Here is a 43516-nt window from a genome sequence, read left to right as displayed (position 1 = left end):
TGAGAAATGTTAGTAGGTATAAAAATGGAGACACTTAAGCTGTTGCGTAAAATAGCTTAAGGAGTGATACCAATGCCAAATGAGTAATCTATCGACAAAAGTTAAATGCTTAAATCTTGTAACAAAGTACCGAGGTGACGCTTATGTTGATGTTTGATGTAAGTCGTTATAAGAACGGCGACAAGTAAACCTCATTGAGTGGTCAATGGGGAGATAGGTCTCAAATCATAAGAATCGGAGGCGATTACTATGATGATGAATTTAGGACGTTATAAAAATGGAGACACTTCAAGTTATTGCATAAAATAGCTTAGGGAGTGATACCGATGTAATAGAAAATTTACAATGCTTGAAAGTTGTTTGTAAGTTGATGGAGGTAATCTATGATTGCTAGGTATAAAAATGGTGACACACAATGACTCCTCCTTATGAAAATATTTTTTACGAAATTCCAAAAGGATGTTCTAATGACAATTGAAGAATCTTAAAAGCTCATTCTAGCGTGTAAGAATGAGCTTTTTGATATGTTGAATTTTGCTGAAAGGTACTTAATCCTTATTGTTTAACTGGACCTTTCGTAGGAGAGCCAGTCTTTTTTGTTCTTCGACTAGAGCCATAAAGATTTGGTATTGATTTTTAAGATGCGGCAGGAAGCTCTTAGGAATCTTGCTATCAAAGCTTAGGTTGTTCAGAAATATGGGAGCACTACTATCTCTATAGATTTGTCCTTGGAAGAAGTAGTTGTCGGTCACGATATCAATTGAGATACGTGATGAGCGCCATCGCCGTTTGCGCATGTACTTGGGTTTCCAACGAATCTTAAGTTGCTGGTCCTTGATATACCACCCCATGATGTCTATTTTAGCGGTCTGTTTCGTTTTGTCATCACAGTAGGTTACTGGGACGCTTAAAACCTGCTGGCTTCTTGGTGAGGTTAAGAAGGGATGAAAATCAGGAATGAAGTCGTAGTCCTTGCTAGACACTTCCGATAGACCGTCTTCTTCTCGTACTTTGCCACGACTGGTGTACTTGAAGAAGTCAAAACTCTTACCTTGTCTTTCTAGTCGATCAGCCTCTAATTGATATCTTGTCACCTGATCACCGATATTTTTATTCGTCTTGAGGTAACGCATGATTTCTTCATCCTTGTAGTAAAGAGCGACGAGATTTTTTAGACGCTGACTAGGGTTCAGAGAGTGTAACTTGTCTGGAAAAGACAAGATTTGTATGCTAGGAACAGAGGCTAAAGGGACAGCAGCGATACCTGATAAGAGATTATCTTGTTCAAAGAGGGAGACGGTATCAAAATGACTGGTATGACCAAGCTGATGTCTTATGTCAACAACAAAGAGGTTATTGTCCTGTTTAAAAGTGATAATGTAGGTATCACTTGGACCTAAGTTTTTAAAATCATATTCTAGGGTAGTAATAGGAATATTGTAGTAGTGGTTAAAGGTTGGAAGTCCTAGTTTTTCCCCTAATTTCTTTTTATGATAAAGCATTCTCTTATTTTAGCATGAAGTTTAGTCAGAGAAAAGATAACTGATGAGGTCTAGCTCTTTTCTTGGTCATTTAAACTTTTTACTATTTGGAAGATAAAGTTAATAAGTTTTTCCTTGCAATATCTCCTATTCTTTGGTAAAATCATATCTTGTGAGTGCACCTCACTTACTCGTGGAGAAAGACCATGAGTCATTAGACCAAAAGAGGAGGAAAATATCAATGGCTAAATACGAAATTCTTTATATCATTCGTCCAAACATTGAAGAAGAAGCTAAAAACGCTTTGGTAGCACGTTTCGATTCTATCTTGACTGACAACGGTGCAACTGTTGTTGAATCAAAAGATTGGGAAAAACGTCGTCTTGCATACGAAATCCAAGATTTCCGTGAAGGACTTTACCACGTTGTTAACGTTGAATCTGATAACGATTTTGCTCTTAACGAGTTTGACCGTCTTTCAAAAATCAACGGTGACATTCTTCGTCACATGATCGTTAAACTTGACGCGTAAGAAGGTAGATTATGATTAATAATGTCGTACTCGTTGGTCGCATGACCCGTGATGCGGAACTTCGTTATACACCAAGTAATGTTGCAGTTGCTACATTCAGTCTTGCAGTTAATCGTAACTTCAAGGGTGCTAATGGTGAACGTGAAACTGACTTTATTAACTGTGTTATCTGGCGCCAGCAAGCTGAAAATTTGGCTAACTGGGCTAAGAAAGGCGCATTGATTGGAATTACAGGTCGTATTCAGACTCGTAACTATGAAAATCAACAAGGTCAACGTGTTTACGTAACTGAAGTTGTCGCTGATAATTTCCAAATGTTGGAAAGCCGTGCGGCACGTGAAGGTCACAGTGGTGGTTCTTACAACGCTGGAGGATTTGATAATTCAAATTCATTCGGTGGAGGAGCTTCAACTGGTGGTTCATTTGGTGGATCACAACCTGCACAATCTACACCAAACTTCGGTCGTGATGAGAGTCCATTTGGTAATTCAAATCCAATGGATATTTCAGATGACGATCTCCCATTCTAAGAATGGACAAAACGAATTAAATATATAAAGGAGAAATAAACATGGCTCAACAACGTCGTGGCGGATTCAAACGCCGTAAAAAAGTTGATTACATCGCAGCTAACAAAATCGAATATGTTGATTACAAAGATACTGAGCTTCTTAGCCGTTTCGTTTCAGAACGTGGTAAAATTCTTCCACGTCGTGTAACAGGAACTTCAGCTAAAAACCAACGTAAAGTAACAACAGCGATTAAACGCGCTCGCGTTATGGCACTTATGCCTTACGTAAACGAAGACTAAAAATAATGCCCTCGACTGAGGGTGTTTTTTTCTGCCTTGATTTTGTAGGCTTTTGTTATTTCTAGGGCTGACAGTGGAGAGTTTTATTTTATACTTTAGGGAAAAAGAAAAACCAACTGGTCTTCTCATTTATCTTGAGGAGCTAGTTGGTTGGTTTGTGGTATATAGAGTGTGTTTTCTAAGAAATCATCAAATTTTTGGTCGTTAACGAGGATATCGACATTATCTTTGAAGACCTTGAAGCGGTTTGATAACCAGTGTGTTTTGATATCCGCCCAATTATTGAAGCGGCTCCACCTGTAAGGAAGTGTAGGGTCCTGTTTTTCAAAGACATAGATACTGCCATCTTTTTCATAAGCTATAGCCGTGTGGAAATTGCTGACATCACCAGGGCTACTTTGAAAGACTGAGAGGAGTTTAACCTTTTTTGGGAACTTGAGTCCAGCTTTTTTCCAAGCTTTAAGGAGGTCATCCGTAGACTGATAGCTGATATTATCCCCAAAGAGGAGACTATAGAGAGCTTGATCCTTGGCAGTTAGCTCTTTGTGGCGTGACTTAAGATCTATAAATTCGTTTTGAAGGGGGAGGTCCAATTTGGTGAGGTCCTCTGAACTTGTAATAAGATCATGAAGAAGGAGGAACGATGTTCGTCGGCAGTTTAAGTCATCAGTAAAATGTGATTTGTTATCTTCGAAAGTTTTTTCATTAAGGAAGGTGACAAATTGATTTTGATCCTTGCCGATTTTACTTTGGGTCCATTTTTTGACAACAGGTTGGAGGTTTGTATTTTCCTGATTGTAACGACTAATATAAGGGGCTAGATTGTCCCAGTCTTTTGTCGGAATGCCCTTGCTTTTTAAGGCTTTTGCTAGCTGTTTTTCCTGAGTAGAAGTCGTCACATTGTTAAAACTATAGTAAGCTTGATAGTTTTTCTGAGTATTCTTGTGGCCACAAGCCATAAGTAGTAGGCAGCAAGCAATGATTAGTAGAGGGAATTTGATACGCATCTATTGGAATTCTTTCTTTTGTCTATTAACTTTAACATTTTAGTATAGAATAGCCAACTGTGTCAAGATTTCTGACGTAAAAAAGCACCCATAAAGGTGCTTGAGGTTGAGAATGATTAAGATGCAGGTGCGTAAGTACTTTGAACGTTGTAGTGACGTTTGAAGAAGTATTTGGCAACACCAGCGATGACACCAATGATAAGGATCACAATTGGTGAAAGACCAGGGTTAAGGTAGCTTGGAAGAAGGGCTGTAAGACTAAAGAGAGCAAACCATGCAATAAAAGAGAGTGTGATGACGGTCATGCTGAACCACCATTTTGGACGTTCTTCTTTTGGTTTGTTATTGTGACGGTAGATGTAGTGATAAGGGGTATACATAGCAAGGCCTCCAATGAATGACACTGAAAGAAGGGTTGTGAGACCGTAGCTAGTTTGTGTACCTGAGAAACCAAAGATTGCGTTCATGATAGCAACGATGGCTAGAAGGAAGAGTGAGGTATCAAGCCACATCTTCCAAGGTGTTTTATCTGTTTCTGGCACTTCTTTGTTAGGCTTACCAGTTTCAGGTTTATGGTGTTTTTCAGGAGAGAAACTAGCAGCCCAAACAGTTGGAGCACCAAGGAGTCCACGTCCTGTAATTCCTTTTTTTTGATTTTCGATAAGTTCAGGAATGACATTGCCAAGAATGTCTTTGATTTCTTGGTCTGATTTACCATCTTTGATGAGTTGGTTAGTTGCGATGTGGATAAATTCTTGGTTTTTCTTGGTGAGTTTTTGGATGTCCATGAGATGACCTTTCGATAAATAGTATTATTTTTTTAGTTTTGTAGTTTAGGGAAAAGAAGAGGCTCTATGTTAGAACCATTTTTTCCTGATAAAGTAGATAACAACGCAGGATGACCCGAAGGCTGCCATGAAGAAGATGACCCAAAAGGCGTTATCTAAATCGTTTAGAGGCATAGAATTGTTTTTAAAGTTCATACCGTAGGCGGAGAAGATAACGGTTGGGATGTCCAGAGCCATAGTCATGAGAGCGAGTGTTTTCATGATTGTGTTCTGGTTATTGCCGATAATAGAGGCAGAGGTTTCAGCCATGGCATTCAAGACATTTTCATAGATGCCTGCCATCTCAATGGCCTGTTGGGTTTCGACCAGTGTATCTTCCAAGAGATCCTCGTCCTCGATATATTTTTTCAAGCTAGAGGCGTTACCTGTTAGCTTTTTGACAATTCGCTCATTCATCTTAAGTGAGGCTTTTAGATAGACAATGGATTTTTCCAATTCCATCATGTCAATCAAGTGCTCGTTTTTAGTCGCATTTTCCAACTGAGCTTCCAATTTATCACTCTGACGGTCGATAGAGCGTAGGGCAGTTAGGTAAAGTTGAGCATTGCGATAGAGAATCTGAAAGACAAAACGGGTCTTCATGAAGGTGTAGAAGTTACGTACACGGTGGTTGAGGAAGTTATCCATGAGACTAATGTCCTCAAGACAAGTAGTAACAACCACCTCATCGGTAACGATGATACCCAATGGAATAGTGACGTAGTAGCTTTTGTTATTACGCTCTTCATGGGTTGGAACGTCGACCAGAATTAGGGTGTAGTCATCTTCGACATCGATACGTGAAGTTTCTTCCACGTCCAGAGGGGCACGGAGGTCTTGAATATCAATGTTAAACCGTTCTGCGACCTTCATGGCTTCTTCTTGGGAAGGGTTCACCAAATGAATCCAAGCACCAGGCTCGAATGTTTCAATTTCATTGAATTCTTTTCCGGTGGATAAGAACATCTGTTTCAATGGGAACCCCTCCTTCGTCATTAAGTAAGCGCTAGCGTCTTGATTATAAAAGGATTTGTAGAATCGCTTTTAAGTCCAATTAACACTGCTCTTAACTTTTTTAGTGCTGTCAAAAGAGGCTTGGGATGATGTTCCTTGCCTTTTTTAGACACTCCACCATTATACTACATTTGAAACATTTTTGGGCTGGATAAATTGAAATTTTGTTATAATTATGAGAGAAAGTCGGGATGGATTTTCCATCCGTCTGTAGAAAGGAGCGGCAGTAGCTTTTGGGCTAGGGCCTCTTAAAAATATGCAAGATAAGTTAGTGATTCATGGAGCAAGAGCTCACAATTTAAAAAATATCGATGTGGAGATTCCGCGTGATAAACTGGTGGTGGTGACGGGCTTGTCAGGTTCTGGTAAGTCTTCCTTGGCCTTTGATACCATCTATGCAGAGGGGCAACGTCGTTATGTGGAAAGTCTCTCAGCCTATGCCCGCCAGTTTTTGGGAAATATGGAGAAACCTGATGTGGACTCGATTGATGGTTTGAGTCCTGCCATCTCCATTGACCAGAAAACAACAAGCAAAAACCCTCGTTCGACGGTCGGAACGGCAACAGAGATTAATGACTATCTTCGTCTTCTGTATGCGCGTGTGGGTGTCCCTTATTGTCCTAATGGTCATGGAGCCATTCAGTCGTCCTCTGTGGAACAGATTGTGGACGAGGTTCTAGCTCTTCCTGAGCGTACGCGTATGCAGATTTTAGCGCCGATTGTTCGTCGTAGAAAAGGGCAACACAAGGCCGTTTTTGAGCGTGTACAAAAGGACGGTTATGTTCGTGTTCGTGTAGATGGTGAGATTTACGATGTCACAGAAGTGCCAGAGTTGTCTAAGTCTAAGATGCATAATATCGAAGTGGTTGTGGACCGCTTGGTGAATAAGGATGGTATCCGTAGTCGTCTCTTTGATTCGGTTGAGGCGGCCCTACGTTTAGCAGATGGCTACTTGATTGTGGATACCATGGATGATAATGAGCTGCTTTACTCAGAACATTATTCTTGTCCGGTTTGTGGCTTCACAGTGCCAGAGTTAGAACCTCGTCTCTTTTCATTCAATGCGCCATTCGGCTCTTGTCCGACCTGTGATGGTTTGGGTAATAAACTGGAAGTTGATATGGATTTGGTTATCCCTGATGCTAGTAAGACCTTACGTGAAGGTGCTCTGGCGCCTTGGAATCCTATTTCGTCCAACTACTATCCAGCCATGCTTGAGCAGGCTATGGAGCAGTTCGGCGTGGATATGGATACGCCATTTGAAGATCTTAAAAAAGAAGAACAAGATTTGATTCTCTACGGATCTGGGGATCGTGAATTCCATTTCCATTATGTTAATGATTTTGGTGGGGTGCGTGATATTGACATTCCTTTTGAAGGGGTTGTGACTAATATCAATCGTCGCTATCACGAGACCAATAGTGATTTCACTCGCAATGTCATGCGAGGTTATATGAATGAGCTGTCATGTCCAACTTGTCATGGCTATCGTCTTAACGAAGCAGCACTCTCGGTTCGTGTTGGTGGTGAGAATGGCCTCAATATTGGTCAAATCTCTGATTTGTCTATTTCAGATCATCTTAAGGAAATCGATAACCTTGAATTAGGTGAAAACGAGGGAGTGATCGCTCGTCCAATTGTTAAGGAAATCAAGGATCGCTTGACTTTCTTAAATAATGTAGGCCTTAATTATTTGACTCTCTCTCGTATGGCTGGAACCCTTTCAGGTGGTGAGAGTCAGCGTATCCGTTTGGCGACACAGATTGGCTCTAACCTTTCTGGAGTCCTATATGTGTTGGATGAGCCTTCTATTGGGCTTCATCAGCGTGACAATGATCGCTTGATTTCAAGTCTTAAAAAGATGCGTGACTTGGGCAATACTTTGATTGTGGTGGAGCATGATGAAGATACCATGCGTGAGGCTGACTGGCTTATTGATGTGGGACCTGGTGCTGGTGCCTTTGGTGGGCAAATCATGGCCTCGGGAACCCCAGAGGAAGTGGCTAAAAACAAAAAATCAATTACTGGTCAGTACCTGTCAGGTGCTAAATCAATTCCTGTTCCTCTGGAACGCCGTGTAGGGAATGGTCGTTTTATTGAGGTTAAAGGAGCCAGTGAAAATAACCTTAAGAATGTGTCTGTCAAATTTCCACTTGGGAAATTAATCGCAGTGACAGGTGTTTCTGGTTCTGGGAAGTCAACTTTGGTTAACGGTATTCTCAAGAAAAAGATTGCCCAAGAGCTTAATCGAAACAGCGAGAAACCTGGGAAACATAAATCGGTGACTGGAATCGAGCATATCGAACGTTTGATTGATATTGACCAAAGTCCAATCGGGCGTACTCCACGTTCCAACCCTGCAACCTATACAGGCGTCTTCGACGATATTCGTGATCTTTTTGCTCAAACCAATGAGGCCAAGATTCGCGGTTACAAGAAGGGGCGTTTCTCTTTCAATGTCAAGGGTGGCCGTTGTGAAGCCTGCTCTGGTGATGGGATTATTAAGATTGAGATGCATTTCTTGCCCGATGTTTATGTACCCTGTGAGGTTTGTCATGGCACACGCTATAATTCTGAGACCTTAGAAGTTCGTTATAAGGGGAAGAATATTGCTGAAATTCTGGATATGACAGTTGATGATGCGGTTGATTTCTTTGCGGCTATCCCTAAGATTGCTCGTAAGGTGCAGACCATCAAGGACGTGGGGCTCGGGTATGTGACCCTGGGGCAACCAGCCACAACCCTATCAGGCGGTGAGGCTCAGCGTATGAAACTGGCTAGTGAGCTTCACAAACGCTCTACTGGGAAGTCTTTCTACATTCTCGATGAACCTACGACTGGTCTCCATACAGATGACATTGCTCGTCTCTTGAAGGTACTTCAGCGTTTTGCGGACGATGGTAACACGGTTCTCGTGATTGAGCACAATTTGGATGTTATTAAGACCGCAGACCATATTATTGATTTGGGTCCTGAAGGTGGTGTCGGTGGAGGTACTATCGTAGCTACAGGGACTCCAGAAGAGGTAGTAGCCGTTCCAGAAAGCTACACAGGACAATATTTGAAAGAAAAATTGACATAAAGTAAAAAGACTCTTTGAGTCTTTTTTTGCTTTAGGCTGGTTTAAGTTGAGCTTGCTATTCTATGGTTAAGAAAAAACATACAGGAGTCAGACTATGGTTAAAAAGCGTTTTTTTATAGGCTTTAATGGTATTCTTCTAGCCCTATTTCTAGATGTTTGTCTTTTGATTAGCATCCGTACAGTGGATCATCACGGCCATTTTCAATCAGCAACAGATAAATGGGAGACTTTGCTTTACGTTTTAGGACTTTATTTTAGTTTTCTCCTTTTTGAGGTTATTTTTTATCTTATTCTGAAACACCGTAGAAATAAACAAGTTTTGGAACAGGTCTTATAAAGGCCTGGATTTTTGTGTTGAGTGATAGTGACATTTATGTCACTATTTTTTTGAAAAGAGAGAACCTATAATGACCTTATAGCCAAACCCACTAGGTTATCAAGACAATTAGTTTTTGAATAGTCCAAGTGGTTATTGCTGTATTTATTTTTGACAAGAAAGGAGAAATAAGAATGCGAACTAAGGCATATGGCGAAGAGCTCACTGCTGAAACGTTAGAAAATGTCACAGGGGGTGATTTTGTATCTAGACCTCAAACCTTACCTGAACGATTGGGTTGGAACAAATGGTGGTTGAAAAGAAGACCTCCTTATGGCGATTAGAAGTTACCATGAGTACCAAATATGGGAAAGAGAAATATGGATAAACAGAAGAATAATCTTATTAGAAGTTTAAGCATTGTTATCGTGATTGTCTGGCTATTTATTGTGATCATAAATGCTACGCTAAGTCTCACCGAAGGCGTTGCCTTTATTGACCATTGTCTCGTCTGGTCAACACTTTCGCTAGCTTTTTCTTTGTTTGCGCTTAGGGTAGCGGGTAAGGATAAGGAGAAATGATTTTCTCTGCTAATTGTTATAGTCTTAGGTTGAGTTTCTTTGCTTAGCCTTTTCTTTTTGTCTTTAATTCTATGGAATGGTGACATTTATGTCACTATTTTTTATCTTGTTAAGCTCTTATAATGAAGTCATAGCTTGGACTTAGTAGCTAAGAGCTGGTGAGAAAGCTAACTTTAGAATTTTATTTAGAAAGGAGCTTTGTAATGTTAGAAGAAAAACAATTATTTACGGTGTTGTCCAATGATGATTTAGAACAAATCAGTGGTGGTTTCAATCCAGTTAAATATGGTAAGTACGTTATTAACGAATTTGTAAAAGGTTTTCGTCAAGCGTGGTAGGTAGTCGAAGTCAATGAAATAAAGAATAGGAGAGAACATGAAAAATACATTTCAAAAAATTGATATTAAAGATTTAGCAATTGTAGTTGGTGGAAGTATTTACTCATCTGTAGGATATGGAGTCGGAGTAGTTACTCACACGGTTTATGATTTTGGTCGTGGATTTGTAGATGGATTTAGAGGTTAAGGGAAAATGTATATGGATACAATGATGATGGATAAATTTGATTCTTTAACCTTTGATAAGCTTTCTGAAATTGTTGGGGGAAATGTAGCATATGACATTGGTTATGGAGTTGGACAAGTAAGTTATATTGCAGTTGAGATTTTAAAACTGAGAAAAATAAGATAGCAGATTATTAAATAACTCTTATTTTCATGAGAGTTAAAAAGAATAAGCGTTATAAGTTTTCATCGTCCAAGTGAACTATTCACTTGGATGTTAAAGATTTATATTAGAAATATATTTAAACAAAGAAAGGTAAATACATGACAGTGCTAGCGGTGAAAGGCTTAACCTATAGTTTTGGAAAGCAAACCGTTTTGGATAATATCTCGTTCACGTTAGAGAAGGGGGATATTGCCGGTTTGATTGGTAATAATGGTGCAGGGAAGACAACCCTGATGAAACTAGTTTCAGGTATTTTGGCAGGACCCAAGGATATTATTGACTTAAAAACAAGAACTGTAGGAGCCTTGATTGAAGCTCCAGCCCTATATCCTAACATGACTGTTGAAGCAAACCTTAAATTTTATTGTAAATTGTACAGTAAGGATTATGAGTTGATTGACCGTTATAAGGACGAGTTGGAGGTAGCAGCCTATCTTAAACGCAAGGCTTCCAAATTGTCTTTGGGAATGAAGCAACGTGTGGGTTTGTTTATCGCCTTAGTTGCTTCAGATGAACTCATCCTTCTTGATGAGCCTACAAATGGTCTAGACCCTAATGGAATCAACAGTCTCCTCACATTAATTAAAAAGTTAGCTAAAAATCATGGCCTAACCTTTATTATCTCAAGTCATATCCTGTCTAACCTTGAACAGGTTTGTACGAAAAACTTTTTGTTGAAGAATCATAAGCTGATTTACTTAGATGACAGTAATAATGTCAAATACAAGATTTATACTGAGGATTTAAGTTTGAAGTCATTGATGTCTCTGCTCAAATTAAATGGTCTATCTTTTGAACGACAAAAGCATGACATCTTAGTCAAAGGATTAGCAGCTGTTAAGCAGGTTATGGATCGGGAGGGGATTCCTTTTACTTATGAAAAAGAAGGATTAAGTGAGGTGCTATTCAATGAAAAGTAAATTGAGAACGGTATTTTTAAAGCAGGAATGTGTGACGAGGAGTGTTTTTATTTGTCTTGGATTGGTAGCCTTGATTGGTGCAATTGTAATCTTATGTGATGGCTATAAGGGAGATTACCTTGGGCCATCAGCGATTATTGCCAGTTATTCCTTTATCGTGGATATCGTCTTTGCTTATCTAGCAGTATCTAGTCTTGGACGAGAATTTCAGAATCGAACAATTAATATGATTCGGGTGTCTTCCTTATCTGGACGCGAGGTTATTCTTCGAAAACTCTTAAGTTTCCTTGTGTTATCTATAGTTGCTGCTACTATTTTGGTTTTGGAGTTGGCCTTCTACAAGTATTCTGTGCAGCATGTAGATTTTTCTTTGTGGGATTATATCAGAGACATCTATATTGATTTCCTACTCTATGGAGCCTTTATTTATATGGTTTCCTCTTTGCTTGTCTTGTTTGTAAAAAATACCTTGACAGCCTTTGTAACGGCTTATTTTGGAGTAACAGGAATGACTTTCTTCACCCTCTATTTGGCTAGTTTAGGGGATACCATGACTAAGCTGATGACTTATGTGCCATTTAGTTTTATGCGAGCAGTTTTTACTAGCGGTCAACAGTTCTTCAGTCTTCGCGAAGCCCTTGTTTTGTTTGCTTGGACTCTGGTTTTGCTCTTCTTTGCGCCAACTATCTACGAAAAGCGAGCCTTTGTATAATGCTAATAAAGTCAGAGTTTCATCTGGCTTTTTCTTTATGACATCAAAAAAACACTCTAAAATGCCAATTTAATCCTTTAAAGTCTGAAAATTTGGTATAATTAACCTAAAATACCAAAGGAGTAATTCATAATGCAACTTAGACTTGAACGATTTGATGCCAAACTTGCCCAATCAGGCCTTGATGCCTTGTTGGTGACAGGACAAAAAAATATCTATTATTTAACAGATTTCTGGGGGACAAATGCGACTGTCTTCATTACTAAGAATCGTCGCCTCTTCTTAACGGATTCACGTTATACCCTCATTGCCAAACAATCTGTGCATGGCTTTGATATTATCGAAAGTAAGGATCCGCTTAAGGATATTGTTAAAATTATCGAGGCTGATAAACTGGAAATAATCGGATTTGATAATCAGGTATCATTTGCTTACTATCAAGGTCTTCAAGCGATTTTTGAAGGCTACACTTTATCACCACAAAGCAACTTCATGGAAGAGTTGCGTATGATCAAGGATGAAAAAGAATTGGCAACTATCCGTAAGGCTTGTTCTATCTCAGACCGTGCCTTTACAGATGTGCTTGATTTCATTAAACCCGGTCAAACAACAGAGCTACAAGTGGCAAACTTCCTAGATTTCCGTATGCGTGAGTACGGAGCTTCAGGGGTTTCCTTTGAGTCTATCATTGCTTCAGGTTACCGTTCTGCTATGCCTCATGGGGTTGCTTCAGAAAAGGTTATCCAATCTGGTGAAACCTTAACGATGGACTTTGGTTGCTACTACAACCACTACGTTAGCGATATGACTCGTACTATCCATATTGGTGACACCACTGATGAGGAGCGTGAAATTTATGATATCGTTCTACGTTCTAACCAGGCCTTGATTGACGCAGCTAAGGCTGGTATGACACGTCGTGACTATGATAAGGTTGCGCGTGATGTTATTGTCGAAGCGGGGTACGGTGACTACTTTACACATGGTATTGGACATGGTATCGGTCTTGACATTCACGAGATTCCTTACTTTGGTAACTCTGATGAGACTATCGAAGCTGGTATGGTCTTGACGGACGAGCCAGGTGTTTATTTGGCTGATAAATACGGTGTTCGTATCGAAGATGACATCATTATCACAGAAAATGGTTGTGAATTGATTACCCTTGCGCCTAAGGAATTGATTGTTCTCTAAGATTTGGAGGAATACTTTATGCCAAACCGTTTATCTTGGCAAGATTATTTTATGGCTAATGCAGAGCTGATTTCTAAGCGTTCTACGTGTGACCGTGCCTTTGTTGGAGCTGTTTTAGTTAAGGACAAGCGTATTATCGCTACAGGTTATAATGGCGGAGTTTCTGAGACTGATAACTGTAACGAAGTAGGCCACTATATGGAAGATGGTCATTGTATTCGTACGGTACACGCAGAGATGAATGCCCTTATTCAATGTGCCAAAGAGGGGATTTCTACCAAAAATACAGAGATTTATGTGACTCATTTTCCTTGTATCAACTGCACCAAAGCTCTCTTGCAAGCTGGTATTGTTAAGATTACATACAAGGCCAATTATAGGCCCCATCCCTTTGCGATTGAATTGATGGAACAAAAAGGCGTTTCTTATTTGCAACATGATGTTCCAGAGGTTCACTTAGGAATGGATGACTAGCTTGTTCTTTGAAAAAAGCCTGAGGATTGGGCTTGAATCTATAAAACATTTGAGCCATGCTATCATTTATGGTAAAATAAACTGATAATAATTTTTTACAAAGAGGTATTTAATAATGATTGAAGCAAGTAAACTCCGTGCGGGTATGACTTTCGTAACTAACGATGGCAAATTGATCAAAGTTCTTGAAGCTAGCCACCACAAACCTGGTAAAGGTAACACAATCATGCGTATGAAATTGCGTGATGTTCGCTCAGGTTCAACTTTTGATACTAGCTATCGTCCAGAAGAAAAATTTGAACAAGCAATCATCGAAACAGTACCAGCACAATACTTGTACCAAATGGATGATACTGCATACTTCATGAACACTGAAACATATGACCAATATGAAATCCCAGTAGCCAACGTTCAAGAAGAATTGAAATTTATCCTTGAAAACTCAGACGTAAAAATCCAATTCTACGGAACAGAAGTTATTGGTGTTCAAGTTCCAACAACTGTTGAATTGACTGTTACTGAAACACAACCATCTATCAAAGGTGCAACAGTTACAGGTTCAGGTAAACCTGCAACACTTGAAACTGGTCTTGTGGTTAACGTTCCAGACTTTATCGAAGCTGGTCAAAAATTGGTTATCAACACAGCTGAAGGTACTTACGTATCACGTGCCTAAGCCCAACTAAGTCTTTCAAACCACTGGTTTGAAGGCTTTATTTTCCAAACTAACGGAAAGGAAACATGCGATGACTACAGAAAATATCGGTGAAATTGTAATTGCCCCTCGCGTGCTCGAAGTGATTACAGGTATCGCTGCAACTAAAGTGGAAGGTGTTTACGCCCTTCAAAATAAAAATGTTACGGATAGTCTCAGCAAAACAAGCTTGGGACGTGGTGTTTACCTCCGAACAGAAGAAGATGGTACTGTAAATGCTGATATCTACGTCTCACTTCAGTATGGGGTTAACGTACCAGCGGTTTCAATTGAAATTCAAAAGGCTGTTAAAGCAGCTGTCTATGATATGGCAGAAGTGGCAATTTCAGAAGTCAATGTTCACGTTGAATCTATTGTTACTGAAAAGTCACAAAAACCAGACTTGGCTGAATTGTTTAACGAGGATTTTTTGAATGACTAATATCTTTAAAGATTCACGTCGTGACCTTCGTGAGCGTGCTTTTCAAACGCTTTTTGCCCTTGAATTTGGTGGAGAAGCTCTGGAACAAGCACTTTTCGCTTACACTTATGACAAGCCAATTGACGAAGAAACTGAAGTTGATGTACCAGCCTTTCTCCTTAGCCTGGTAACAGGTGTCCGTGAAGAGTTGGCCCAACTTGATAGTCAAATTGAAGAAAAGTTGAAAGAGAGTTGGAGCCTCTCACGTTTGATTGTGACAGATCGTACTCTCCTTCGTTTGGGACTTTATGAAATCACGTCATTTGAAGAAACACCAGGACGTGTAGCTATTAACGAAATCATTGAAATCGCTAAAAAATATTCTGATGAAACATCTGCTAAGTTCATTAATGGTGTACTTAGTCAGTTTGTGACAGATGAAGCATAAGCAAAAGAAGTTGAGCCTTGTTTCAACTTCTTTTTTTCTACAAATGTAACAAGAAAAAAGTCGCAAGCGGAGATTTCTTGCGACTTTCATTTATATACTGCTACCAGCAATCAGACTCACTGGAAGTACATAATCACGATTAACTGTTTTGCCTTTAATTTTCTTGAGAAGAATTTCGACACAAAGTTTAGCAATTTCATCCAAAGGTTGTTGGATAGTTGCTAACTCTGGGTAGAAGTGACGGATAAAGGCGGTACCGTCATAACCGATGATTTTTAGGTCATCTGGGATAGAAAGTCCCAATTGTCTAGCTATCTTCATAACCAAGATAGCTGTTAAATCGTCCGAAACAAAGATGCCATCTGGGTTTTCACGAGAGATAATAGATTTGATTTCTAATTCTCGTCGCATGAGAGACAAATCGTTTGGAACAGGACAAATAATACCTTCCTTGTCCAATTCATAATTAAAACCTAGTTGACGAAGTCCTGTTGGAGAATCCGAATTATCATAGCCTGTAATCATGACAATGCGTTGACAGCCAGCCTTGACCATAGCTCTTGCGGCTAACTTGCCACCTTCAAAGTTGTCAGACGAAACAATAGGAATCTTTGGGGCGAGATTACGGTCGAAGGCAACGATGGGAGCTTCAACCTTCTCATAATCCTCAATACCAAGATTGTGACTAGATGAGATGATGCCGTCACATTGGTTGGCGGCGAGCATCTCCAAATAGTCCCTCTCCTTGTTAGGATCATGCTCACTATTACAAATAATGGTTTTATAACCTTGCTTAAAGAGTTCATCCTCAAGACGTTCAATAAGTTCGGCATAAAATACATTGGAAATATTTGGGAAAATCAAGCCAACGAGTTTGGCCGACTTTCCTTGAAGACCTCGAGCTAAATTATTAGGTTTATAGTTGAGTTCTTGCATAGCAGCGTGAACTTTGTCAATGGTCTTCTGTGAGAGGTAGCCCTTTTTGTTTATGACGCGAGAAACTGTGGTTGGGCTCACACCAGCCAGTTCGGCAACGTCAGTAAGCTTTGCGACCATAAATCACCTTAGTATTTCAAGTCGAAGTAGTGTCCAGAAACGTTTCCTGACGTTACTTTGATACCAGTTTGTTCTGCACTTGGGAAGACGCGGCTAGTGAAGACTTTTTCACCTTTGTTGAAGAAAATTTCAACGATTGAATTGTCTACAAAGATGTTTGCTGTTGCAGCTTGACCGGCATCAAGAGCGCATTCACGGCTTGTGCCAAAGTCAGTAGCATATTGTTCACCAGCTTTAGAACGGTCAAGGATAACTTTTCCGTTTTCAGTATCAACTGTAAGTGACAAGCCATTTCCTTCTTGGTCTGCGAAGAGGACAAGTTCTGTTTGAGTGTTAGCTTCAAAGTTAAGTTCAAGCTCGTAAGTGTTAGTTGTTGCCGTTTTTTCAGAGAAATCTTCTTGGCTAGCACGTAAGCTTGTAATGGCTTCGACTGGATATTGGTAGAGTTTGCCATCTTTAATAGACAATTCTTTAACCAAGCTCATAGCCCCTTGGTAGTCGTATTTGTCAGTTGGATAGTCCACATCTGGAAGACCGATCCAGCTGACAATAAGGGCACGACCATCTGGAGTATTAAAGCCTTGAGTTGCATATGCTTCAAATCCGTAGTCCAAGTTGATAATTGGTGTGCCATCAACGAGGGCAGGTTTTTCTGTGTCGAAATCTTGGAAAATCTTATAAGTGTTAGGGTAGATGTTACCGTAGTCAAGTTCAGCTTTATCGAGACCTTGTGGGCTATAAAGAAGAACAGGTTTGCCATCTACAAAGACAAGGTTAGGACACTCAATCATGTACTCTGACCCAGTGCCACCAAAGTCAAGATTACCAACCTCAACCCAGTTTTCGACATCATTGTCTACTGCCTTGTAAAGTTTGATATAACCTTGTTTATCGTGGTTTTGAGCACCTACGATAGCGTAGAATTGTCCCTTGTAATCGAAGATTTGAGGGTCACGGAAGTGCCCAGTAGCGTCAGCAGGTTGTTTGATAAGAACCTTGTCGAATTTTTCGATTTTGCCGTCTTTATCCATCCAAGCGCCGATTTGACGTGGGTCACGAATCCAGTTTTCATCACGAACGTTCCCAGTATAGAAGATAAAGAGTTTATCACCGATTTGATAAGCAGAACCTGAGTAGGCACCGTGGCTATCATTTTCATGGTCTGGCAAGAGTTTGACACCAGTTTCTGTAAAGTGAACCAAATCTTCAGTTTCAGTATGCACCCATTGTTTCAAACCATGAGCAGCTCCAAATGGCCAACTTTGGTAGAAAAGTTGGAACTTACCATTAAAGTAAGAAAAACCGTTTGGATCATTAAGAAGCCCTGTTTCTGGTTCGATATGGTAACTTGCACGCCAAGGTGATTTAGCGACATTTTCTCTAATCTTTGTTTTTTCTTCGTCTGTCCAATCTGCGTATGGACGGTAACGAACTTCTGTTGGTAGATTCATATTTAGTAATCTCCTAATCTATTTGTTAATAATATAGTAAACGTTTTACCTATAAAAATCAACGATTTATAACAAAAAATAAAAAAATATGCTAAACGGTTGACATATGGCAGAAAGATGCTAAAATAGTTATCGTAAAGAAAAGCTAAACGCTTTCATACCAAATTTTATTAAGGAGAATTTTGCAAATGGATAACAAACAAATTGCAAAAGAAGTCATCGATGCCCTCGGTGGACGTGAAAACGTCAACAGTGTTGCTCACTGTGCGACTCGTCTACGTGTGATGGTCAAAGATGAAAACAAAATCAATAAAGAAAAGGCTGAGAACATTGAAAAAGTTCAAGGTGCTTTCTTTAACTCAGGTCAATACCAAATGATTTTTGGTACAGGTACTGTTAACAAGATTTACGACGAAGTCGTTGCTCAAGGTCTTCCAACAGCATCTAAAGACGAACAAAAAGCAGAAGCTGCTAAACAAGGTAACTGGTTCCAACGTGCTATCCGTTCATTCGGTGACGTTTTCGTTCCATTGCTTCCAGCAATCGTAGCGACTGGTCTTTTCATGGGTATCCGTGGAGCAATCAATAACGATACAGTTCTTGGTTTGTTCGGTACAACATCAAAAGCTTTTGCTGCTACTGATTTCTATACTTACACAGTTGTATTGACAGATACAGCCTTCGCCTTCTTCCCAGCCTTGATTTGTTGGTCAGCCTTTAACGTATTTGGTGGTTCACCACTTCTTGGTTTGGTTCTTGGTTTGATGATGGTTAACAACGCCCTTCCTAACGCTTGGGATGTTGCATCAGGTGCTGCTAAACCAATTTACTTCTTTGATTTTATTCCAGTAGTAGGTTACCAAAACTCAGTGCTTCCAGCCTTCTTCGTAGGTTTGCTTGGTGCTAAGTTCGAGCAATGGGTTCGTAAATGGGTTCCAGACGTTCTTGACCTTCTCTTGCGTCCACTTATCGTCTTCGCAGTAATGTCAGCTTTGGCCCTCTTTATCATTGGTCCTGTCTTCCATACTGTTGAAAGCTATGTTCTTGCTGCTACAGAATGGATTCTTAACTTGCCATTTGGTCTTGCTGGTCTTGTTCTTGGTGGAGTTCACCAAGTTATCGTCGTTACAGGGGTTCACCACGTCTTTAACTTGCTTGAAGCTAACCTCATTGCTAATACTGGTAAAGACCCACTTAACGCTATCATCACAGCTGCTATGACTGCCCAAGCTGGTGCGACACTTGCAGTGGGTGTTAAAACTAAAGATGCTAAATTGAAAGCACTTGCTTTCCCTGCAACTCTTTCAGCGGTACTTGGTATCACTGAACCAGCTATCTTCGGGGTTAACCTTCGTTTCGGTAAACCATTTATCATGGGTCTTATCGCTGGTGCTGCTGGTGGTTGGTTGGCCTCAATCCTTAACCTCGCTGGTACAGGATTTGGTGTAACAATCGTTCCTGGTACTCTTCTTTACCTTAACGGTCAAGTGCTTAAGTATGTGATCATGGTACTTGTAACACTTGCTCTTGGTTTTGCTCTTACTTGGATCTTCGGTTACAAAGAGGAAGAAGTTGAAGCTCAAAAAGAAGTTGTTGCTGAAGATATTGCATCTGCAGAATCAGCTCCAGTTGCATTGCAAGCCGAAACAATCGCTGCACCACTTAAAGGTGAAGTTGTAGCTTTGGAAAATGTTAATGACCCAGTCTTCTCATCAGGAGCTATGGGTAAAGGTGCCGCTATTAAACCTTCAGGAAACCAAGTAGTCGCACCATTTGATGGTGAAGTGCAAATCGCCTTCCCAACAGGTCACGCTTACGGTCTTAAATCTGATAAAGGTGCTGAAGTGCTTATCCACATCGGTATCGACACTGTCTCACTTGACGGTAAAGGATTTGATGCTAAAGTTCAAGCAAATCAACGTATTAAAAAAGGTGATGTCTTGGCTACCTTCGATAACTCAGTAATCACTGAAGCAGGTCTTGACGATACAACTATGGTTATCGTTACAAACACTGCAGACTTCGAAGATGTTTCATCAGTAGCGACTGGTTCAGTTGCTGAAGGTGCAGACTTCATCGCAGTTAAATAATAAGCTAGAAAAGTCGAAGCCAATTCGGCTTTTTTAGTTAAATGGCTCATAAAGAAAAGTATGAAGCAGAGTAGTCTGTACCTCCTTAAACAAGGTCTCATTTAGATTGTCTTTTGCCTAGCTTTTATTTATAATAGTATAAATAGTTATTATTGATCATAAAAGGAGATAGCTTTACCTATGGCTAAACTTTACGGAAGCTTGGAAGCTGGTGGTACAAAATTTGTTTGTGCTGTTGGCGATGAGAAATTCCAAGTCGTTGAAAAAACTCAATTCCCAACAACTACACCTTACGAAACAATTGACCGTACTATTGAATTTTTCAAACGTTATGAAGATCAATTGGCTGGAATTGCAATTGGTTCATTTGGACCAATTGATGTTGATCCAAACTCTGAAACATATGGTTTTGTGACTTCAACACCAAAACCACATTGGTCAAATGTCGACCTTCTTGGTTTGATTGCTAAAGAGTTTAATATTCCTTTCTACTTTACGACTGATGTTAACTCATCTGCTTATGGTGAGACACTTGTTCGTAAAGGTGTTAAGAGTCTTGTTTACTACACTATCGGAACTGGTATTGGAGCCGGTGCTATTCAAAATGGTGAGTTCATTGGTGGTATGGGTCACACTGAAGCTGGTCACGTATATGTACCTCTTCACCCAAATGATGTTTCCAATGAATTTAACGGAACTTGTCCATTCCACCGCGGATGTTTGGAAGGTTTGGCTGCTGGTCCATCACTTGAAGCCCGTACAGGTATTCGTGGCGAATTGATTGAGCAAAATTCTGAGGTTTGGGATGTTCAAGCTTACTACATTGCTCAAGCTGCTGTCCAGGCAACTGTGCTCTACCGTCCAGAAGTTATCGTCTTTGGGGGTGGTGTTATGGGACAAGAACACATGCTTCGTCGTGTCCGTGAAAAATTCACAGCTCTTTTGAATGGTTACCTTCCAGTGCCAGACGTGACTGAGTATATTGTGACACCTGCTGTTTCAGGTAATGGCTCTGCGACGCTTGGTAACTTTGCACTTGCCAAAGATGTAGCTGACAAACACTCACGCAAATAAGCAAAATATGTAAAATCGCTTTAAGACATGATCTTAAGGCGTTTTGCTCTATACAGGAGGATGTAATGGAACCTTTATTTTTAGATTCGCCAATGCATGAAAAAATCTGGGGAGGTAATCGACTTAAGACAGAGTTTGGTTACGATATTCCCAGTGAACACACTGGTGAATACTGGGCAATTTCTGCCCATCCTAATGGTGTATCCTATGTCAAAAACGGGAAGTATGCTGGTTTTCATCTGGCAGAACTTTACAAGGATAAACCAGAACTTTTTGGAAATCCCAAGACTAGTGTTTTTCCTTTGTTGACAAAGATTTTGGACGCTAATGACTGGCTCTCAGTACAAGTACACCCTGATGATGCTTATGGACTAGAGCATGAAGGTGAGCTAGGAAAGACAGAATGTTGGTATATTATTGATGCTGAAGAGGGTGCAGAGATTATTTATGGTCACAAGGCTAAGACCAAGGAAGAATTGGCGTCCTTAATTGAAGCAGGTGATTGGGACGGACTTTTGTCGAAAACTCCTGTTAAGAAAGGTGACTTTTTCTTTGTACCAAGTGGTACCATGCATGCTATTGGTCCAGGTATCTTGATCTTAGAGACTCAACAATCTAGCGATACCACTTACCGTGTCTATGATTTTGATCGTAGGGATGATCAGGGCAATAAACGTGAGCTTCATATTCAACAGTCTCTCGATGTCTTGAATCTAGGGGACCCAGAAAATAGCGTCCCAGCAACTGTTAAGACCTTGCAATTAGAGTCGACTTGTTTGACATCAAACTCCTTCTTCACCGTATATAAATGGAAACTCAGTGGCTTGGTTGACTTCAAGCAATCAGCTCCTTATTTGCTTTGTTCGGTACTTTCTGGAAATGGGACTATGACTATCGATTCACGCATTTATTGTCTAAAAAAAGGTGATCACTTCATTCTGCCAAATGATGTGACAGATTGGGAAATTGATGGACAATTGGAGATGATTGTCAGTCACCCTAACGAGGCTTAAGTATGAGTAATGAAAAAGTTTTAGCTGCACTATTTGAGCGTATTGAAATCGGCAAATCTTATTATTTTGAGGGAGCTTACTATCGTCTGAAAGACTATGGAGATAACATTTATGGCTTACAACGGGCCATTCCTGGTATGTGCGGTGAAAAAACGGCATCCCCTAGCATTAAATTTTACTGGAAAAATGGTGTCTTGGACTATCAATTCTACGTTGATTTTGAAGCTAGCCCTATGATAATGAAGGCCTATAGCGGCACCGACCATGCCTTCTTTGAGCAGGCTTTTGAAAATCTCTTGCATGATTTTGAGGATATCCTAGAGAGCCAAGAGAACTCTAAGAAGTAGTTTTAAAGCATTATTGTCGATATTTTCAGTGAATCTAATAAAAAAGTTTTCGTTTATTTGCAAATCCATTGTGAAAGCCCTTAAACTAGGGCTTTTTTCTTTGTCAATCCTTGAGTGATTTCTTGTTTAAAGGGGGCTTTTGTGGTAAAATATGGAGATAAAGACTGTCGAAAGGAAAAAAGATGGCAAATATATTACGCAAAATCATTGAAAATGATAAAGGCGAAATTAAGAAACTAGAAAAAACTGCCAAGAAAGTCGAGAGCTATGCTGATGCAATGGCGGCTCTTTCAGATGAAGAACTTCAGGCAAAAACAGAAGAATTTAAAAAACGATATCAAAACGGAGAAAGCCTAGACCAACTCTTGCCAGAGGCATTTGCAGTTGTTCGTGAAGGGGCAAAACGTGTCCTTGGACTTTTCCCATATCGTGTGCAAATCATGGGTGGTATCGTTCTTCACCATGGTGACGTACCAGAGATGCGTACAGGGGAAGGGAAAACCCTGACTGCGACAATGCCTGTTTACCTAAATGCTATTTCAGGTGAAGGCGTGCACGTTATCACCGTTAACGAATACCTTTCAGAGCGTGATGCGACTGAAATGGGTGAGCTTTATAGTTGGCTTGGTTTGTCAGTAGGGATTAACCTTTCAGCCAAATCACCAGCTGAAAAACGTGAAGCTTATAACTGTGACATCACTTATTCAACCAACTCAGAGGTAGGTTTCGACTATCTTCGTGATAACATGGTTGTTCGTAAGGAAAACATGGTACAACGTCCATTGAACTATGCCTTGGTCGATGAAGTTGACTCAGTTCTTATCGACGAAGCTCGTACACCATTGATCGTATCAGGTCCTGTAAGTTCAGAAACTAATCAGTTGTATCATCGTGCGGATGCTTTTGTTAAGACATTAACAGAAGATGATTATGCCATTGATATTCCAACGAAAACGATTGGTTTGAATGACTCAGGTATTGACAAGGCTGAAGAATTCTTCAACTTGGATAACTTGTACGATATTGACAATGTTGCCTTGACTCACTATATTGACAACGCCCTTCGTGCCAACTACATCATGTTGCATGATATCGACTATGTGGTCAGTCCTGAGCAAGAAATCCTTATCGTTGACCAATTTACAGGTCGTACTATGGAAGGTCGTCGTTTCTCAGATGGACTCCACCAAGCCATTGAGGCAAAAGAAGGTGTGCCAGTTCAAGAAGAAACGAAGACATCTGCCTCAATCACTTACCAAAATATGTTCCGTATGTACAAGAAATTGTCAGGGATGACTGGTACTGGTAAAACTGAGGAAGATGAATTCCGTGAAATTTATAACATGCGAATCATTCCGATTCCAACCAACCGTCCAATTCAACGTATTGACCATGATGACCTTCTTTACCCTACCTTGGATGCTAAATTCCGCGCTGTGGTACAAGATGTTAAACGTCGTTATGAAAAGGGGCAACCAGTCCTTGTTGGTACGGTTGCCGTTGAAACATCTGACTTGATTTCTAAGATGTTGGTTGAAGCAGGTATTCCTCATGAAGTGCTTAATGCCAAGAACCACGAAAAAGAAGCGCATATTATCATGAATGCGGGTCAACGTGGTGCCGTTACGATTGCGACCAACATGGCCGGTCGTGGTACCGACATCAAACTTGGTGAAGGGGTTCTTGACCTTGGTGGACTCTGTGTCATTGGTACAGAGCGTCACGAAAGCCGTCGTATCGATAACCAGTTGCGTGGTCGTGCGGGACGTCAAGGGGACCCAGGAGAATCTCAATTCTATCTTTCACTTGAAGACGAATTGATGCGTCGCTTCGGTTCTGATCGTATCAAGCAAGTCTTGGAACGTTTGAATGCTGATGATGAGGATATTGTTATCAAATCACGTATGTTGTCACGCCAAGTGGAAGCGGCTCAAAAACGTGTCGAAGGAAATAACTACGATACTCGTAAACAAGTCCTTCAGTACGATGACGTTATGCGTGAACAACGTGAAATCATCTACGCTGAGCGTTATGATGTTATCACAGCGGAACGTGACCTTGAACCTGAGATTAAGGCTATGATTAAGCGTACGATTAACCGTACGGTAGATGGTCACAGCCGCAATGATCAAGAGGAAGCTCTTAAAGGTATCTTGAACTTTGCTCGTCAGGCCTTGGTTCCTGAGAATGCCATCTCACTTGAAGATTTACAAGAAGTGGGAGAGGTAACGAAACGTAGTGTTAATTATGACGCTATTAAAGTTTACTTGAATGAGTTAGCAGATGATGTTTATGCTCGTCAAATCAAGAAATTGCGTTCAGAGGAAGCTATCCGTGAATTCCAAAAAGTCTTGATTTTGATGGTTGTTGATAACAAGTGGACGGACCACATCGATGCTCTAGATCAATTACGTAATGCCGTTGGTTTGCGTGGTTATGCACAAAACAACCCAATCGTTGAGTATCAATCTGAAGGGTTCAAGATGTTCCAAGATATGATTGGGGCAATTGAATATGATGTGACACGTACAATGATGAAAGCACAAATTCATGAGCAATCTCGTGAAAATGTGAATGAACGTGTTTCGACAACAGCAACAGGCAATATCCAGGCCCACCAAGCAGATGCTAATGGTCAAGAAATTGACTTTAGTAAGGTTGGTCGTAATGACTTCTGTCCATGTGGCTCTGGTAAGAAATTTAAAAATTGTCACGGTCGTAAACAATTTTAGGAAAAAAATAGGTAATTATTATGGTTTTTAAAGCAGTAAGTGAAAAAATTGATTTTGATGCAGTTAAAGAATCAACTACATTAACAGGTGAAGCCCTTGCCAAGAAACAAGCTCGTGATAAAGAGCTTGAAGCAATCATCAAGGGTGAAGATGACCGTACGCTTTTGGTTATTGGTCCATGTTCATCTGATAATGAAGAAGCTGTTCTTGATTATGCTCACCGTTTGGCTAAACTTCAAGAAGAAGTTAAAGATAAAGTCTTTATGGTTATGCGTGTCTATACAGCTAAACCTCGTACAAATGGTGATGGCTATAAAGGACTTGTACACCAACCTGATGCTGAAGGGAAACCAAACCTAATTAACGGTATCAAGGCTGTGCGTAACCTTCACTACCGTGTTATCACTGAAACTGGTATCACAACTGCTGACGAAATGCTTTACCCAGAAAATCTTCCTTTGGTAGATGACCTTGTGTCATACATTGCCGTTGGTGCACGTTCTGTAGAAGACCAACAACACCGTTTTGTTGCGTCAGGTATTGATGTTCCAACTGGTATGAAGAATCCAACATCAGGGAACCTTAACGTGATGTTTAACGGTATCTACGCCGCACAAAACAAACAAAACTTCCTCTTTAACGGTGAAGAAGTTGAAACTCCAGGGAACCCATTGGCACACGTTATTCTTCGTGGTTCAACGAATGAATATGGTAAAAACGTACCTAACTTCTACTATGATGATGTGCTTGAAACAATTGAACACTATGAACAAATGGGCCTTGAGAATCCATTCATCGTTATTGATACAAACCATGATAACTCAGGTAAACGTTACTTGGAACAAATCCGTATCGTTCGCCAAACCTTGATTAACCGTGACTGGAATGAAAAAATCAACAAAGTTGCACGTGGTTTCATGATTGAATCTTACCTTGAAGATGGTCGTCAAGATGCACCAGATGTCTATGGTAAATCAATCACTGACCCATGTCTTGGTTGGGATAAGACAGAAGAATTGATTCGTGAAATCCACGATACTTTGTCAAAATAATAAGGTAACAGAAACCATATATGGGGAGTGAACCGTTTGGATGACCAAGCGGTTCGCTCTCTTTTCACAAAGAGAGGGAAATAAATGGGAATTCATCAAAATAGTCCGCTGATTGATGTAGCGGAAGTAAGGAAATTACACGCTCTTACGGGAGACGCTTTAGTAACTAAACAAGCTAATGATGAGGCTTTGGCAAAAATCATCAAGGGTGAGGACAAACGTCTTCTCTTGGTTATTGGTCCATGTTCATCCGACAATGAAGAAGCGGTCCTTGATTATGCTCACCGTTTGGCCAAACTTCAGGAAGAAGTGAAAGATAAAATCTTTATTGTTATGCGTGTTTATACAGCCAAACCACGTACTAATGGAGATGGTTATAAGGGGCTTATCCACCAACCAGACGCAGAGGGTGATGTAGACCTTCTTGCTGGAGTTAAGGCGGTTCGCCATCTTCAGTCACGTATTATTACTGAAACAGGCCTTCCAATCGCTGATGAGATGCTTTATCCGTCAAATCTTTCCTTCTTTGATGACCTGCTTAGCTACCACGCTGTTGGAGCACGTTCGGTTGAGGACCAAGAGCACCGCTTTGTAGCTTCAGGTATTGATGTGCCAATTGGTTTGAAGAACCCAACGTCAGGAAATTTGAATGTCATGTTTAATGGTATCTATGCTGCGCAGAACCAACAGCATTTCCTTTACAATGGCGCTGAAGTTAAAACAGATGGTAACCCACTCGCTCACGCTATCTTGCGTGGTGCCAACAATGAAAATGGACAGAACATTGTCAACTACCATTACGAAGACTTGGTTAAGGCTTTGGACAAGTATAGTGCATTTAATTTGGAAAACCCATTTATTCTTGTTGATACAAACCATGATAACTCAGGTAAAAACTTCATGGAACAAGTTCGTATTGTGCGTGAAGTCCTTCTTAACCGTGAGTGGGATGAACGTATCGCGGATACCGTGCGTGGCTTTATGATTGAGTCTTACCTTGAGGATGGTCGTCAAGACACACCTGAAGTTTATGGTAAATCAATTACAGATCCATGTCTTGGTTGGGATAAGACAGATAGCCTTATTCGTGAAATCCACAATCGACTTTCGTTATAATTATGATTTTTGGACATGGTATAGACTTGCAGGAAATTTCAGCTGTAAAAAAGGCTTATGACCGCAATCCACGCTTTGCAAAAAAGGTATTGACACCAAAAGAGTGGGAGCGTTTTGAATCCCTTTCTGGTAATCGTCAGATGTCCTATTTAGCAGGGCGCTGGGCCGGTAAGGAAGCATTTTCAAAGGCTTGGGGTACTGGTATTGGAGCAGTCGGCTTTAAGGATATTGAAATATTGACCAATGACAAGGGAGCTCCAGTGGTGACCCAATCACCTTTTGAAGGCAAGGTTTTTATCTCGATTTCCCATAGCGGTGATTTTGTTCAGGCAAGTGTCATTTTAGAAAAAAACTAAGAGATAGATGTTGGAAGAGGATAGCTTATGATTTCAAGTTTACATCGACCAACCTTGGCAAAGGTTGATCTATCAGCAATTTCAGAAAATATTGAACAAGTGGTTAGTCACATCCCTAAACAGGTAAAGACTTTTGCAGTTGTTAAGGCCAATGCTTATGGTCATGGCACTGTCGAAGTGGCCAAGCATGTATCTAAGCAGGTGGATGGTTTTTGTGTTTCCAACCTAGACGAGGCGCTTGAACTTCGTCAAGCTGGCTTGGAACAACCGATACTTATTTTAGGAGTAGTCTTGCCAGACGAGGTTCCTTTGGCTATTCAAGAAAACATCACGCTGACGATAGCTTCCCTTGAGTGGTTGGAAATGACTAAGAATCAAGGGCTTGATTTGACTGGTTTAACCTGTCATATTAAGGTTGATTCAGGTATGGGCCGTATTGGGGTGCGTAGCCTAGAGGACGCAGATAACTTGATTGCTGGTCTGAAATCACTTGGTGCGGATGTCGAAGGTATTTTTACTCATTTTGCAACGGCTGATGAGGCAGATGATAGTAAATTCAAGCGTCAATTGGCCTTCTTCACGGATTTGGTTAATAACTTGGTGGACCGTCCTCGCTTGGTACACGCTAGCAACTCTGCGACAAGCATCTGGCATGCAGAAACAGTCTTTAATGCGGTGCGTCTGGGTGTCGTCATCTATGGTCTCAATCCTAGTGGCAGTGCTTTAGACCTTCCATATAGGATTCGTCCTGCTTTAAGTTTGGAGACTGCACTTGTTCATGTTAAGGTCCTGCCAGCAGGTCAAGATGTGGGTTATGGTGCAACCTATACGACGACAGCTGATGAGGTTATTGGAACCATTCCGATTGGCTATGCGGATGGTTGGACCAGGGATTTACAAGGTTTCCACGTTATTGTGGATGGACAGCTTTGTCCTATTGTTGGGCGTGTGTCTATGGACCAGATTACCGTTCGTCTTCCTAAGGTTTATCCCCTAGGAACTCCTGTCACTCTTATGGGTGAAAATGGGGGAGCAAGTATTACTGCGACAGAGGTGGCTGAAAAACGTGGTACTATCAACTATGAAGTTCTTTGTTTACTTAGTGACCGTGTACCTCGTAGCTATGATTAATATCAATAAAAAGAGAAATCCAGTTTGATGCTGGATTTTTTGGTTTTAGTGAAGACCATTTTCATGTGTTATAATAGCTGATAAGGCTTCCTTTTTCACGGGAAGAAGAACACGATAGAAATGATAGAGGATATGATTCAACTAGATTCACCAATTGCGGATTTGAAAGGCTTTGGGCCTAAGTCCGCTGAAAAATTTATCAAATTAGATTTACACACGGTTGGGGACCTCTTGCTTTATTTTCCTTTCCGATATGAGGATTTTAAGAGTAAGTCTATCTTTGAACTGATGGATGGCGAAAAGGCTATTATTACGGGAACAGTGGTGACGCCTGCCAATGTGCAGTATTATGGCTTTAAACGGAATCGTCTGAGTTTTAAAATCAAGCAAGGAGAGGCTGTGATTGCCATTAGTTTCTTCAACCAGCCTTATCTTGTGGACAAGATTGAGATGGGGGCAGAAGTGGCTATTTTTGGCAAATGGGACCAGAAGAAGTCTGCTGTGACTGGTATGAAAGTTCTGGCTCAAGTTGAGGACGATATGCAACCAGTCTACCATGTGGCCCAGGGTGTTAGTCAGGCCCAACTGATAAAGGCCATAAAGGCAGCTTTTGATAGTGGGGCCCTTAATTTGTTGGAGGAAAATCTCCCTCAGGTGCTGCTGGACAAGTACCGTCTCATGGGACGTCAAGAGGCTGTGCGTGCCTTGCATTTTCCGAAAGGTTTGGCTGAATATAAGCAGGCTCTACGTAGGACCAAGTTTGAGGAGCTCTTTTATTTCCAGATGAATTTACAGGTGCTGAAGGCTGAAAATAAGTCCGAAACCAATGGTCTAGCAATTGCTTACGATAAAGCCAAAATCAAAGCCAAAATTGCAGCATTACCATTCCCCTTAACAGAGGCCCAACAGCGTAGTTTATCGGAAATCCTAGCTGATATGAAATCTGGGGCTCATATGAACCGTCTCTTGCAAGGAGATGTGGGCTCAGGGAAAACAGTTATCGCTAGCTTGGCTATGTATGGGGCTTATACGGCAGGATTTCAGTCTGCCCTCATGGTACCGACGGAAATCTTAGCAGAGCAGCATTATCAGAGTTTACAGGGCCTTTTTCCTGAGTTAGAGGTAGTGCTCCTAACTTCTGGAATGAAGGCCGCGGATAAGAAAGTAGCTCTTTCCAGAATCGAATCTGGGGAGGCTCAGATGATTGTGGGAACCCACTCGTTGATTCAAGATGCAGTGACTTATCATAGTCTTGGGTTAGTCATTACTGATGAACAGCACCGATTTGGAGTTAATCAACGTCGTATTTTCCGTGAGAAGGGTGACAATCCTGATGTCCTCATGATGACGGCAACCCCCATTCCTAGGACTTTGGCGATCACTGCCTTTGGGGAGATGGATGTATCTATCATTGACCAGATGCCAGCTGGACGTAAGCCCATCATCACCCGTTGGGTTAAACATGAGCAGTTAGATACTGTATTGACTTGGATTAAGGGGGAGTTGGAAAAAGATGCTCAGGTCTATTTTATTTCTCCTCTGATTGAAGAGTCTGAGGCTCTTGATTTGAAAAATGCCGTTGCTCTTCACCAGGAACTCACAGAGTTCTTTGGGGATTCAGCTACAGTAGCTCTGATGCACGGTCGTATGAAAAATGATGAAAAAGACCAAATTATGCAAAATTTCAAGGACAGAAAATCTCAGATTTTAGTATCGACCACAGTTATCGAAGTAGGGGTTAACGTGCCAAATGCTACAGTTATGGTCATTATGGATGCGGATCGTTTTGGACTTAGCCAGCTTCACCAGCTTCGAGGGCGTGTAGGTCGTGGCGATAAGCAGTCCTACTGTGTTTTGGTGGCTAATCCTAAAAATGATACTGGTAAAAAACGCATGCAGGCCATGTGTGAGACCACGGATGGCTTTGTTCTAGCTGAGGAGGATCTTAAAATGCGTGGCTCAGGTGAAATCTTTGGGACACGTCAGTCAGGTATTCCTGAATTTCAGGTGGCCGATATTGTGGAAGACTACAATATCTTAGAGGAAGCCAGACGGGTGGCTAGCCAAATTGTATCTGACCCTAACTGGCGAGAGAATCCTGAATGGCAGGTGCTAGGGGCACATTTGAGAAGCCAAGGCGAGTTTGATTGAGGAGGAAACCAATGAACAAAAGACGGTTAAAACTCGATTTTTTTGCTATCTTGCATCCCTTGTTTCTTATGATGTTAGGTCTTATATTTTATTTTTTCGCCTTCATCTTGATTTGGTTTATTACCGAATTGACAAAGCTGATAGAAGGAAAGACAGACTTTCATACCCTATATCTTTATTCACTTCTTATCTCTCTAGCTTGTTCGATATTACTGATTATGTACGTCGCGGGTCTTATAGCTCAACTGATTATCCATATACAGCATCAAAAGGAAAGAACGCTTTTGCCAGTCTGGTGCATGCTTACAGCTGTACTGATGCTTGTGCCCCTATTCGAAGATTTTAGTATCTTAGGCTCGTCCTGGAATTTTAAAGGGTATTTTCTTTCCATAGTTGCTTACCTTGCCTATCTTTTTACAAAGCTACCCAAGGTTATTGAAAGTTACCGCTATCATGCGACAATTCGCTATGCCGTTTGGGTCGCTCTGGTCTTGGGAATTATTTTATCCATGCTTTAGACAGAAAAACTCTCAGTGAAAGCACTGAGAGTTTTAAGTTTCCTTCAAGTTTATTACAAGCTTTCTTTAAGTTAGAGACCCTATAATAAAACCATCAAAACGAGATAGGTTTTGATAATAAAACGTTTTGGCCAAACCATTCCTACTAAGGAGGACATAACAATGACAGTAAAAATCAAAGTAACCTACAACCCAAATTTCCAAAAGGATCCTCAAGACTTTAAGTTTTATCAAAACTAATATTGTGGCTAGGAAGAGGCTAAATTTACCCATATTCTACAACTTTCATCCCTCATTTTCCAAAATCCCTTTTTTCCTTTTTTTCATTAGGTAGAATCCCTCTTCTTAAACTCATAAAAAGTCTAGACGGAAGCATGACCAGTCTAGGTGATTAAAATAAGTAAGCTAACCAGTTGAGATTTTCTTGACTGGTTTTTATTTTTTGATTTTTAGACAAAAAATATCGAAAAACGATAAAAATGTGTTGACAAGGAGAAATAAAGAGTGTAATATATAATTATCGATAAACGATAATAAGTTTTCGATAAAGACAATCTTATTCGCGAAAAAGAGAAATTATTTACTAAAACTATTTAACAAAGGAAAAACTTATCATGAAAACACTTAAACCAATCATCAACGCTCTTCTTATTCTTCTTATGGCAATCTACGGTCTTGCAATGCTTGCTTTACTTATCCTTCCTTTTGTGGATGTGACTAATCTTTTCCCAGGTGCTGAGGTTCATTACCTTTCTGGATGGGGTTACTGGCTAGTCGCAGAGTTACAATTTGCCTTCTATCTTGCCTTGATTTGTCTTCTTCGTAAAGAGCTTAAAGACTTTACTTGGAAGGCACTTTGGACAGAAGATTTCTCTCTCTTCTTGAAAAAGGCTGCTCTCTTAACCTTTGTGCCATCAGCCTTGAATATCTTCTTGCAGTTGGGAACGACAGATCACCTAGTAATGGACTTCAGCACATCAGTTTGGATCTTCTTGGTCTCTCTAGCTTGTGATGCTATCCGTCTTCGTAAGGGACAAACAGCTGTCAAATAATTGAATGTATCTTAGTTGAAAAGTAGTAAAATCTTATCTATAAACTAGTATTTTATATTGATATTCGATATAATTGATACTGTTAATAGTTAGCTGCTGATTTAGTATAAGGTCAAGGGCTCCTAGAGGCACCTTGGCTTTTTCTAGTCTATACTCCCAAAAAATCAAAATGTATTTACAATCGAGGTAACACATGACAACTATCTTATTCTATTTTTTAATCGTCCTAGCCTTGGCTGGCTCTAGTTATTATGGTTGGAAATCGGCTAAAAGTGCTAAAAATCGTCAAGAAACGCAAGAACAGAAACGTCTGCGTAGTGTTCTCCTGTTCGTTAATGTCCTCCTTTTTGCGGGTTTTTTAAGTCTTGTTATTACTATTCTTAATGATGCCTTTATCCTGACTGGTCATGAAGGACTCTTACAACAAGGTTTGCGTATGCTTCTCGGCTCGGGAGTTACCGTGAAAAGTAGTAGCACTAGTCTGACGCTTTTTGCAGCAACCATTGATTTCCTTCGTATGGTAGTCAACATAGGTTTCTTGTTGTGCCTACGTGCCTTTTTGATTAACCTTTATCGTTCTGATATTTTCATCTCTAAAAATGCTAAGTTGGTTCGTTGGTCAGCGCATTTGCTAGTTCTTGGGGCTTTTATCAATAATGGTATCTTTACGTTTGGAACAGGCAACCAGAGTTATAGTTTCTTTAACATCAGTTATTTGCTAGTTAGCTTTGTCCTCTATGCTGTCGCTATGATTTTGACTAAGGCTAATGCCATTGCTGAGGAAAATGAGTATACGATTTAGGAGGGGCTTATGATTATTGTCAATTTGGACGTTGAACTTGCCAAGAAGAAGATGCGCTCGGGTGAGCTGGCAGAACGGATTGGTATTACCCCAGCCAATCTCTCGGTTCTTAAGACAGGAAAGGCCAAGGCAATCCGTTTTACAACACTGGACGCTATTTGTAAAGAGTTAGATTGCCAACCAGGAGATATTCTTGAATATAGACCAGACGAAGAAAACTAAAAGCCTGAAGCAGTTCAGTCACTTCTATAGTGACCATGCTTCAAGCTTTTTTTATTTTTTCTTCAACCATGCGACCAGGGCTAGACTGGCTAGCACGGTACCACAGACCATGGTGATATGTGTTTTTGAGAGTGTCATCGTTTTATAAGTCTATAAACTCATTCAAATCTATTATTTCATCAAATTGTTGGTTAATTCTATCTGTGTCTACATGTGTGATGTAAATAATTAATTTACTCGTTTGTAAAAGTCGATTCTCTATTTTGGATAAGGTTTCAAGGTCAATACCAGAAGAAAATTCATCTAAAAATAAGATATCCGTCTTCATCAATAAGGCTCTTGCCAAAGCAACTCTCTTGGCTTCTCCACCTGAAAGTTTTATGGCATCATTTGAAAGCATTAACTCTAAAGACTCTTTATTAGCCCACTTAGATAATTCTACAAATTTCAATGTCTCAAACAGTTCCTCTTCTGAAACATCCTCAGAAAATAGAGTAAGATTATCACGAAGTTTTGCATTGAACATATGGGGGTGTTGGGGTACATAAGCTACATTATCAAAGATACTACTTTCTTTGATTCTTTTGACATCAATACCATTAATTTTAACTGTTCCTGTATAATCGTTATACTCTCGTAGGATTGCTTTTAATAGTGTGGTTTTACCTGTTCCACTCTTTCCTTTTAATAGATACTTCTTATGTTTATAAAACTGCCCATTAAAGAGTATAGATTTCAAATTATTGTTAATACGAAAATTATCGAATGAAATAACTTCAATACATTCCAGATTATTAAGATCTTCATCTGCAACTTGAAATTCATTAGAAAGAGTCTCTATAGTCTTCTTACCACTAATGAATTTAGCTAACAAATCAGAAGAAGCATAGATTGGGTAAGAAATCCTGACTAATAATTGTGAGAATGCTATTAAACTCCCTAATGTCAGTTGACTATTTATAATTAATAGTCCCCCAATAATCCAACTCCCAAAATAAAGAACATTTGAAAACAGCTGATTTAAACTGATAACAACATATTGAGATTTTTCAACATTTGTTTGGCGTTTAAGTAACTTTAAAGTTTGACTATCAAAGACTCTATTAATGTCGAAACTCTTGTTTGCAATTTTCCAATCAGGTATACCTTCGATGAGATCTTGAATAGCTGATACTGAAGTATTAGTAGTTTCAATTAACTCTTCTTGTTTCTTTTCTAAAGGAGTTTTAAAGAGTACAGCTACAAAAAGATTTGGTAGGCTTAAAAGCAGAGTTAAAGCTGCTAATAAAGGATTAAGGTAGAGAGAAACAATTATGGCAATAATTAATTGGCAGATTAAGTAGCCACCCCAGTATACGGAATAAAAATAATTAAATTCAATTTGATCTATTTGAGTAGTTAATGAGGCTAGAAGTTTGTCATTTTTATTTCCTGTGAGTAACTCTAAAGGTGTTTTCTGAATACCTTGGAAAATAACATTCCTATAAGCATATGCAGACTTCTTACTAATGATTGCTGTTAGTGATTGTTGAAAATAGTAGATAAGTGTTTGAATCAACAAGAACACAACTACAAAAATAGATGTAACAACATAGCGACCCACTCCAAGTTTGATAGAGTCAATGATTAGTTGCATCAAATAGGCTTCACTTACCATTGCAATAGACAATAAGATAGTAAGTATTGAATATACTAGGATATCTTTTTTAACAACTTTATAAACAGATTTCATTAGTCTCTCCTTGGTTATAGATACTGCAATATTATCACCGTAGCTTATGCGTGTCAATATAATGTATTGTTATTTTATTTAAAAATATACAATATAAGTATATAGAAAAGGCTTGAAACATGCTGAAGAAGCATCTCTCAAGCCTTTTGTACTATTATAGAGTATAGTTAGTTGAATGTTTTTGATATGTAATGTTCAACTCTTAAAGCCATTTCCTTATTGTCATCTAGGTGCTTGTAAATATAGAGAGCATTATCAAAATATTCTTTAGCTTCATTTTGATCAGAAAAATCTTCACAAATGTTACCTAACAATAGATACAAATCTGCAAGTAAATAAGTCGATTTGAACTCTTTACATATTTTTATAGTTAGAGATAGTTTTTTAATGGCCTCTTCAGTTTTACTCTGGAGCCATAAGTAGCGTCCTAAATTGTAATTGAACTTAATGGCTAATTCTAACTCTTCTATTGTTATTAGACTCAGTTGCTCAACTCTTACAGACAAATCATTTTCAATTTCCTTAAAACGATCCAAGTTCTTTGTCTCATAATAGAAATTAAATAGACTATTTAAAATTTGAAGATAGTGTATATCAGTCTCCTTAAGTTGCTTGATAGCTTTTTCTAACCTAGAAATTCCTTCTTCTTTTTGGTTATAAAAGTAAAAGTCGAGTAGCGAGGCAATCCATTCCATATATATCTTGTCTGAAAGTGGTAGACGATGTGAGGTTTCTTTTTCTAATTCATAGATATAATTTAAAGACTCATAATCTCTCTGCGTAATAAACGTTTTTGATAACTTTTTGAAATTATTGAGCTTGTTACTGTCACTTGAAATTTGCTCATCAAAGAAATAATCCATACTGACATTTAATTTTCTAGATAACTCATGAAGAAGCACTGAACCGGGAATATATTCCCCATTCTCGAGGCGACTAATTTGTCCTTGTTTGCAGATTCCTTCTGCTAACTCTTTTTGTGACATCTTCAATTCTTTTCTTCTGTTCTTTATTCTAGATGCTAATAATGTGCTCATAGTTATCCCTTTCTCAGCTAATAGGCACTATCTATTTTATCACTAAATATAATAAAAAATTAAACAAGAATACATATTTGAATATTATAGTAAAAAGCCTGAAGCAGTTCAGTCACTTCTATAGTGACCATGCTTCAAGCTTTTTTTATTTTTTCTTCAACCATGCGACCAGGGCTAGACTGGCTAGCACGGTACCACAGACCATGGCGATATGTGTTTTTGAGACTGTCAGCTCATAGTGGAAATCTTTATTTTCCAATTTATCGGTTGCTTCAATACTAAGTTTCATGTCTTATCCCTCGATATAGTCTTTCAATTCTTGGTCTTTAAGTCCCGCACTGAGTGCGATGAGGAGTTTGAGGCGAGCCTTTGGTGCGTTGAGTTCTTTAACAAACATAACGCCAGCTTCTTGGAGTTTGACTCCCCCGCCTTCATAGGCGTAGACAGGTTCGGCGATACCGTTGAAGCAGCGGGAAACGAGCACAACAGGGACTCCTTTTTCCATAAGATTTGTGATTTCTCTTGCAGCCAATGGTGGGAGATTTCCGGCACCTAGTGCCTCGATAACCACGCCATCAATCTTTTCAGGGTCTAGGAGACTGATGATTCCATCTCCGATACCCATCCCAGCATAGGCCTTGATGATTGGTACTGTTCCTGTGATTTGTTCCAAGTCAAAGCGTACACGAGGCTCAGCAGTTTTGAACCAGAGGATGTCATGCTTCATGATGATGCCTAGTGGACCATGAGTTGGTGTGTGGAAGGTTGCCACGTTTGTGGTATGGGTCTTAGTCACATACTTGGCTGCATGGATTTCATCATTCATAACGACCAGGATTCCTTTGTCAGTGGCCTTGTCGTCGCTAGCAACACGTAGGGCTGAGAGATAGTTATAGACTCCGTCGCTTCCTAGTTCGTTCGACGAACGCATGGCACCAGTTAGGACGATTGGAATCTCAGGGACGGCCATGGTGTCTAGGAAGTAGGCTGTCTCTTCCAGAGTATCTGTTCCGTGGGTGATGACCACACCATCATATTGCCCAGCTGTTTCCTTGATTTTTTTGTAAATATCCAGCATGTGGTAGGGTGTGATATGCGGGCTGGGGATATTAAGAAAATCGAGAACGGTTAGTTCTAAATTGTCTAAATCAAGTCCCACATGGTTCATGGGATTATCAGCGTTTTGGCTGACCTTGCCATCATTATCCGCTGACATGGAAATTGTTCCTCCAGTGTGAAGAACTAGGATTTTTTTTGTCATTTATATTACTCACCATTATATTATATGTTATAATTTATTTTAGCATAAAATGTGAGAAGGAGGGGAGCTCTGTGGCCATTAAAGCAGTCTTTTTTGATATTGATGGGACTTTTCTAAATGACCGAAAACGTGTGTCAAGTTCAACCAAAAAAGCTATCAGTCAAATGAAGGAAGATGGTATCTTGGTTGGTTTGGCAACAGGTCGTGGTCCAGGATTTGTTCAGCCTTTCATGGATAATCTGGGTCTGGATTTTGCAGTCACTTATAACGGTCAGTATATTTTGACTCACGACAAGATCCTTTATCAAAACCAGCTCCCTAAATCAACAGTCTACAACTTGATTCGCTATGCCACCAAGCACCGTAGAGAGATTTCTCTAGGGACTAGTACAGGTCTTGTTGGTTCCAATATTATCAGTATGGGGACGAGTAAGTTTGGACAAATCGTCAGCCGTATTGTCCCTAAGTCCTGGGCTAAGATGGTGGAGCGTAGTTTCAAGTCTTTGATTCGTCGTTTCAAGCCACAAAGCATTGAAACCCTTAAAACTATCATGCGTGAGCCTATTTATCAGGTAGTTATGGTAGCGACGGTGGGTGAAACACAAGATATTGAAGAAAAATTTCCTCATGTGAAGATTACCCGCTCAAGTCCTTACTCAGCCGATATTATTTCAGCGGATCAATCTAAGTTGAAAGGTATCGCTCATCTAGGTGAGGTTTTTGGTTTCGAACTCAGTGAGGTTATGGCCTTTGGGGATTCGGAAAATGACCTAGAAATGCTGTCTGGCGTCGGCGTTGGTGTTGCCATGGGAAATGGTGAAGACGAACTGAAAGACCAGGCTACCCATGTCACTGATACTAATAACCAGAATGGGATTGCCAAAGCCTTGTCACACTATGGTTTGATTCACTTTGAAACAGAGAATTCATTTACCAGTGATGATGACAACTTCAACAAGGTTAAGGATTTCCACCATTTGATGGATGGCTCAACTACCGACATGCCTCGTGTTTACGGTATTGAGGAAGCTAGTCACCGTTCGGATTTCAAGTTGGAAGAAATTGTCGAATTTCTTTATGCTTCATCAGGTGGGGACAAGCGTGTCTTTGGTCAGGCTGTTCTGGATTTGCATGCTGCCCTTGATAAGGCAGCCCTCAAAGTTAGTTCTAAAGAGCACTCAGAGTCAACTATGGTTGGTCAGGTGGATGCATTGACTGACTTGCTTTACTTGACCTATGGCTCATTTGTCCTTATGGGGGTAGATCCTAAGCCTTTCTTTGATACGGTTCATGAGGCTAATATGGGTAAAATTTTCCCAGATGGCAAGGCTCACTTTGATCCTGTGACTCACAAAATTCTTAAACCAAGTGATTGGGAAGCGCGATTTGCACCAGAACCACACATTAAACGTGAGCTAGATCGTCAGATTCAAAAATCTCTACAAAGAAGTAAATAAGAAGTTATAAAGGTTTGGACAGTTTGCTCCGAACCTTTTTCTAATAAAAATGACATTTATTAATGGATTTATTTGTGATAAAATAAAGTCATTCTATGTATTTTTAAGGAGATTATTATGACTAAAGCAGATTGGTTAGATTTTTTTGAAGCCATCAATGGTCGTTCAGCGACTGAAGAAGAAATTGCAGCAGCACTAGCAGCTGGTGAGTTTCAAGATGACGCACCAGCACAACCAGCATTTGCTGATGTTCAAGAAACACCAGTACAAGAAGCGCCAGCGCAACCAGCTTTCGCTAGTGCCAAAGAAACACCAGCACAAGAGGCGCAGCCACAACCAACTTTCGCTGGTGCACAAGAGGCGCAACAACAACCGACTTTCGCTGGTGCACAAGAAGCACAACCGCAAGCTCCTTTTGCAAATGCTCAGGCTGCTCAAGCACAACCAACCTTTGCAGGGGCTCAAACAGCTCCAGTCCAAGGAGTGCCAAATCAAGCAGTGCAACCACAAGCTGGTTTTGCGAATGCTCAAGCTGGTCAACAAACAGCTTTTGCTAACGGTCAACCTCTTCAACCAGGTCAAAACGTTCAATTTATCAATGGCCAAGCCGTAGTTGTTCCAGCACAACCATCAGCATTTGCGACAACTTTCAAAAACTACTGGACATGGTTGCTTAATGCATGGCGTCGTCCAGCTGACATGACAGATTATGGTAAACACAATGGTTGGCTTAACTATATCTTCTTGTCACTCTTCACTGGACTTGCATCCTTTGCAATTTTGAGCGCTATGGCACGTAAAGTGGTTAACTCAATTGTGTCAACCACAAATGTACTGTCTAGTATGTTTGGTTCTTATGGAACAGATGCTTACTCATCTCCAGTTTCAAGTCATACATCTAGCATTGGTTTTGGAGCCTTCTTTGCAAGCATCCTAGCTGCCTTCCTCTTTATCTTTGCCTTTATCTTGGCAGGATTTGTAACACGTAAGGCCATCTTCCGTGATCCTGAGACTACTTTCTTGAATAGCTTTGACCGTTTTGGTCGCTTGACATCATTGGCATTGCCAATCTTGCTAGTAACAATCTTGTTGGGAGCTATTGGACTTGTTGCCTTCCCAGGATTCTTGTTCTATGTTGTTTACTTCTTATTTGCAATTGCTAATCTATTTACAATTGTTCCTGTAACAACAGCGTGGAAGGCTGATAAGTTCTATCAAATGATTTTGGCAGCACTTTTGAATGGTGTGATTTTGTCAATCTTGTTTGCAATCGTATTTGCTATCATGTCATCATTTTTAGTAGGTCTTCTATTCTAAGTAAACCTCTGACGATTTTTGAAAAAGCAAGTTTATAGGAGTCTTTATGGCAACAAAAGAAAAGTGGATCGATTTATTTGAAAAGGCAGTTGGTCGTCCGCCCCATGCTTTGGAGATTGAAGAAGGCCAGAAAGCAGACTTTGACTTAAAGGCTATTAAAGGCATTGCGGCAATGGGCTTGGACCAAGAGGCCACTCCTTCTGAACCAACAGAAGAAGTTGATGAGTATGACGTTGCCGAGGAAGTGTTTGAAGATGTACCGCTTGGTGATGAAGAGGAAACGACTCCTTTAGAAATTGAGGAGCTTTCACCAGTATCTCAAGCAGATCAAGGTCAAACTGAAGAGAATTCAGAGGCCGCTTCTAAAGAAGCACAAGCCATCTGGATGAAGGCTTTTAAAACCTATGTTGGACGTCAGCCTCTTCCTGAGGAATTCCTACTTGGTAAGTCTTCAGGTTATGATGTGTCAACCATCCATCAGTTTATCTCAGATGGTAAGGCAGCGAAACCAGCCAAGCCAGCCATGGCTAAAGGAAAGAAAATCCTGATTATTGCTGGTGTTGTTGCAGCAGTCTTAGCGCTAGCTGGTTACGGCTTTGGTTCTTATTACTACTCACGTGGTCAAGTAGCAGAGCGTTATGAAGCAGCAGCTAAGAAGAGTTTTAAAGATAGCTTGGAATACCAAGTATGGTCTGATACTAAAAAGGAAATTAAAACATCCGAAGTCAAGTACACAGACACTAAAAGTACACAAGCCTATAGCAAGAGCCAACTCCTGTCTGGCGAACGTATGCAAAAGGTTGGACGTCAGTTCCTTATTTTTCCTAAGTGGAGAGTCGTGGTAGATCCTGGAACGGTTGATTTAACCGTTAATACAGCTGATTTGAATGTGACTATTAACGGGGTTTCTTATGCGACTACAGATGGCAATAACTACACGGCTAAATTGAACCATCTCTATCCAGGAACTTACAATTTTGTGGCTTCTGGTAAGGTCAATGACCAAGATATCACGGTCTCATCTGAGGAAAATGTGACCTCTAAAACAGAAGTCAACCTTTCTGTAGAGTATCTTAGCTTTACCGTTAAGTCTAATCTTAAGGACGGAGACCTCTACGTTGGTGGTACGAAAGTTGGAACCCTTAACTCAGGGAAACTAGATGTTAACAAGGTAGCAGTAGCAGGTTCATCAGCTGTTTATGTTAAGAAGAATTTCGAAGATGGTAGCTCTATTAAAACAGAGACATTGTCTATTAAGAAAATCTCTGAAGGTCAAACGGTTACTCTAGATGCTGATGGTGTTCTTGACCGTGATACGGCAGATCGTCTAATGACCGCTGCTTACGGTAAATTTGGTAGCTACGCTTCTAATCACAACACGACACCAGATGGTGTATCCGACATTTTCCTTAATGGTACTGATGATACCATGTATAAGGATGTAACGGCTGATATTGATAAAAATACTACGGGTGCCAAAAACCGAGCTGCCGATAGTATTACCTTCTCAGACGTAGACGTAACAGAGGTTATTCAGACTGGTGAGAAGACCTTCAAGGTAACCTTCACGGCAGTCTATGATTTCTATTATGGCTATGATTCTAAGTTCAAGTCATCAGGAGATATTAAAGATAAAATCTCATGGTCATGTAATGTGGAATATGTTGGTGACAATAGTGATTCTAGTAGTAGCGGTTCTAACTACAGCGACTACCGTATCAATGGCAAGGCTGGCGAATCACAAAATGTGAGTCGTGAAAATACTGTGAAATAGTAGTTGCTTTCTCATAGATGCAGTCATTGTTGAACGGATTACAAATAGGAGGTTAGTCCTCCAGACTAAAAAATGAAGAACTTGGCAATTGCCAGGTTCTTTTGTTTGTCTGTTTTTACCTCTTAGGGGCTAAACTGTGCCACTTACCCAAAAGGCCTTGTTTTGTGTAAAGCAGTTGTTATAATGGAAGCATCAAAAAGACAGGAAAGGAGTATTATGAAAGTTAGAATCGAATTGGACCCATCCATGGATGAGCCTGAAATCTTGATTCGAGCTCCTCGGTTAACACAGGAATTGGCCCAGCTCCAAGAATCTATTCTAAAGAAAAAGTTAGTTCCTTTAGCCTTTTACAAGAATCGAAGCGAATATTTTCTGGATTTGGCAAATATTCTCTTTTTTGAAACAGACGGGGAAAAGATTTTTGGACATACCAAGGATGAGGCCTATGAGGTGAAGCAAAAGCTCTACGAATTAGAAGAGTTGCTCCCGATTACCTTTTGTCGGATTTCCAAATCGACGATTGTTAATGCTAAGCAGATTTATTCTTTAGAGAAGTCTTTTTCGGGGACTAGTACGGTGAATTTCTATCAGACCCACAAGCAGGTCCATGTATCAAGACGCTACTATCAAGTTTTAAAAGAACGACTAAACGAAATGAGGTAAGATAATGAGAAAGAAATTAATTGGGATCCTCTTGATCCTTTTGGCAGCTTTGGTAATTGTACAAGACTATTTTATAAAATGGGAAATTAGTATTTGGATGTTGGCCTGGGTAGTCTTATTGGCAATTTTGTCCCTTTCTAGTCTTTTGAAGCGACATTTTGGTCTTGGTTTCGCCTATGGCATTGTGGCTCTATTTTCACTTAATGGACAGTTCCATTTTCTTCCAGTATCTAATTCGGTCCTTATCTTTTCTTCGATTCTTGCAGTTATTGGCTTGAACATTCTCTTCAATCCTTCTAGTAAAACAAAGAATCGCTTTGGACTGGGTTCTACTGGCTCAGACGCTAATAATGGTGGAAATGATATTGATGTCACTTTTTCAGTAGTGACCAAATATCTCAATGACCAGCAATTTACGCATGGGAGTGCGGATGTTAGTTTAGGACAGGCTTCCGTTTATTTGGATAATTGCCGTATTGAGGGGCCATCTGCTCAGTTTGATGTGGACGTTTCTCTTGGAAGTCTTAGCCTCTATGTGCCCAGTGATTGGCGGGTGCATGTGAATGTGGATAACTCTCTTTCAGCTGTACAGCATGAGGAAAATCCTAGTAACTTAACTAACAAGGATTTCTACATCAAAGGTGATGTTTCCTTGGGTAATTTAGAAATTATTTATGTTGGTGAGAATGCGATTGATTAAGTTAGTGGAGGGAACATCTGATTAATATAATACCTATTGTTTTATCTCATCTCCTGTGATAAGATAGGCTCAATCTATTTTCAGGAGGGACAAGACATGGTTTCTACTATTGGTATTATAAGTTTATCTAGTGGGATTATCGGTGAAGACTTTGTCAAGCACGAAGTGG

The 43516-nt window shown here is 40.1% G+C and carries 46 protein-coding genes and 1 pseudogene; 37 read left to right on the top strand and 10 right to left on the bottom strand.

From position 1 onward, the window contains the following. Positions 1-548: 548 nt before the first annotated feature. The gene (locus HMPREF2637_RS09445; RefSeq protein ID WP_014635048.1) at positions 549-1502 is read right to left on the bottom strand and encodes a hypothetical protein; all 954 of its coding nucleotides are present in this window, start codon (positions 1500-1502) and stop codon (positions 549-551) included. Positions 1503-1722: 220 nt separating this feature from the next. Between HMPREF2637_RS09445 and rpsF the strand changes: the two genes are divergently transcribed. The 3 genes from rpsF to rpsR are packed head-to-tail and all read left to right on the top strand — an operon-like array spanning position 1723 to position 2824. Then, positions 1723-2013 (top strand): 30S ribosomal protein S6, encoded by a 291-nt coding sequence (gene rpsF / locus HMPREF2637_RS09440; protein ID WP_002884188.1) that lies wholly within the window; start codon positions 1723-1725, stop codon positions 2011-2013. Between the two features lie 11 nt (positions 2014-2024). Further along, positions 2025-2543 carry a single-stranded DNA-binding protein gene (locus HMPREF2637_RS09435; protein ID WP_002891844.1) on the top strand — a complete coding sequence of 173 codons (519 nt, stop codon included), beginning with the start codon at positions 2025-2027 and terminating at the stop codon, positions 2541-2543. Positions 2544-2584: 41 nt separating this feature from the next. Then, complete coding sequence (gene rpsR, locus HMPREF2637_RS09430) at positions 2585-2824, top strand: 30S ribosomal protein S18 (protein ID WP_000068665.1); 240 nt, start codon at positions 2585-2587, stop codon at positions 2822-2824. A 125-nt stretch (positions 2825-2949) separates the two neighbouring features. Here rpsR and HMPREF2637_RS09425 read toward each other — a convergent pair whose 3' ends face one another. The 3 genes from HMPREF2637_RS09425 to HMPREF2637_RS09415 form a co-directional block, all read right to left on the bottom strand. After that, the gene (locus tag HMPREF2637_RS09425) at positions 2950-3831 is read right to left on the bottom strand and encodes a DUF4300 family protein (protein WP_014635047.1); all 882 of its coding nucleotides are present in this window, start codon (positions 3829-3831) and stop codon (positions 2950-2952) included. Positions 3832-3947: 116 nt separating this feature from the next. Beyond that, on the bottom strand, positions 3948-4619 hold the full coding sequence (locus HMPREF2637_RS09420; RefSeq protein WP_014635046.1) for a DUF1129 domain-containing protein: 672 nt from the start codon (positions 4617-4619) through the stop codon (positions 3948-3950). A gap of 69 nt (positions 4620-4688) precedes the next feature. Continuing rightward, on the bottom strand, positions 4689-5633 hold the full coding sequence (locus HMPREF2637_RS09415) for a magnesium transporter CorA family protein (protein ID WP_064523089.1): 945 nt from the start codon (positions 5631-5633) through the stop codon (positions 4689-4691). Positions 5634-5928: 295 nt separating this feature from the next. Between HMPREF2637_RS09415 and uvrA the strand changes: the two genes are divergently transcribed. The 14 genes from uvrA to nusB all read left to right on the top strand — a co-directional run bounded on the left by uvrA (position 5929) and on the right by nusB (position 15243). Continuing rightward, the gene (gene uvrA, locus HMPREF2637_RS09410) at positions 5929-8754 is read left to right on the top strand and encodes an excinuclease ABC subunit UvrA (RefSeq protein ID WP_064523086.1); all 2826 of its coding nucleotides are present in this window, start codon (positions 5929-5931) and stop codon (positions 8752-8754) included. Positions 8755-8848: 94 nt separating this feature from the next. Further along, on the top strand, positions 8849-9091 hold the full coding sequence (locus tag HMPREF2637_RS09405) for a DUF3923 family protein (protein ID WP_064523083.1): 243 nt from the start codon (positions 8849-8851) through the stop codon (positions 9089-9091). A gap of 173 nt (positions 9092-9264) precedes the next feature. Beyond that, complete coding sequence (locus HMPREF2637_RS11350; RefSeq protein ID WP_014632605.1) at positions 9265-9414, top strand: hypothetical protein; 150 nt, start codon at positions 9265-9267, stop codon at positions 9412-9414. A gap of 36 nt (positions 9415-9450) precedes the next feature. Then, positions 9451-9651, top strand: a complete 201-nt coding sequence (locus HMPREF2637_RS09400; protein WP_064523080.1) for a hypothetical protein — start codon at positions 9451-9453, stop codon at positions 9649-9651. Positions 9652-9854: 203 nt separating this feature from the next. Beyond that, a complete protein-coding gene (locus HMPREF2637_RS09395) occupies positions 9855-9989 on the top strand; it encodes a bacteriocin (RefSeq protein ID WP_037599086.1) in 135 nt (44 codons plus the stop codon). A gap of 37 nt (positions 9990-10026) precedes the next feature. After that, a complete protein-coding gene (locus HMPREF2637_RS11345) occupies positions 10027-10176 on the top strand; it encodes a hypothetical protein (protein WP_021152571.1) in 150 nt (49 codons plus the stop codon). Positions 10177-10188: 12 nt separating this feature from the next. Next, positions 10189-10341 (top strand): hypothetical protein, encoded by a 153-nt coding sequence (locus HMPREF2637_RS11340; RefSeq protein WP_164555397.1) that lies wholly within the window; start codon positions 10189-10191, stop codon positions 10339-10341. Positions 10342-10478: 137 nt separating this feature from the next. Beyond that, complete coding sequence (locus tag HMPREF2637_RS11335) at positions 10479-11300, top strand: ABC transporter ATP-binding protein (protein ID WP_064523077.1); 822 nt, start codon at positions 10479-10481, stop codon at positions 11298-11300. Continuing rightward, positions 11290-12012, top strand: coding sequence for a hypothetical protein (locus tag HMPREF2637_RS09385; RefSeq protein WP_225791566.1), 723 nt, complete (start codon positions 11290-11292; stop codon positions 12010-12012). The genes HMPREF2637_RS11335 and HMPREF2637_RS09385 overlap by 11 nt, the downstream gene beginning before the upstream one ends. A gap of 132 nt (positions 12013-12144) precedes the next feature. Continuing rightward, positions 12145-13206, top strand: a complete 1062-nt coding sequence (locus tag HMPREF2637_RS09380) for a M24 family metallopeptidase (protein WP_013991173.1) — start codon at positions 12145-12147, stop codon at positions 13204-13206. An 18-nt stretch (positions 13207-13224) separates the two neighbouring features. Continuing rightward, on the top strand, positions 13225-13680 hold the full coding sequence (locus HMPREF2637_RS09375) for a deoxycytidylate deaminase (protein WP_002884736.1): 456 nt from the start codon (positions 13225-13227) through the stop codon (positions 13678-13680). Positions 13681-13795: 115 nt separating this feature from the next. Beyond that, complete coding sequence (gene efp / locus HMPREF2637_RS09370) at positions 13796-14356, top strand: elongation factor P (RefSeq protein ID WP_002891830.1); 561 nt, start codon at positions 13796-13798, stop codon at positions 14354-14356. 70 nt (positions 14357-14426) lie between these two features. Continuing rightward, positions 14427-14816, top strand: a complete 390-nt coding sequence (locus HMPREF2637_RS09365) for an Asp23/Gls24 family envelope stress response protein (protein WP_002884704.1) — start codon at positions 14427-14429, stop codon at positions 14814-14816. Further along, on the top strand, positions 14809-15243 hold the full coding sequence (nusB, locus tag HMPREF2637_RS09360) for a transcription antitermination factor NusB (protein ID WP_048674951.1): 435 nt from the start codon (positions 14809-14811) through the stop codon (positions 15241-15243). The genes HMPREF2637_RS09365 and nusB overlap by 8 nt, the downstream gene beginning before the upstream one ends. Before the next feature lie 90 nt (positions 15244-15333). On the opposite strand, the gene HMPREF2637_RS09355 is transcribed toward nusB, so the two are convergent. Beyond that, positions 15334-16299: a LacI family DNA-binding transcriptional regulator gene (locus HMPREF2637_RS09355; RefSeq protein ID WP_064523074.1), complete on the bottom strand. Its 966-nt coding sequence runs from the start codon at positions 16297-16299 to the stop codon at positions 15334-15336. Positions 16300-16307: 8 nt separating this feature from the next. Next, positions 16308-17750, bottom strand: a complete 1443-nt coding sequence (locus tag HMPREF2637_RS09350; protein ID WP_014632609.1) for a sucrose-6-phosphate hydrolase — start codon at positions 17748-17750, stop codon at positions 16308-16310. A 188-nt stretch (positions 17751-17938) separates the two neighbouring features. On the opposite strand from HMPREF2637_RS09350, the gene HMPREF2637_RS09345 reads away from it, so the two are divergent. The 14 genes from HMPREF2637_RS09345 to HMPREF2637_RS09280 all read left to right on the top strand — a co-directional run bounded on the left by HMPREF2637_RS09345 (position 17939) and on the right by HMPREF2637_RS09280 (position 33406). After that, positions 17939-19840, top strand: coding sequence for a sucrose-specific PTS transporter subunit IIBC (locus HMPREF2637_RS09345; protein WP_064523071.1), 1902 nt, complete (start codon positions 17939-17941; stop codon positions 19838-19840). A gap of 180 nt (positions 19841-20020) precedes the next feature. Continuing rightward, complete coding sequence (gene scrK / locus HMPREF2637_RS09340; RefSeq protein ID WP_002891824.1) at positions 20021-20914, top strand: fructokinase ScrK; 894 nt, start codon at positions 20021-20023, stop codon at positions 20912-20914. A 65-nt stretch (positions 20915-20979) separates the two neighbouring features. Beyond that, positions 20980-21927, top strand: coding sequence for a mannose-6-phosphate isomerase, class I (gene manA, locus HMPREF2637_RS09335; RefSeq protein WP_060971692.1), 948 nt, complete (start codon positions 20980-20982; stop codon positions 21925-21927). Between the two features lie 2 nt (positions 21928-21929). Continuing rightward, positions 21930-22274: a hypothetical protein gene (locus HMPREF2637_RS09330; protein ID WP_256316150.1), complete on the top strand. Its 345-nt coding sequence runs from the start codon at positions 21930-21932 to the stop codon at positions 22272-22274. Positions 22275-22456: 182 nt separating this feature from the next. Then, a complete protein-coding gene (secA, locus tag HMPREF2637_RS09325; RefSeq protein ID WP_064523068.1) occupies positions 22457-25006 on the top strand; it encodes a preprotein translocase subunit SecA in 2550 nt (849 codons plus the stop codon). Between the two features lie 20 nt (positions 25007-25026). After that, positions 25027-26058: a 3-deoxy-7-phosphoheptulonate synthase gene (locus tag HMPREF2637_RS09320; RefSeq protein WP_002891816.1), complete on the top strand. Its 1032-nt coding sequence runs from the start codon at positions 25027-25029 to the stop codon at positions 26056-26058. Positions 26059-26142: 84 nt separating this feature from the next. Beyond that, on the top strand, positions 26143-27174 hold the full coding sequence (locus tag HMPREF2637_RS09315) for a 3-deoxy-7-phosphoheptulonate synthase (RefSeq protein WP_064523065.1): 1032 nt from the start codon (positions 26143-26145) through the stop codon (positions 27172-27174). A 2-nt stretch (positions 27175-27176) separates the two neighbouring features. Beyond that, the gene (gene acpS, locus HMPREF2637_RS09310; RefSeq protein WP_002891813.1) at positions 27177-27530 is read left to right on the top strand and encodes a holo-ACP synthase; all 354 of its coding nucleotides are present in this window, start codon (positions 27177-27179) and stop codon (positions 27528-27530) included. A gap of 27 nt (positions 27531-27557) precedes the next feature. Then, complete coding sequence (gene alr / locus HMPREF2637_RS09305) at positions 27558-28661, top strand: alanine racemase (RefSeq protein ID WP_064523063.1); 1104 nt, start codon at positions 27558-27560, stop codon at positions 28659-28661. Between the two features lie 132 nt (positions 28662-28793). Beyond that, complete coding sequence (gene recG, locus HMPREF2637_RS09300; RefSeq protein ID WP_070840039.1) at positions 28794-30812, top strand: ATP-dependent DNA helicase RecG; 2019 nt, start codon at positions 28794-28796, stop codon at positions 30810-30812. 11 nt (positions 30813-30823) lie between these two features. Beyond that, complete coding sequence (locus HMPREF2637_RS09295; RefSeq protein WP_070840032.1) at positions 30824-31330, top strand: hypothetical protein; 507 nt, start codon at positions 30824-30826, stop codon at positions 31328-31330. 614 nt (positions 31331-31944) lie between these two features. After that, positions 31945-32382 carry a hypothetical protein gene (locus HMPREF2637_RS09290; protein WP_070840029.1) on the top strand — a complete coding sequence of 146 codons (438 nt, stop codon included), beginning with the start codon at positions 31945-31947 and terminating at the stop codon, positions 32380-32382. A 193-nt stretch (positions 32383-32575) separates the two neighbouring features. Then, a complete protein-coding gene (locus tag HMPREF2637_RS09285; protein ID WP_070840026.1) occupies positions 32576-33184 on the top strand; it encodes a DUF2975 domain-containing protein in 609 nt (202 codons plus the stop codon). Between the two features lie 9 nt (positions 33185-33193). After that, the gene (locus HMPREF2637_RS09280; protein ID WP_002884695.1) at positions 33194-33406 is read left to right on the top strand and encodes a helix-turn-helix domain-containing protein; all 213 of its coding nucleotides are present in this window, start codon (positions 33194-33196) and stop codon (positions 33404-33406) included. A 142-nt stretch (positions 33407-33548) separates the two neighbouring features. Here HMPREF2637_RS09280 and HMPREF2637_RS09275 read toward each other — a convergent pair whose 3' ends face one another. The 4 genes from HMPREF2637_RS09275 to HMPREF2637_RS09265 all read right to left on the bottom strand — a co-directional run bounded on the left by HMPREF2637_RS09275 (position 33549) and on the right by HMPREF2637_RS09265 (position 37436). Then, on the bottom strand, positions 33549-35138 hold the full coding sequence (locus tag HMPREF2637_RS09275; RefSeq protein WP_070840023.1) for an ATP-binding cassette domain-containing protein: 1590 nt from the start codon (positions 35136-35138) through the stop codon (positions 33549-33551). Positions 35139-35305: 167 nt separating this feature from the next. Beyond that, entirely contained in the window at positions 35306-36175 is an 870-nt protein-coding gene (locus tag HMPREF2637_RS09270) for a helix-turn-helix domain-containing protein (RefSeq protein ID WP_070840020.1), read from the bottom strand. Positions 36176-36320: 145 nt separating this feature from the next. Further along, a complete protein-coding gene (locus HMPREF2637_RS11330; protein ID WP_013991161.1) occupies positions 36321-36464 on the bottom strand; it encodes a hypothetical protein in 144 nt (47 codons plus the stop codon). A gap of 3 nt (positions 36465-36467) precedes the next feature. Beyond that, positions 36468-37436 (bottom strand): asparaginase, encoded by a 969-nt coding sequence (locus HMPREF2637_RS09265; protein WP_049553917.1) that lies wholly within the window; start codon positions 37434-37436, stop codon positions 36468-36470. 71 nt (positions 37437-37507) lie between these two features. On the opposite strand from HMPREF2637_RS09265, the gene HMPREF2637_RS09260 reads away from it, so the two are divergent. From HMPREF2637_RS09260 to HMPREF2637_RS11205, 6 genes and pseudogenes are all read left to right on the top strand, one after another. Beyond that, on the top strand, positions 37508-38893 hold the full coding sequence (locus tag HMPREF2637_RS09260) for a Cof-type HAD-IIB family hydrolase (RefSeq protein WP_049545361.1): 1386 nt from the start codon (positions 37508-37510) through the stop codon (positions 38891-38893). Between the two features lie 117 nt (positions 38894-39010). Next, positions 39011-40210: a DUF6574 domain-containing protein gene (locus HMPREF2637_RS09255; RefSeq protein ID WP_064523054.1), complete on the top strand. Its 1200-nt coding sequence runs from the start codon at positions 39011-39013 to the stop codon at positions 40208-40210. Between the two features lie 46 nt (positions 40211-40256). Beyond that, on the top strand, positions 40257-41984 hold the full coding sequence (locus HMPREF2637_RS09250; RefSeq protein ID WP_064523051.1) for a zinc ribbon domain-containing protein: 1728 nt from the start codon (positions 40257-40259) through the stop codon (positions 41982-41984). Positions 41985-42200: 216 nt separating this feature from the next. Further along, complete coding sequence (locus HMPREF2637_RS09245; RefSeq protein WP_041817277.1) at positions 42201-42647, top strand: LytTR family DNA-binding domain-containing protein; 447 nt, start codon at positions 42201-42203, stop codon at positions 42645-42647. 4 nt (positions 42648-42651) lie between these two features. After that, on the top strand, positions 42652-43347 hold the full coding sequence (locus tag HMPREF2637_RS09240) for a LiaF transmembrane domain-containing protein (protein WP_013991155.1): 696 nt from the start codon (positions 42652-42654) through the stop codon (positions 43345-43347). A 96-nt stretch (positions 43348-43443) separates the two neighbouring features. Next, positions 43444-43516: pseudogene (locus tag HMPREF2637_RS11205) on the top strand (carboxypeptidase); the annotation flags it as partial.

The sequence above is a fragment of the Streptococcus sp. HMSC065H07 genome, assembly GCF_001837325.1.
GTDB lineage: Bacteria > Bacillota > Bacilli > Lactobacillales > Streptococcaceae > Streptococcus > Streptococcus salivarius_H.
This window is presented reverse-complemented; position numbering and strand designations above follow the sequence as displayed.

Excerpts from the sequence above, each read along its gene's own strand:
- HMPREF2637_RS09445 (WP_014635048.1), bottom strand. The coding sequence starts at position 1,502 with ATGCTTTATCATAAAAAGAAATTAGGGGAAAAACTAGGACTTCCAACC.
- rpsF (WP_002884188.1), top strand. The coding sequence starts at position 1,723 with ATGGCTAAATACGAAATTCTTTATATCATTCGTCCAAACATTGAAGAA.
- HMPREF2637_RS09435 (WP_002891844.1), top strand. The coding sequence starts at position 2,025 with ATGATTAATAATGTCGTACTCGTTGGTCGCATGACCCGTGATGCGGAA.
- rpsR (WP_000068665.1), top strand. The coding sequence starts at position 2,585 with ATGGCTCAACAACGTCGTGGCGGATTCAAACGCCGTAAAAAAGTTGAT.
- HMPREF2637_RS09425 (WP_014635047.1), bottom strand. The coding sequence starts at position 3,831 with ATGCGTATCAAATTCCCTCTACTAATCATTGCTTGCTGCCTACTACTT.
- HMPREF2637_RS09420 (WP_014635046.1), bottom strand. The coding sequence starts at position 4,619 with ATGGACATCCAAAAACTCACCAAGAAAAACCAAGAATTTATCCACATC.
- uvrA (WP_064523086.1), top strand. The coding sequence starts at position 5,929 with ATGCAAGATAAGTTAGTGATTCATGGAGCAAGAGCTCACAATTTAAAA.
- HMPREF2637_RS09405 (WP_064523083.1), top strand. The coding sequence starts at position 8,849 with ATGGTTAAAAAGCGTTTTTTTATAGGCTTTAATGGTATTCTTCTAGCC.
- HMPREF2637_RS11350 (WP_014632605.1), top strand. The coding sequence starts at position 9,265 with ATGCGAACTAAGGCATATGGCGAAGAGCTCACTGCTGAAACGTTAGAA.
- HMPREF2637_RS09400 (WP_064523080.1), top strand. The coding sequence starts at position 9,451 with ATGGATAAACAGAAGAATAATCTTATTAGAAGTTTAAGCATTGTTATC.
- HMPREF2637_RS09395 (WP_037599086.1), top strand. The coding sequence starts at position 9,855 with ATGTTAGAAGAAAAACAATTATTTACGGTGTTGTCCAATGATGATTTA.
- HMPREF2637_RS11345 (WP_021152571.1), top strand. The coding sequence starts at position 10,027 with ATGAAAAATACATTTCAAAAAATTGATATTAAAGATTTAGCAATTGTA.
- HMPREF2637_RS11340 (WP_164555397.1), top strand. The coding sequence starts at position 10,189 with ATGGATACAATGATGATGGATAAATTTGATTCTTTAACCTTTGATAAG.
- HMPREF2637_RS11335 (WP_064523077.1), top strand. The coding sequence starts at position 10,479 with ATGACAGTGCTAGCGGTGAAAGGCTTAACCTATAGTTTTGGAAAGCAA.
- HMPREF2637_RS09385 (WP_225791566.1), top strand. The coding sequence starts at position 11,290 with ATGAAAAGTAAATTGAGAACGGTATTTTTAAAGCAGGAATGTGTGACG.
- HMPREF2637_RS09380 (WP_013991173.1), top strand. The coding sequence starts at position 12,145 with ATGCAACTTAGACTTGAACGATTTGATGCCAAACTTGCCCAATCAGGC.
- HMPREF2637_RS09375 (WP_002884736.1), top strand. The coding sequence starts at position 13,225 with ATGCCAAACCGTTTATCTTGGCAAGATTATTTTATGGCTAATGCAGAG.
- efp (WP_002891830.1), top strand. The coding sequence starts at position 13,796 with ATGATTGAAGCAAGTAAACTCCGTGCGGGTATGACTTTCGTAACTAAC.
- HMPREF2637_RS09365 (WP_002884704.1), top strand. The coding sequence starts at position 14,427 with ATGACTACAGAAAATATCGGTGAAATTGTAATTGCCCCTCGCGTGCTC.
- nusB (WP_048674951.1), top strand. The coding sequence starts at position 14,809 with ATGACTAATATCTTTAAAGATTCACGTCGTGACCTTCGTGAGCGTGCT.
- HMPREF2637_RS09355 (WP_064523074.1), bottom strand. The coding sequence starts at position 16,299 with ATGGTCGCAAAGCTTACTGACGTTGCCGAACTGGCTGGTGTGAGCCCA.
- HMPREF2637_RS09350 (WP_014632609.1), bottom strand. The coding sequence starts at position 17,750 with ATGAATCTACCAACAGAAGTTCGTTACCGTCCATACGCAGATTGGACA.
- HMPREF2637_RS09345 (WP_064523071.1), top strand. The coding sequence starts at position 17,939 with ATGGATAACAAACAAATTGCAAAAGAAGTCATCGATGCCCTCGGTGGA.
- scrK (WP_002891824.1), top strand. The coding sequence starts at position 20,021 with ATGGCTAAACTTTACGGAAGCTTGGAAGCTGGTGGTACAAAATTTGTT.
- manA (WP_060971692.1), top strand. The coding sequence starts at position 20,980 with ATGGAACCTTTATTTTTAGATTCGCCAATGCATGAAAAAATCTGGGGA.
- HMPREF2637_RS09330 (WP_256316150.1), top strand. The coding sequence starts at position 21,930 with ATGAGTAATGAAAAAGTTTTAGCTGCACTATTTGAGCGTATTGAAATC.
- secA (WP_064523068.1), top strand. The coding sequence starts at position 22,457 with ATGGCAAATATATTACGCAAAATCATTGAAAATGATAAAGGCGAAATT.
- HMPREF2637_RS09320 (WP_002891816.1), top strand. The coding sequence starts at position 25,027 with ATGGTTTTTAAAGCAGTAAGTGAAAAAATTGATTTTGATGCAGTTAAA.
- HMPREF2637_RS09315 (WP_064523065.1), top strand. The coding sequence starts at position 26,143 with ATGGGAATTCATCAAAATAGTCCGCTGATTGATGTAGCGGAAGTAAGG.
- acpS (WP_002891813.1), top strand. The coding sequence starts at position 27,177 with ATGATTTTTGGACATGGTATAGACTTGCAGGAAATTTCAGCTGTAAAA.
- alr (WP_064523063.1), top strand. The coding sequence starts at position 27,558 with ATGATTTCAAGTTTACATCGACCAACCTTGGCAAAGGTTGATCTATCA.
- recG (WP_070840039.1), top strand. The coding sequence starts at position 28,794 with ATGATTCAACTAGATTCACCAATTGCGGATTTGAAAGGCTTTGGGCCT.
- HMPREF2637_RS09295 (WP_070840032.1), top strand. The coding sequence starts at position 30,824 with ATGAACAAAAGACGGTTAAAACTCGATTTTTTTGCTATCTTGCATCCC.
- HMPREF2637_RS09290 (WP_070840029.1), top strand. The coding sequence starts at position 31,945 with ATGAAAACACTTAAACCAATCATCAACGCTCTTCTTATTCTTCTTATG.
- HMPREF2637_RS09285 (WP_070840026.1), top strand. The coding sequence starts at position 32,576 with ATGACAACTATCTTATTCTATTTTTTAATCGTCCTAGCCTTGGCTGGC.
- HMPREF2637_RS09280 (WP_002884695.1), top strand. The coding sequence starts at position 33,194 with ATGATTATTGTCAATTTGGACGTTGAACTTGCCAAGAAGAAGATGCGC.
- HMPREF2637_RS09275 (WP_070840023.1), bottom strand. The coding sequence starts at position 35,138 with ATGAAATCTGTTTATAAAGTTGTTAAAAAAGATATCCTAGTATATTCA.
- HMPREF2637_RS09270 (WP_070840020.1), bottom strand. The coding sequence starts at position 36,175 with ATGAGCACATTATTAGCATCTAGAATAAAGAACAGAAGAAAAGAATTG.
- HMPREF2637_RS11330 (WP_013991161.1), bottom strand. The coding sequence starts at position 36,464 with ATGAAACTTAGTATTGAAGCAACCGATAAATTGGAAAATAAAGATTTC.
- HMPREF2637_RS09265 (WP_049553917.1), bottom strand. The coding sequence starts at position 37,436 with ATGACAAAAAAAATCCTAGTTCTTCACACTGGAGGAACAATTTCCATG.
- HMPREF2637_RS09255 (WP_064523054.1), top strand. The coding sequence starts at position 39,011 with ATGACTAAAGCAGATTGGTTAGATTTTTTTGAAGCCATCAATGGTCGT.
- HMPREF2637_RS09250 (WP_064523051.1), top strand. The coding sequence starts at position 40,257 with ATGGCAACAAAAGAAAAGTGGATCGATTTATTTGAAAAGGCAGTTGGT.
- HMPREF2637_RS09245 (WP_041817277.1), top strand. The coding sequence starts at position 42,201 with ATGAAAGTTAGAATCGAATTGGACCCATCCATGGATGAGCCTGAAATC.
- HMPREF2637_RS09240 (WP_013991155.1), top strand. The coding sequence starts at position 42,652 with ATGAGAAAGAAATTAATTGGGATCCTCTTGATCCTTTTGGCAGCTTTG.